The following is a 55,387-nucleotide window of genomic DNA, read 5'->3' on the forward strand; positions in this document are numbered from 1 at the left end:
TGCTTGCACGGCACCGTCGTGACAAACGAAACGCCGTTCGCCACAAGATCGTCGGTGATCTTCTTGTCTATGTTCATCTCTCGGAGGGACCTTTCATGAATGGGGAGGGGCGCGGCGTCACGACGACGCGCGGTGTACATGGACGGCACATCCCGCGTGCCGCACGACACGGGCAGCGGTTGAGCCAAGGAAATAATCGCTGAGGCCGGGTTTATGCGAGCCGATCACAATACAATCAATGCCGTGAGCGTCGGCATAGTCGATGATGGTACGCGCCGAATGCCCCTTGACGATGACGGGCGTCACGTCCGCATGACCGGACAGCTTTTCCGCCAGATCGGCACGGGCCTTTTCAAACCCGGCTGCCACAGTCTCTGCGTCGAGATAGGCGCTGACCGACCCTTGGGGGGCCTCGTGAACGTGCAGAGCGATGACCTCACCGCCCGGTGCACGCAGCGCGTTGGCGATCTCAAGTGTGTGCATCGACACACCATGGTCGAGCGCCATCGGAACGAGGATTTTACTGTACATGCTTTGTCTCCATCCGGGTGTGGGGGCGCTGGATCAGGCCCATGGATCAAGGATGATCTTTGGGGCCGCAACCGTGCCAGCCCGTAGCGCGGCAAAGGCCTGCGGCCCGTCATCCAGACTGCGCCGCTCGGTCCAGTCAAGCGGGCCAAGCGCGCCGTCATAGATCGCGACACAGGTGTCCCGGAAATCCTGCGGCGTGTAGGTATAGGTGCCGATAAACGTGATCTCTTGCAGGGTCATGCGGCGGATATCAAGACCGCCAAGGTCTTCGCCCAAACCGATGTGTACAATCACGCCGCCGGGGCGGCAGAGGTCCGATGCAATGGCCCGCGTGGCGGCATATCCCACTGCGTCAACAACCATACCGTAGTCTCCGCTGCCCGCCGCCACGGCCTGCTGGCCACAACGCTCTGTCAGAAACGTGCGCCTCACGTCGTTGGGTTCGGCGATGGTTACATCTGTCACGCCCTGAGCCTTGAGTGCCAGAGCGGCGGCCAATCCGATGGCGCCGCCCCCGATCACCAGCGCATTTTCTCCCAGCGCCCAATCCATCGCCTCCAGCCCCAGACGCGCCGAATGCCAGCTAACCGCCAGGGGTTCGGCCAGCGCCGCCTTGTCCAGCGGAACGTGGTCGGGGACCACGATCAGGTTGTCGTCATGCATCGCCACGTATTGGGCAAAAGCGCCTTCGCGCGGCGGCATGGAGATGATCTTGCGATCCGGGCACAGATTGTTGCGCCCGGCCCGACAGGCCGCGCAGGTGCCGCAACTGACCAATGGGTTGATTGTGACCCGCGTGCCGTCTCGTGCACCGCCCTCGATGACACCTGCGGCCTCATGGCCAAGGATCAGCGGTGCGGGCCGCCGATCATCATGCCCCAGATAAGCGTGCATGTCGGACCCACAGATACCGGACGCCGCAACCCGCACCAGCGATTGGCCAGCACCCAGTTGAGGCATCGGCAAGTCCTGAATGCCCAGCGTTTCGACGCCCTCGTAAACCAGCGCTTTCATTTTGCGGTGAACCCCCCGTCGACCATCAGTGTTTGTCCGGTCACATAACCCGACGCGTCCGAACAAAGGAACAGCATCGGTCCGTCAATATCCTCCAGCCGCCCGTTGCGCTGAAGGCAGGTCTGGGCCGCATTGCGCTGCGCCCGTTCGGGATCGGAAAACACCGCCTCGGTCAGTTCTGTCGGAAAAAAGCCCGGACCAATGGCGTTGGCGGTGATGCCGTGCGCCGACCATGCTTCGGCCATGGCGCGGGTCATCTGTGCGATGCCCGCCTTGGTCGTGCCGTAGGCAATGCCACCCGGAAAGGCGCGCGTCGTCTGGAGCGAGGCAAAGTTGACGATGCGCCCCCAGCCCTTGGCCTTCATCGCGGGCACCAGCGCTTGGGTCAAAAAGAACGGGGCCGAGATGTTCAGCGCCACGGTTGCGTCCCAACCTTCGGGCGTGACATCGTCCGCAGCTTGGCGCGTGTTGATACCCGCCGCGTGCACAATGATGTCGGGCGCACCAAAGGACGCGCTGATGGCCTGCGCGAGGGTGGGAATGCCAGCCCGGTCCGCAACATCCGCTGCCACATAATCGGACTGTGCCCCAATCTCGTCCTTGAGGCTGGACAGGGCGTCAGCGCGGCGGGCGACGCCCACCACACGCGCCCCTGCCCCGGCCAATGCGATGGCGGCACGCCGTCCAAGGCCGGAACTGGCCCCGGTGACACAGGCCACACGACCCGTCAGGTCAAACAATGCGCGCGGGTCAGCCATTGGCGGTCAGGTCGAATGTCTCGTCCGGGAAGTATTTGGCCAGCCGGACATCGGCGGCGCGGGCGTGCCCCTCCATCCCTTCAAGGCGCGAGATGCGTGCGGTCGCCTCGGCCACCTGCTTGGCACCTTCACGGGTGGCGCGCTGCCACGTCACGATCTTCATGTACTTGTGGACCGACAGGCCGCCCGTGTAGTTCGCAGCGCCCGATGTTGGCAGCACATGGTTCGTACCGGTTGCCTTGTCACCGTAGGACACGGTGGTTTCTTCACCCAAGAACAACGACCCGTAGCAAGTCAACCGTTCGAGCCACCAATCCAGATCCTCCGCCTGCACTGTCAAGTGCTCGGGCGCGTAATCGTCGGAACAGGCGGCCATTTCCTCGCGGTCGGAACAGACAATCACCTCGGCATAGTCGCGCCACGCAGCGGCCGCGTTTTCGCGGTTCACCTCCGGCAGATCATCGATCAGGCCGGGCACCAGCGCCATCACCTGCTCGGCCAGCGCACGGTCATCCGTCACCAGCCAGACGGGTGAGTTATACCCGTGTTCGGCCTGACTGACCAAATCGGTCGCCACGATATGCGCGTCCGCCGTGGCATCCGCCAGAATGAGGCTGTCGGTCGGGCCTGCGATCATGTCGATACCGACACGGCCAAAAAGGATTCGCTTGGCTTCGGCCACGAACTGGTTGCCGGGGCCCACAAGGATATTCGCCTTGGGCAGACCAAACAGGCCAAAGGTCATTGCCGCGACGCCCTGTACCCCACCCAGCGCCATGATCTTGTCCGCGCCGCACAGGTTTGCGGCGTAGATGATGGCCGGGGCCACGCCCACGCCCGGGCGCGGCGGTGAACAGGCGGTGATGTGACCGCACCCCGCAACCTTGGCCGTGGTGACCGTCATGATGGCAGATGCAATGTGGCTGTACCGCCCGCCGGGCACATAGCAGCCCGCCGCATCCACCGGGATTGCCTTTTGGCCCGCAATCATACCCGGCACGATCTCGACCTCGACATCGGACACCGTTGCCTTTTGCGCCTCGGCAAACCGACGCACGTTGTCATGGGCGAACCGGATATCGGCCTTGAGCTTTTCCGGGACCAGCGCCGCCGCGGCCTCGATCTCTTCGGGTGTCAGCAGCACGTTGCCCTCGTAGCGGTCGAACTTGGCGGCGTATTCCATCGCCTTGGCATCGCCACCCGCCTCGATATCGGCGAGGATCGTCTTGACCGTTTCGTGGACTTCGGACGCATCGGATTTGGCCGTCAGCGTCGCTTTCTTGAGGTATTCGCGTGTCATATCAGTCGGAGTCCTACTTGTAGATGTCGGGCAAGAACGTGGTCGAAATCGCTGGGATATAGGCAATCAGCAGCACGACAACGAACATGCACAGAACGAAAGGTACGGCGCGCACGGCGATCTTGAGGATGGATTCCCCGGTGATGCCAGACACGACAAACAGGTTAAGCCCAAGAGGCGGCGTGATGAACCCCACGCCCAGCGCTGTGATCATCATGATACAGAACTGGATCTCGTTCATACCGATATTCTCGGCCAGCGGCATCAGGATCGGCGCAAGGATCACGATGTTCGGCGTGGTTTCCATCACGCAACCTGCGGCGATCAGAATACCGATCATCAACAGGATCAGGATCCAGGGCTCGTTCGTCAGACCGGTGACAGAGGCCACAAAGCCCTGCGGCACACCCATGATTGCCAACGCTTCGGCCAGCGGGGCGGAAAAGGCGATAATGGGCAGGATCACGCCGTTCACCTTGGCCGAACTGACCAGCATGGCCGGAAAATCCGCAAGGCTGAGCGTGCGCAGGATGAACCCCATGATGATGGTCACAACCACCGCCGTGGCACCCGCCTCTGTCGGCGTCAGGCGCCCCGAAAAGATGCCATAAAAGATGATGCCGGGCACGATGAACGCGTACCAGCCGGATTTCAGCGCCCGGCCCAGACTGCCCAGCCATTCCGACAGAGTCATCTGGCCGCCACCCTCGTAGCCATAGATGCGGTTCACGATCAGGTTGGTGATCAGGATCGCCAGCAGGATGGCCACACCGGGGATCAGTGCCGCCAGAAACAGGGTCGATGCAGATATGCCCAGCACAAGGCCGATGATGATATAGGCGATGGATGGCGGGATCAGGATGCCCGTGCAGGCCCCCGCCGCAACCAAGGCGCAGGCATATGGCCGGGGATATCCAGATTCCACCAGCCGCGCGATGGTCATCCGCCCCACGGCGGCAGCCCCCGCCGCGTCCGAGCCTGAGATGGCCGCAAACATGCCGCAGACCAGCACCGTGGCCGACCCGAACCCACCCTTGGTAAAGCAGGTCAGCGCCTCGGCCACATCAAGGAATTTCCGACTGAGCCCGGTGCGCACCAGAACGTCGCCCGTCAGGATGAAAAGCGGCACAGCCGTCAGGGCAAAGGCGTCGATGCCGGTAAATAGCTTTTCGCCCACAAGGCTCAGCGGCAGGTCGCCGGACATCACCAGCATCAGGATCGCAGAGGTCCCGATGGCCGCCCATACGGGCACGGCCAACGCAATCAGGGCGACAAAGACGATAACCGGCAGATAAAAGTCCCAGCCCAGGATGACGGTTTGATCAAAGGTTTGCCAAAGCATTTCAGGTCATCCCTCAATCAAAAAGCGTATCGCCCTCGAAAACGGGCTTGCCCGTTCTGAGGGAGTGAATGTCGCGCAGCAGGGATTGGATCAGGCGCACGATGATCAGCGCAAAGCCCAGCGGAACCGCCATCAGGAACCACACTTTGGACACGCGCAGACCGTCCGTGACCGAACCGAACTTGGCCGAGATATGGACAGACTCGTAGGACCAGTACAGCGCGATAATCGCGACACCGAACATGACCAGATCGCCAAAGATATAGAGCAGCGCCTTGGGCCGTGGCCCGAGGTAATGCATGATCACATCGATGCGGATATGCGCCCGTTCCTTGACAGCGGCGGCAGCGCCGATCCACGCCAGATAGATAAAGGAATAGCGGACAATCTCTTCGCCCCAGATGGACGAGTAGGAAAAGATTTCGCGGCGCAACACTTCAATCGCCATCGTGATGACCAGCATCACATAGAAGACGAGAAGCAGCCACCGTTCGGCATCGCGATCAATTCGGCGCAAAAAATCCATGTCGGAACCTGCTGATTGGCCAAGCCGAATGGGCGCACGGGTTGCGCGTCGGTCATTCAGTGGCGGGAACGGGGTGGCGGGCGCGCTCATCAGCGCGCCCGCTCTGGCAGTTACGCGTCGTGCACGTAGTACTTGCCTTGGGTGCCTGCGGCTTCTTCCATCTTGGCAAACGCCTCCATGGAACCGGCCAGTTCGACCTTGAACTCGTCCCATTCGGACCGCTGGTAGCCGCCTGCGGCTTTCCACTCGGCCAGTTGGTCTTCGCTCAGCGAATGGAACTGGACACCCGCCTTGACCAGTTCGGCCATGGCATAGGCGCGGGCCGACGGCACTTTGGCGAGGTTCTGGTGCGCCGTCATCTCGGAGCCCCACATGATGCCTTCCTGTACGTCGGCGGGCATCGATTTGAACCATTCGAGATTGCAGGAATAGACTTGGCTGTCCGGCACCGCCTGCGTGAAGGTCACGTGGCTCAGGATGTCCTTGAAGCCAAACACCTCAAGCGCGCCCACGGATGGATCCAGCGCGTCTGCGACGCCCTGTTTGATCGCCGAGGGTGTTTCGCCCCACGCGACCGGCGTCGGGTTGGCGCCGACCATGCGGTAGTATTGTTGCAGCATCTTGGAACCCGGCACGCGGAACTTGACCCCTTCGAGGTCGGCTGGCGTCAGCACAGGACCGGAACCGCCTTTGCGCATGGCAACGACGCGGGGGTCAATGTTGACGTAGAACAGCGCCTTGAACCCGTTTTCCTCGACCTTGGGTTCGACTGTGGTCTTCCAGAACTCGGAATTCACCAGATTGGTGAAGCGTTGGTTTGAGCCGCACAGATACGGCATGTTGATCAGGTCAACCGTCGACGCAAAGGGCGCGAAATTCGACAGTGAATGCTGTGCCGCCTGAATCGTGCCGCCTTGCACGGCCTGCACCAGCGCGCCACCGGCGCCCAACTGACCGCCGGGGGCGAGTTTCACGTAGACCTTGCCGTTGGTGGCGTTCTGGATGTTCTCCTTGAGGTCCAGTTGCATGATCGGATAGCCGCGCGACGCACCCACCGGGTAAGCCGTGGCCAGCACCATCACGTGATCGGCTGCGGCTTCGCGTGTGCGCTCTTCGTTCGCGCTTTGGGCTGCGGCCTCGGACGACCACAGCATACCACCCGCCCCGACGACCATAGCAGCGGTAAAGCTGCCCGCCGCCGTCAATTTCAGAAAATTCCGGCGCTCAGCCGACGCAAGTGCCTTGCGATCTTTGTCCATGAAGGATCCTCCCAGAGGTCTTTAACTGCCGTCTTTGTTTTTTCGGTCAGCTTCTTTTTGAAGAATGGCGACGACAAACAGGATCGACGCGGCAAACAGAACCAGCATTTCGCCGACATCCCCAAGAAATGCGCTTGCCGCAAAAGCACCCAGAGCGACGTTGGCGAAATAGACGACAAAGACGATCAGAGAGGCAGCAAGGAACATGAACGGGTTTCCCGAAACGATTATGGTTCTACCCGCATTGTAAGCGCTTACATTTGATTCGTGCAAGCGCTTACATTCTTGCCGATCTCTTTGACTTTCTGGAATATTCCGTTCAAGGAATTTGAAAGACAGTACAGGTTGACCAGATGCCGCGTGCCCGATCCGCCCCAACGCTTGACGACGTCGCCCGACAGGCAGGCGTGTCGACGGCCACGGTGTCGCGCTGCCTCAATTCGCCCGAACGGGTCGTGGAACGCACCCGCACCCGTGTCCTGTCCGCGGTAGAAGAGCTGGGGTACACGCCCAATTTCGGCGCGCGCGTCATGGCGGCCCGGCGCACCTTCACCATCGGCGCGATCATTCCCACCATGGAAAACGCCATCTTTGCCCGTGGCTTGCAGGCGTTTCAGGAAGAGCTGCACACACGCGGCTATACGTTGCTGGTCGCCAGCTCCGCCTACCGCCCCGAGATCGAAGAAGAGCAGATCAAATCGCTTGTTGCGCGCGGTGCCGACGGCCTGCTGCTGATCGGCTACGCCCGGGACGCGGGCATCTATGACTATTTGCGCCAACGTGCGATCCCCACGCTGGTCGCATGGGCCTTTGCGCCCGACAGCACGCAACCTTGCATCGGTTTTGACAACCGCGCCTCCATGCAGGCCCTGACCGATAAGGTTATTGCGATGGGTCACAGCCGGATCGCTGCGATATCCGGTATCCTCGAAGGCAATGACCGCGCCCAGGGCCGCCTGCAGGGGATCAAGGACGGGTTGCGCCACAATGGCCTCGACCCCGACAGCCTGATTGTTGTCGAAACGCCTTATGAGATCGAAGGCGGTGCACAAGCGTTCGATCAGGCCATCGCTGGCAAAGAGCGCCCCACAGTGGTGATGTGCGGCAACGACGTGCTGGCCGCTGGCGCAATGCGCCGCGCGCGCGAGTTGAACCTGTCTGTACCGGATGACATTTCGGTCACCGGGTTTGATGACATTGAATTGGCGCGCATCCTGACGCCGCCGCTGACCACAGTCCACGTGCCCCACCGCAAAATGGGGCGCCGTGCGGCTGTGGAATTGGTAAAGATGGTGGAACAGGACAGCGTCGGTCTGTCGGAACAGCTGCAAAGCTCGCTCAAGCTGCGTGGATCGCTGAAACCGCTGACCTGATCGCATGACGTCGGAAATGACACATCCGCACCGCCATCTGTCAGGGGACGTGACGCGCACGCTCGTGCCATCGCCGGGGTCGGTGGGCGGGCGCCTTTGCGCAGCAAACAGAACCGCCCGGCGGCGCCCCTAACGGCCCAGCGTCGCCGCGTCGCGCGCCAATGCCTCAATCCCGGCCCAGTCGCCAGACTGCACCTTGTCCTTGGGCGCAACCCAGCTGCCACCGGCACACACCACATTGGGCAGGCTCAGATAGCTTTCTGCGTTGCCGGGGCTCACGCCCCCTGTCGGACAAAACGCGATCTGTGGCAGTGGTGCACCGATCGCCTTGAGCGCCGGAGCGCCCCCCGACGCCTCGGCGGGAAAGAATTTCAGCATGTCATATCCGCGCTCGAACAGCGCCATGGCCTCGGATGCGGTTGCGGCACCGGGCAGCAATGGCAAGCCTTCGGCCTCACATGCAGCGATCAGTGCATCCGTTGCGCCCGGCGACACACCGAAATGCGCACCCGCCTCCTTGGCGTCACAGACATCTTGCGGGGTGACCAGCGTGCCAGCCCCGACGACGCCCCCTTTGACCGCCGTCATGGCCGCAATGACCTCCAGCGCGGCGGTCGTCCGCAGCGTCACCTCCAGCGCAGGCAGTCCGCCTGCCACCAGTGCTTCGGCCAACGGCTTGGCGTGCGCCACATCATCGACCACCAGCACCGGCACGATCGGTGCCAGTTCGCAGATTTCCCGGGCCCGGACGGAGGCAGCTTTTGCCGTAATCATTTAAAAATCTCCAAATACAGTGGCGCCTGTATCCGCCGAACCCACCGTGTTGCGGAAGGCATGGAACATATCGCGCCCGACCCCCCAGTGATTATCCGACAGATCCGCAGTGGCAAGGGGGCGTTCCAGCGCACCTTCTGTCAGCACCTCCAAAATACCGGCATCGCCATCGACCCGGATCAGGTCACCGTCCTTGATACGTCCGATGGGGCCGCCGTCCAGCGCTTCGGGGCTGACGTGGATCGCGGCGGGCACTTTGCCCGACGCGCCCGACATGCGCCCATCGGTGACCAGTGCCACCTTTTGCCCGCGTCCCTGCAAGATACCCAGCAGCGGTGTCAAACTGTGCAACTCGGGCATCCCGTTGGCCTTGGGCCCTTGGAACCGCACGACGATGACAACATCGCCTGTCGCGAACTCTCCGGCCTTGAACGCCGCCTTGACGGCATCCTGATCGTGGAACACGCGCGCCGGTGCCTCAACCACGCGGTGCTCTGGCGCCACGGCGGATACTTTCATCACACCGGTGCCCATATTGCCCGCCATCCGGCTCAGTCCGCCAGTGGGTTGGAACGGGTCGGACGCAGGGCGCACGATCTTGTCGTTCAGACTGGAGGACGCGCCGGGCGTCCATGTCAGCGCGCCGTCGATCAGCTTGGGTTCTTGGGTGTAATGCTCCAACCCTTCGCCCGCGACCGTCTGGGTGTCGTCATGCAGCAGGCCCGCGCCCAGCAATTCCCCGATCATGTAGCCAAGGCCGCCCGCCGCATGAAAATGGTTCACATCCGCCAGACCGTTGGGATAGACCCGCGCGATCAGCGGCGTCACTTCGGACAGGTCCGCGAAATCTTCCCAATCCAGAACGATACCGCCAGCCCGCGCCATCGCGATCAGGTGGATCAGCAGGTTCGTGGACCCGCCCGTGGCATTCAGCCCGACGATCCCGTTCACAAACGCCTTTTCGTCCAGAATGCTCGCAACGGGCGTATAGTGATTGCCCAAGGCACTCAGGCTCAGGGCGCGCCGCGCGCCTTCGGTGGTCAGCGCGTCGCGTAGGGGCGTGTTCGGATTGACAAAGGACGCGCCCGGCAAGTGCAGGCCCATGAACTCCATCAGCATCTGGTTGGTGTTTGCGGTGCCGTAAAACGTGCAGGTGCCCGGCCCATGGTAAGCCGCCATTTCCGAGGCCAGCAATTCCTCGCGCGTGGCCTCGCCAGCGGCGTAGCGCTGGCGCACTTTGGCCTTCTCGTCGTTGGACAGACCAGAGGTCATCGGGCCCGCTGGCAGGAACACAGCCGGCATATGTCCAAAACTTTGCGCGGCGATGATCAGGCCCGGCACGATCTTGTCGCACACCCCCAGATACACAGCCGCATCAAAGGTGTTGTGGCTCAGCGCCACGCCCGCCGCCAGTGCGATCACATCGCGCGAAAACAGGCTCAGCTCCATGCCTGCCTCGCCTTGGGTCACGCCATCGCACATGGCCGGTACACCACCTGCCACCTGCGCCGTGCCACCTGCCGCGCGCACCGCGTCACGGATCAGCGTGGGGTAGCGTTCGAATGGCTGATGGGCCGACAACATGTCATTGTAGGCCGTCACGATTCCAAGGTTCCCGGCTGACACTTCGGCCAGACGGGCCTGATCGTCGCCCGCAGCGGCAAAGGCGTGCGCCTGCCCCGAACAGCTCAGATGCGCGCGCGCAGGGCCTTGCGACTTGGCAGCCGCCATCCGGTCCAGATACCGGCGCCGCGACGGCGCGCTGCGTTCGATGATACGTTGGGTAACAGTGTTGACTGTGGCGTGCAGGGGCATGGGCTCTCCTTTGTCGCGCGAACGGGTTTGGGCGGGCTATACCATGGCCATCCTGATAGCGCTAACAGGAAATCGTGCCATGGTGCCGCAGGAAAACGCCCGCGCCTTCTAGGCAAGGGCGCTGCCACAACATATAGTATGCGCAACATCAACGACGCGGCAACGCGCGACAAGGGGACGGGCATGGCGCACATCATCGTCGTGGGCAACGAAAAGGGCGGCGCGGGCAAATCGACGGTGTCGATGCATGTGGCGACCGCACTTGCGCGCATGGGTCACAAGATCAGCGCGCTGGACCTCGACCTGCGCCAACGCACCTTTGGCAGCTATGTCGAAAACCGGCGCGCCTTTCTGGCCTCATCCGGGCTGGACCTGCCCAGCCCGGATGTACACGACCTGCCTGAAATCGACGCCAGCGCCCTGAAGCCCGGCGAAAACATCTATGACCACCGCCTGTCGGCGGCCGTGGCCACGCTGGAGCCTGACAACGACTTTATCCTGATCGACTGCCCCGGTTCGCACACGCGCCTAAGCCAAGTGGCGCATTCGCTGGCCGACACGCTGATCACCCCGCTCAACGACAGCTTTGTGGATTTCGACCTGCTGGCCAAAACCGACCCCTCTGGCGAAAAGATCCTTGGCCCCTCGGTCTACTCCGAAATGGTGTGGAATGCGCGGCAACTGCGCGCGCAAGCAGGCCTCAAACCCATCGACTGGATCGTTGTGCGCAACCGCGTCGGCGCCCAGCGCATGGTGAACAAGGAAAAGATGGAGCGCGTGCTGACCGCCTTGTCCAAGCGCATCGGCTTTCGCATCGCACCCGGATTTTCCGAACGGGTGATTTTCCGCGAACTGTTCCCACGTGGCCTGACGCTGCTGGATCTCAAGGATGTGGGGGTCAAACAGCTTAACATTTCCAACGTGGCGGCCCGGCAGGAATTGCGCGATCTGGTCAAGGCGCTTGACCTGCCGGGGGTTGAGCTGAACTTCTGACGGCAAAATTTGCCAGACTTCACGAATGTCACTACCCTTGGGTGCAGTGCGATGCGTGGAAATTGACTAATGCCAGTGCAACACGGCGATGTCACCGTTCATCTAGGACCGCAGGAACACGGCGCGGCGGATGATCTGCTCAAGCCCATCGTGGACTTTATCGGACGCGCGAAAAGGCGTCAGACCCTGATGATCGCGGTGCAGGAAATTGACAATCCCGACATCGCCGACGCCATCATCGCGGCACGGCTGCGTGGGGTCACCATCGACCTCGTGATCGAGCAAAGCTACCTTCTGGCGGCCTCGAAACCGGGCACTGTCGCAGACGCACACACGCCCGGCGGCAAGTACGAAATCAATCGCGAATTGTTCAACGCCATCCTGCGGTCCACCACCGATGTGAAGGTCGACTTCAACCCCAAGATTTTTCACCAGAAGTTCATGGTGCTCGGCAACACGGTGCTGACCGGCTCAACCAATTTCACCACCACAGGTGTGACCAAGAACCTCAACCATGTCGTCGTGGTGGAAAACGCCAGCGTCGCCACCGCCTACAAACGCGAATTCCGTGAAATCCGCGAGGGCCGGTTTGGCAAATTCTCGGTGGCGCACGGCGACCGCCCAAAGGAGGTCGCCGTATCGGGGATGCGGGTCAAACCGCTTTTTGCGCCGGACCATGGCCCCGAGATGGAGATCATGAAACAGATCCTAAAGGCGCGCGAACGGATTGATTTTGCCGCGTTCACCTTTGCCCAGTCTTCGGGCATCGACGACGCGCTGATTGCCGCGCACCAGAACGGGATCAAGGTGACCGGCGTGCTGGACCGGCGACAGGGCAACCAAAGGTGGGCGGCAAAACTCCCCCTCGAAGAGGCGGGAATTGCGGTCAAAGTGGCCGGCGGGCGCGGATCACTGGGCAAGGTTCATCACAAACTGATGGTGATCGACGACCAATTGACCATTTTCGGCAGTTTCAACTACACCCGGCCCGCCAACAAATCGAATGACGAGAATATCCTGATCGTCGGCGATCTGGAGGATACGGACGCCGCCGCGCGTGCGGCACAGGGCACAATCGCGCGGGCCTGCCGGGAGGAAATAGACCGGATCATCAGTAACTTTGCCGACTAGCTGGGCGTCGCCTCGAACCAATCCATGATCCGCGCGGCCCAGCCCTGCGGCGCGCCGTGCCCGCCTTTGTGCAGCATCAACTGGATTTCACCCGCAGCGCAATCGGTCCAGTGACGCAGCCACAGATCGGCGTCATAGCTGTTCTTTTCAGGCTGGCGCGCGTCACAGCCATTGGTTTCGCGCAGGATCTTGAGCGAGGCCCAGACATCCCCCTGCACCACAGCACCCCCACCGAATGACCGCCCTTCGAGCGGGACGGTCCGGTCATTCCAGCCATGGGTGTGAAACAGGCGCACCGGCGCCGCGCAGGATGCAGGCAGGTCATCCCAGAACGCCCCGGCCAGCGGCGCAAACGCATCGGCGAAATCGGGCACCTGACAGGCCATGTCCCACACCATCGACCCGCCACGGGAAAACCCTGCCAGCAGCACCATGCCTTCGGTGACGCCCGTGCGGGTGCGGACATCTGCCATCACATTCGCCAAAAACACCTTGTCGTCCCGGTTGTGATCGGTGCCGCGCGCGGTCACTGACCAATCGCGCTGCCAGCGGTTTTCCGGGTGCCATCCGTTCGGCGCGACAAAGACGTACCCACGTGCCAACGCGGCGCGGGCCAGACCGGATGTCAGCAGGCCGCGCCCACGCCCCCCACCGCCATGCAGGTGCATCACGATCCCCTTGGGGGTGACTGTGGGCACCGCGTAATGATAATCGCCGCCCGCAATCTCGCACGGTGTTTCGGCGTCTCCGCAGGGCGCGCCTTGTGCCGCCGCCGACAGGGCGACCCCGGTCGCAAACAGGCCCGCGGTCGCAAGGGTCAGAACGAAACGGCGCATATCAGGTCTCCGGTTGCGGCACGGCACATCGCCCGAGCCTGTGGCCATCGCCACAGCCATGCAAATCACTTTCCCCTGAGCGGGTCCGACACGCGCTGTTGCGCCAGTTGCGCCAGCAATGCGCGCAGATGCGCAGCCTCTTGCGGCGCCAGATCGGCCACCAACGCCCGGTCGTACCGTTCCGCCACCTGCCGCAAATCGTTGAACGCGGCTTGGCCCACCGCTGTCAGCGCCAGATGCTCGACCCGCCGGTCTCCGCCATCGCGCGTGCGCGTCAGGAACCGCCGCGCCTCCAGCTTGGCCACGGCGCGGCTGATCTTGGTCTTGTGCAACTGCGCCCGCGCGGCAATCTCGCGTGCGGTCATCTGCCCGTACATGCCTAGGTGGAACAGCACCCGCCACTCGTTGCGCAGCATTCCATAGCGATCCTTGTAGACCTGTTGAAACGCAAGGCTCGATGCCTCCGCCGCCTGATTCAGAAGGTAGGGCAGGAACTGTTCAAGGTTGAAACCTGACATGCGCACTCCGCTTGTTAGTTACAAACACAACTATTACGTTGACGCGACTCAACGCAACGGGGAGATGCCGGATGAACCGCCAAACCGCACCACATTCGATGGTGCAAGCCCCGTCAGGTGCCGGGATCACGGCGGGTTACATGCCCGGCTTTGGCAATGATTTCGAAACCGAGGCCCTGCCCGGCGCCCTGCCCGAAGGCATGAATTCCCCGCAAAAGGTCAATTACGGCCTCTATGGCGAACAGCTAAGCGGCACGGCCTTTACCGATGTGCGTCCCGAACGCACGTGGTGCTACCGCATCCGCCCGTCGGTCAAACATTCGCACCGTTATGAACGCATCGACCTGCCCTATTGGCGCTCGGCCCCGCATGTGATCGACGATGTGACCAGCCTTGGCCAGTACCGCTGGGACCCGGTGCCGCATTCGGACGACGCGCTGACATGGCTGACGGGGATGCGCACGATGACCACGGCGGGTGACGTGAACACCCAAGTGGGCATGGCCAGCCACATCTACCTCGTCACGCAATCCATGCAGGACGCCTATTTCTATTCCGCCGACAGCGAGATGCTGGTCGTCCCGCAAGAAGGCCGCCTGCGGTTCTGCACCGAACTGGGAATCATCGACCTTGAGCCAAAGGAAATCGCTATCCTGCCGCGCGGCCTGCTCTACCGGGTCGAGGTGCTCGACGGGCCCGCGCGCGGCTTTGTCTGCGAGAATTACGGGGCCAAGTTCGAACTGCCGGGCCGTGGTCCCATCGGGGCCAATTGCATGGCCAACCCACGCGACTTCAAGGCTCCCGTCGCCGCCTATGAGGACCGCGAAGCGCCCTCGACCGTGACCATCAAATGGTGCGGCCAGTTCCATGAAACCCGGATCGGGCACAGCCCGCTGGACGTGGTGGCATGGCACGGCAACTACGCGCCCTGCAAATACGACCTGCGCACCTATTGCCCGGTGGGTGCCGTGCTGTTCGACCACCCCGACCCGTCCATATTCACCGTGCTGACGGCACCTTCGGGTCAGCCGGGCGTGGCCAATATCGACTTTGTCCTCTTCCGCGAACGCTGGATGGTGGCCGAAGACACGTTCCGCCCGCCTTGGTATCACAAGAACATCATGTCCGAGCTGATGGGCAACATCTACGGCCAGTACGACGCCAAACCCAAAGGGTTCGTGCCCGGTGGCATGAGCCTGCACAACATGATGCTACCCCACGGACCTGACAAAAACGCGTTCGAGGGGGCCAGCAATGCCGACCTTGACGCGGTCAAGCTGGACAACACCATGTCCTTCATGTTCGAAACCCGCTTTCCCCAGCATCTGACCCGCTTTGCCGCGAACGAGGCCCCGTTGCAGGACGACTACATTGACTGCTGGGCCGACATCGAAAAGAAATTCGACGGCACACCGGGGAAAAAATGATGAACGGCGGGGTCGTCAGCCTTGTTCTGGTCCTGTGCGGTGTGCTTCTGGCGGGTGGGGTGCTCTGGCGGCTCGGGCGGGCATTTGTGGCCGGTCGGCCTGACCTCTACAGCCCCGCGCCGGACCGTGCGGACCGGCCAGACACATGATTGCTTTTCTGTCCTCAATCTCTTGGCTGGGCTGGGCGCTGATTGTGCTTCTGGCCTGCACGCTCTGGCAACTGCCCGCAATCCTGCGCATGGGTGTGGGCGGCAAAGGCTTTGCCATGCGGCGCAAACGTATGCCTGGCGAGATGTCCGGCCTGTCGGACCGGGACGAAGTGTGAGGCGATGATGAAACTCTATTCCTACTGGCGCTCCACCACATCCTACCGCGTTCGCGCGGCACTGCACCTCAAGGGGCTGACATTCGACACGGTATTGGTCGATCTGCTGGGCGGCGCACAACGCACCCCCGATTACGCCGGGATGAATCCCGGCATGGGCGTGCCGACGCTGGTGCTGGACAACGGCACGACGCTCACCCAATCGCTTGCGATCATCGACTATCTCGACGCCATCGCAAGCCCGCGCCTGCTCCCGGATAACCCGCTGGACCGGGCCCGCGTCATGGCCGCCGCCCATGCCGTCGCGCTCGACATCCACCCCGTCAACAACCTGCGCGTGGTCCAGCACCTGCAAGCGGCCCACGGTGCCAGCGCCGATGATGCCAAGGCGTGGATGCAGCACTGGATCGTCAACGGGTTCACCGCCGTCGAGGCCATGGTGTCGAACGACACCCGCTTTGCCTTTGGCGATACACCGGACCTCGCTGACATCTGCATCGTGTCTCAGGCCTACAATGCCCACCGCTGGGGCCTCGACATGTCGCCCTTCCCCCGTCTCGCCCGGATCGAGGCGGCCTGCCTCGACCACCCGGCCATCGCCGCCGCCCATCCCGACAACCAACCGGACGCACAATGACACTTTTGAAATCCTGGGTGGACAGCGCCAACAACGCCGACACCGACTTTCCCCTCAACAACCTGCCCTACGGCGTCTTTTCGGTGACCGATGGCGACGCCCGCTGCGGGGTGGCGATCGGGGACATGATCCTCGACATGTATGCCGCCGAAGAGCAGGGCGTGATCGACCTGACCGATGAACCGCTCTTCGATGTGCCGTTCTGGAACGAACTGATGGAGCAAGGCCCAGCCGTCTGGGCCGCGCTGCGGGCGCGCCTGACCGACCTGCTCGCCGAAAACGCCACCGAACGTGGATTGGTTGAACCGTTGCTGGTGCCCATGGCCGACGCGACGCTGCATATGCCGCTTGTGGTCTCCGAATTCACCGATTTCTACGCAGGCCGCCATCACGCGACCAATGTGGGCACCATGTTCCGTGGTGCCGAAAACGCCTTGCCGCCCAACTGGCTGCACATCCCGATCGGGTATAACGGGCGCGCGTCCTCTGTGGTGGTGTCCGGCACAGATGTTCGTCGCCCCTGGGGTCAGCTGAAATCGCCCGACCATGACAAGCCCGCCTTCCTGCCCTGCCGCCGCTTCGATCTCGAACTGGAATTGGGCGCGATTGTCGGCATGGCCTCTGACGGGCCGATCAGCGTGGACGAGGCGGACGCCGCCATCTTCGGCTACGTGCTGCTCAACGACTGGTCCGCGCGCGACATTCAGGCATGGGAATACCAGCCCCTCGGGCCGTTTCAGGCCAAGGCCACCGCCACCTCCGTCAGCCCGTGGATCGTGACCAAAGCAGCGCTCGAACCGTTCCGCACGAACACCCCGGAACGTGAATTCGAATTGCTCGACCACCTCAAGGACACGCGCCCGATGCTTTACGATATCGACCTCAGCGTGACCCTCGCGCCCGCTGGCAAGAAGGCCAGCACCATCGCGGAAACCAACTACAACCAGATGTACTATTCCGCCGCCCAACAACTTGCACATCACAGCACCTCGGGCTGCCCGATGAATGTGGGCGACCTGTTGGGCTCCGGCACCATCTCCGGCCCGACCAAGCCCGAACGCGGCAGTCTTCTGGAACTCAGCTGGGGCGGCAAGGAGCCACTGACCCTCGACACCGGCGACACCCGCACCTTCCTCGAAGACGGAGACACCCTCACCCTCGCGGGCCATGCCGCCGGAACGGGCTACAGGATCGGCTTCGGCACCTGCACAGGCACGATCCTTCCGGCGCTCTCAGACCCCTACGCCCGCTGACTTCTTCTCTTTCCAAATACTCCGGGGTCCGGGGCAGCGCCCCGGTCCGACAGACACCAAAAGGACCAACACATGGCCAAAGCCTTCGCCTCCCAAGGGGACATGACCGAGAAAAAGATCACCTTCGAAGAAGTGGGCCGCGATCTCTGGGCCTTCACCGCCGAAGGCGATCCCAATTCCGGCGTGATCATCGGCGATGACAGCGTGATGATCGTCGAGGCGCAGGCCACGCCGCGTCTTGCTCACAAGGTCATCGAAAAGGTCCGCGAGGTGACCGACAAACCGATTACGCATCTGGTTCTCACCCACTACCATGCGGTCCGTGTCCTTGGTGCCTCCGCCTATGGCGCGCCACAAATCATCATGTCGGAAAAAGCGCGCGGGATGGTGGCAGAGCGCGGCCAAGAGGATTGGGACAGCGAATTTCAGCGCTTCCCCCGCCTTTTCGAAGGACATGAAAGCATCCCCGGCCTCACATGGCCCACCACCACTTTCAACGGTCGGATGAGCATCTATCTGGGCAAGCGGCGGGTCGACATCATGCAGGTGGGCCGCGCCCACACGGCGGGCGACGCAGTGATCTACGTGCCCGACGCCAATGTTATGTTCACCGGTGATATCGTCGAATACCACTCCGCCTGCTATTGCGGCGACGGGCACTTTCACGACTGGCCCAAGACGCTGGAAAACATCCGCGACTTCAACCTCGACGCCATCGCACCGGGCCGCGGGGATGCCCTCCAAGGCCGCGACATGGTGAATGCCGCCATCGACAGCACCGCCGACTTTGTCCGCTCCACCTACCTGCCCGCAGCCCGCGTCGCCCTGCGCGGCGGCACACTGAAAGAGGCATGGGACGCCGTGCGCGACGAATGCGATCCCAAATTCAGCGACTACGCGATCTACGAACACTGCCTGCCCTTCAACGTCGCCCGCGCCTATGACGAGGCGCTCGACATCGACACACCCCGCATCTGGACTGCCGAACGCGACATCGCCATGTGGGAGGCACTGCAGGCATGAGCGACGCCATCGACATGCTGATCCGTATGGCCCAGAACAACGCATGGGCCAATGCGCGCCTCTACGACCGCATGTCCGACATGGACGCCGCGACCTTTGCCGCACCGCGCCCCGGTTTCTTTGGATCCATTAAGGCGACGCTGAACCACATCCATCAGGCCGATCTTTACTATATCGACGCACTGGAACAGGGCGGGCAAGGCCGCAGCGTCTATGCGACGGACGAAATCTCGGACGTGCCGCGCCTCGCCGCCGCGCAGGCGGCAACCGATGCGCGCCTCATCCGCTTTTGCACAGGTCTCAGCCCCGATATGCTGGACGACATCCGTCACACGGAACGGCGCGAGGGCATAATGACCGAAACCGTCAGGGCCCTGCTGCCGCATCTCTTCCAGCATCAGGTCCACCACCGCGGCCAAGCCCATGTGATGCTGCAGGACGCAGGCATCGCGCCGCCGCAACTGGACGAATTTCACCTCGACTACGACCGCCACCCGGCGGCTCAAGCCTACTTCACATGAGCAAATACGGCCCCACCCGCGGCGACCTGCTGTTTCGCCTCGCCTTTTCGCTGGCCGGGCTTGCCGTCCTCGTCGCGGCCATCACCTATCGCGGCTGGCCCCAAGGCCCCGGCGGCTGGGAAGCGGTCGGCATCGCTGGCCTCTTCTTTGGCGGCACCACCCTCTGGACCACCATCAAGCTGATCAAAAAGGACCACCCCGATGGCCTATGATTACGCCCCATTTCCCTACGTCGCCCCACCGGGCCTCACCAGCCCAGAACCGCGCCACCCCGTGGCAATCGTGGGCGCAGGACCGATTGGCCTCGCCATGGCCATCGATCTGGCGCAACACGGCATCAAATCCGTCGTGCTGGATGACAACAACGTCGTCTCCGTCGGCTCCCGTGCGATCTGCTGGGCCAAACGGACGCTCGAAATCTTCGACCGCCTCGGCGTTGGCACCCGGATGCGCGACAAAGGTGTCACGTGGAAAGTTGGCCGCCTGTTTCACGGCGCGGACGAGGTCTACAGTTTCGACCTGCTCCCCGAAGATGGCCACAAATATCCCGCCTTCGTGAACCTCCAGCAATACTACGTCGAACAATACCTCGTCGAACGCGCGCAAGCGCTCAGCGACCATATCGACCTGCGCTTTCTGAACAAGGTCACCGACCACAGCGATCACGGCGACCATGTGCGCCTGTCCGTCGAAACCCCCGACGGCCCCTACCAACTGGAGGCCGAATACTACATCGCCGCCGAAGGCGCTGGCTCTCCCACACGCAAGCGTATGGAGCTCCCCTTCAAAGGGCAAACCTTCGAAGAACACTTCCTGATCATCGACGTCGAATTGCCAAACAGCCCGTTCGAGACCGAAGACCCCGAACGCTGGTTCTGGTTCGCCCCGCCCTTCCACGCGGGCCAATCGGCGCTGCTGCACAAGCAACCCGACAATATATACCGCATCGATCTGCAACTGGGGCCCGACACCGACCCCAAATCCGAAGCCACCGAGGAAAAGGTCATCCCGCGTATCAAGGCCATAATCGGTGACATGCCCTTTCGCCTCGACTGGATGAGCGTGTACAAATTCCGCTGCGCCAAACTGGACCGGTTCGTGCACAACCGCGTGCTTTTCGTGGGTGACAGCGCCCATGTGGTCTCCCCCTTTGGCGCGCGCGGTGGCAATGGCGGCATTCAGGACGTGGACAACCTCGGCTGGAAACTCGCCGCCGTGCTGAACGGCGCGCCCACAACGCTCCTCGACAGCTACGATGCCGAACGCCGCCACGGGTCGGACGAAAACATCCTGAACTCGGCCCGCGCCACCAATTTCATGACCCCAAAATCTAAGATCGAGGCACTCTTTCGCAACGAAACCCTGCGCCTCGCCGCAAAACACCCGTTTGCACGCAAACTGATCAACTCCGGCAGGCTCAGCCAACCATGCGCGCTGGCGGATATGCCCCTGCAAACCGGCGACCACCCGCTTGTCGGGCGCGCATTGATCGACATGCCGCTGCCGGATGGATGGCTCGTCGAAGCTGTTCAGGGCCGCTTCTGCCTGCTCACCCTCGATGCGCAGAACTGGCAGGTGCCGGACACAATCGACACCTACGCGCTGCCCGCCACGCCCGAGCGCGCCGCCCGCTACGGCGATACCGGCGCTGTTCTGCTGCGCCCGGATGGCCACATCTGCGCCTGTTTCACGACGCCGGACGCGGCCGCCATTCAAGCGGCCTACGCACGCGCCACCGGAGCCACGCCATGATCATCAACGACAGGCTGGGCCCACAGGGCGACGACGTCTACGCCGCCCTCATCGCCGCCCATGACGGGCTCGACACAGATCAATCCCATGCGCTCAACGCCCGGCTCGTGCTTATCCTGCTGAACGAGATTGCTGACCCAAACCGCATCGCCGCCCTTTTGGCAGAGGCACGCGCCCTGTCTTCTTCTGACTGAAAATACCACGGGGGTTTGGGGGCAGCGCCCCCATTCCGCGCAGCCGCCAAAGGCGGATGCAAAACATCACGTGCCGCGTCAGCGGCGCCTGTCAGGGGGCCGCCGCCCAGGCTTCGACCTCGACCACGAACTCGGGCCGGGTGAAACCCGACACGATCATCAGGGTCGAACTTGGCAATATGTCGCGCGCCCCGATAAACGCATCGCGTGCTTGCATATAGCCCGCCATGTGGCGTCGGTCCGTCACAAAGGCACTCAGGTGAAAAACATCGTCCGGCCCCATCCCCGCTTCGCTCAGGATCGCGGCAATGTTGGCAAAACAGATGCGGGCCTGCGCCTCGGCTCCGTCCGGGACGACACCCTCAACCAGCCCCAACTGCCCGGAACTGCGCACCACGCGCTGACCGGCAGGCACCTCCACCCCATGGGAATACCGGGCAAAAGGCGGGGCGATGGATGGTGGTGCAAGTGCTTTCATGGCCTCAGACTTGCGCAATGGCGCGAAATTTGGAAGGCTCCGCGAACATCTCTGGCACAGATTCACGTCTTTAGGGCCGCACGAAATCCCCAGCGTCAAGGGAGCGATGCGTATGCGGATCCTATGTATTCGGCACGAGGCCGACCCAACCGATGACCGGATCACCACATGGTGCGCGGACAATGGCGTCACCGCCGACATCCGGCGTCCTTTTCAGGGCGACAATCTTGGCGACATCACGGATGATCTTGCGGGTGTTGGGGTCTATGGCGGTGTGTACAACGCCTATGACGCCCCGCTGCATCCGTTCCTGAACGAAGAATACCGCATGATCGACGCGGCCATGACGGCAGGCGTGCCGCTCTTGGGCTTGTGTCAGGGGGCCCAGATGATCGCCCACCACATGGGCGCATTTGCGGGCGATCCCGGTCACGGCCAGCACGAATTCGGCTATTACGAGGTCACGCCCACGGATGCCGGGCGCGCGTGGCTGCCCGCGCCGATGCATTTCACGCAAGCCCATTTCCACACCTTCGACACACCCGCCGGAGCCACCCGCCTCGCCTCCAGCGCCCTGTTCAAAAATCAGGCATTTGCGGTCGGGGACAGGGTCATGGCGCTTCAGTTCCACCCCGAGCAGACGACAGCCGGCTTTGGCCGCTGGATGGCGCGGGGCGACGATTGGGGCCGCTACGACGCACCCGGCGTGCAAAGCAAAACGGAACAGGCCCGCCTGATGGCCGAACATGACCCGGCGCAGCACACGTGGTTTATGGGCTTTCTCGACCGGTTCTTCGGACCCCGCCTGTGATCGACATTCAGGTGCCCAACAGCGTGCTGCGCGATCCCAAGCGGTTCGGCGGCATCACCCAAGGCGACATGCGGCGCGGACGCCCCGTGCTGCGCGACGGCCGCATCGTGGCCCTCACCCCGCCCCAAGGCGGCGCGGCGCATGTCGTCCTGCCCAAACTGGTAGAGGCGCATTGCCATCTCGACAAATGCCACACGCAGCACCGCTTGAGTCCGACGGGCGGCGACCTGCCCCACGCCATCGCACAGCAGCGCGCGGACAAGGCGAACTGGACGGAATCCGACCTGCGCACCCGCGCCGCACGCGGACTGGCCGAAGCACAGGCGGCAAGCTGCCACCTGATCCGCAGCCATGTCGATTGGGGCGACGCGGCGGCCCCGCCCCTGGCCTGGTCGGTGCTGGGCGAACTGGCGCAGGATCATCCGGGCCTGCAACGCGCCGCATTGACCGGCGTGCTGCAATGGACTGACGCCCGCTTTGCCGCCACCGTTGCCCGCCAGCTTGAGGCGGACAAGGGCGTTCTGGGCGCTTTTGTCTATGACCAGCCGGGTTTTGCGCAGGGCTTGCGCGCGATCTTCGACGCCGCAGTCCGGCACGCACTCCCGCTCGATTTCCACGTGGACGAGGGCTTGGGCGACATGAACGGGCTTGAGGTCATCGCGGATACCGCCATTGCCACAGGATATGACAGGCCGATCCTGTGCGGTCACGCGGTCAGCCTCATGGACCGGGCCGACGCCGATCTTGCCCGCATCATCGACAAGCTGCTGGCCGCACGCATCCACATCTGCGCCTTGCCCACGACAAACCTGTACCTTCAGGGCCGCACGGACGGCACGCCGGACCGGCGTGGCCTCACGCGGCTGCGCGAATTGCACGCGGGCGGCGTGCCCATCATCATCGGGTCAGACAATGTGGCCGATGCGTTTTGCCCAACCGGCGCACATGACCCAATGGCCGCCCTGTCGCTTGCCGGTCTTGCGGCGCATCTCGACCCGCCACTGGGCCGCTGGCTGACTGCCATCACCACCCATGCCGCAGCGGCCTTGGGCCATGCACCGGCCTATATCGATACAGCCCCGCTGGCCGCCATGTCGGTCTATGACGCGCCGACCCTCGCGGACGTGATCGCAGGCCGCGCCGCACCCGTTCCCGCCACACAGGTGTTCACATGACCTCCATCTCCGGCAAAACCGACATCGACTGGGCCGCCTTTGCCACCGCGCTGGCCCCGGTCGAAACCATCACCGACACCGTGCTGGTCAAGAAACGCAGCCGCGATTTCTTTTGGTACTCGCCCCTTCTCAATGACAGCCTGCGCAACTGTTTCGGCGACCTTGTCGCCCGCCCAAAAAACCATGCCGAGATGGTCCACACACTCGCGGTGGCCTATGCCCATGACGCGCCGGTGGTGCTGCGCGGTGGCGGCACGGGCAACTATGGGCAGGCCGTGCCGATGGACGGCGGGCTGATCATCGAAACCACCGGCCTCAACCGCGTGCTCGACGTGGGACGCGGCTTTGTCCGGGCCGAGGCCGGTGCGCTCATGGCCGACATCAACCGGGTGCTCGCGGACAGCGGACAAGAGATGGCGATGTTCCCGTCCACGCAAGACATCGCCACCATCGGTGGCTTTGTCGCGGGCGGCAGCGCAGGCATCGGCTCTATCGCCAATGGCGCGCTGCGCGATCCCGGCAACCTCATCGCCCTCAGCGCCCTGTCGGTCGAGGCCGCGCCTCAGACCCGCGTGTTCAACGGGGCAGACACGCTGCACATCCACCACGCTTGGGGTCTCAACGGGGTCATCACCGACGTGACACTGCGCACCGTGCCGCGCCGCGACTGGGTGGGGTGCATGGCGACCTTCGACAGCTACGCCGCCGCCTATGCTGCCGGATACGCGCTGGCCCGCGACGGGACCATCGCGGCCAAGCTGATCACAACTGTGGATGCCCGCATCTGCGCCTATTTCCCCAAACTCGCGGGCCACATCCGCAAGGACAAGCATCTGCTCGTGTCCCTGATCCCGCAAGAACACCGCGATCCCTTTGCGAGCCTGATACGGGACGCGGCGGGCCATGTTGACCTGATGATGACCGACACCGAACGCCAAGACCTTGGCCTGCCGCATGTGTTCGACTTCAGCTACAACCACACAACGCTGCAAGTGCTCAAGGCCGACCGCAGCGCCACCTACCAGCAGGTGGGCTGCCCCATCCCGCCGGACCCAGAGGCCATCGCCAATGTGCGCCCGAAACTGGGCGACGACGTGTGGATGCACCACGAATTTGCCCGCGTCGGCGGCGAGATCGTGACCTTTGACCTGCCGATCATCTGGTTCACCACGCCAGAGCGGCTGGCCGAGATCAACGCGACCTATACGGCAAACGGCTTTGCTGTTTACGACGCGCACACGTGGAACGTCGAAGGCGGCGGGCTCAAGGCCGATTACACGCATCTGGCATGGAAAAAGCGGATGGACCCCAAAGGATTGCTCAACAGCGCCAAATCCCGCTTTTGGGCGGACGTGGCCCACCTGAGCCCGGATGAAATCGAAGCCTTGGGACAGTCCTGACCCGCTTCCGGCACATGTCGCCTGCGTCCGGTGTGCGACCGGATCTGCGGCCAAAGGGCGGTTTTGCACCGTGGGACGCCGTGGAATCACAAAGAACCCCGAAAATTATCGAGTATTTGTGTTTCCGCGACCCCGGATCATGGGGTTGACGCCATGCGTGTGATCGTTTGAAGTCACCGCGTCCCCCAAAAGGGGTGGCGAAAAAACGCAGGTCAACTGCAACACCAAACTGGCGGACCACTCATGCCGCCACATAAGGGCGCGAGGGACACTCGCGACGCCAACAGAGAGGAAGAACATGGATTTTGTAACCCGCACCGGCAAGCCGATGCCAAAGGTGATTGTGGACCAGGCCGCCAAGGTCGGTTCCGACGCCGTCAACCGCCGCGAATTTCTGGCCATGGCCAGCACCTTCGGCGCGACGGCTGCCACCGCATACGGCATGTTGGGCATGGCCGCACCGGCCAAGGCCGCTGCACATGCCAAACAGGGCGGCACCGTCCGCATCCAGCAAGAGGTCCGCGCGCTCAAGGATCCGCGCACCTATGACTGGTCCCAAATCGCGAACGTTTCGCGCGGCTGGCTGGAATATCTGGTCGCCTACGAGAATGACGGCACCTTCTCGCCTTCGCTGCTGGAAAGCTGGGAAATCAACGAAGACGCGACCGAATACACGCTGAATGTGCGTCAGGGCGTCAAGTGGAACAACGGCGAAGACTTTACCGCCGATGACGTGGCGCGCAACATCGCGGCATGGTGCGAAAAAGAGGTCGAAGGCAACTCGATGGCGGGCCGCTTTGCGACCCTGATCGACGCCGACACCGGCAAGGCCATTGACGGCGCGATCGAGGTTGTGGACGCCAATACGGTCAAGCTGAACCTGCCTGCCTCCGACATCACGCTGATTGCGGGCATGGCAGACTACCCGGCGGCCATCACGCACAGCTCGCACAACAGCGACACGATGCTCGACAACCCCATCGGCACCGGCCCGTACCTGCCTGAATCACTCGAAGTGGGCGTCAAGGCCGTTCTGGTCCGCAACGAAGACCACACATGGTGGAACGCTGGCAACGGCGCGTTTTTGGACCGGATCGAATATATCGACTACGGCACGGACCCGTCCGCCTTTGTTGCCGCCGCCGAGGCGGACGAGATCGACATGACCTACTCCATCGAGGGTGAGTTCATCGACATCTTCGACACGCTGGATGGCTGGGTGAACAACGAGATTGCCACCGCGGCAACCATCGTGATCCGTCCCAACCAGTTGGCCGAAGTCGACGGCAAAAAGCCTTACGAAGACGCGCGCGTCCGCAAGGCGATCACCATGGCCGTGGACAACTCCGTTCTGCTGGAATTGGGTTATGCCGGTCGCGGCATTCCGGCCGAAAACCACCATGTCGGCCCGATGCACCCGGAATATGCCGAAATGGCGGAACGCACCGTCGACCCAGCCGCAGCCAAGGCGCTGATGGAAGAGGCCGGCATGGCCGATTTCGAGCACGAGCTGATCTCGATCGACGATGCGTGGCGCAAGGACACCACCGACGCGGTGGCCGCCCAACTGCGTGACGCGGGCATCAAGGTCAAGCGGACCATCCTGCCCGGCTCGACCTTCTGGAACGACTGGGCCAAGTATCCGTTCAGCTCGACCAACTGGAACCACCGCCCGCTGGGCGTCCAGATTTGGGCCCTCGCCTACCGGACCGGTGAAGCGTGGAACGAGTTCGGCTATTCGAACCCCGACTTTGACGCCAACCTCGAAGCGGCGCTGGCCACTGCGGATGTCGAGGCGCGTCGCGCCCTGATGGCCAAAGGTCAGCAGATGCTGCAAGACGACGGTGTGACGATCCAGCCCTATTGGCGGTCGCTCTACAACCACACCAAAGAAGGTCTGGAAGGCGGCGCCCACCACATCTCGTTCGAGATCCGCCCCGCGGATCTGCACTGGACCTAAGACCGGTCCAGAACGTGTTGACGAGGGGTCGCCCATCCGGGCGGCCCCTTTTTTGATGGGAGACCGGAGATGGAAACGACACTGATAGCCGCCCAGGCGCTGACCACGGGGTTGATTGCGGCATGGCTCACGCTGGGTGTGCGGGACAACCTGCTCCACCCGTCCGTGAACGAAACCTATACCGCCGAAGTCATGGAAATGCGCCGAATGCGCGATGACTACCCCGAGGCGTTCGCGCCCGTCGCGCACCGGGCCATCACCGACCGGCGGGTCCAACTGCTGGCCTTTCGTGCGGTCGTCGCCGCCGAACTCATCGCCACGCTCATCCTCTGGGCCGGGGTAATCGGGCTGCTCATGGCGCTTGCGGGCACTGCCACGGTGGACGGCGCGCGGACGGTGGCGCTGGTGGGCACGATGGCCTTCACCGCCGTGTGGGCCGGGTTCCTGATCGTCGGCAACCATTTTTGCTACTGGTTCTGCCACGAAGCCGCGCAGAACACGCATTACCAAATGACGCTCTGGGGTGTGGCCACGATGGTCCTGCTGGCGCTTGGCTAAACCGCAGCAACCTTGTCAGCGGGCAGGTGCAGCAGCCGACCGGCCTGCGCCCCCGCATCCCGCAGCACAGGCCCGACACGGGCGTGCAGCGCATCCACCAGATCACCGCCTTCCAACTCGGACCGCTCAACCTTGGCAAACCACGCCTCTTCGCGCACCAGATCGTCGATCAACGGGTCGATGACCGCCCCGCCGCCGCCGGGATAGCGGTAATACCCCCAGCCTGCCGCCTTGCCCAGACGTCCTTCGGCCACCATACGCTGCAACACCGGGCTGCCCGCACCCTGCCGTGCCGCCAGCACCCGGTCCAGACCTGCCAGATCCTGGGCTTCGCACGGCCCGATGCCGTAACCCCACCCCACCAGCGCCTCATCCAATTCCCACGGGGCGCAATGACGCCAGATCAGCGCATCACACGCCAGCCAAAACGATGTCTGAAGCGGGTCTATCCCGGTCATACAGGGCCAAGACCCGTCAGCAACCGGTGCTTTGCAATGACCGTCAGCACGTCATTGACCGAACTTTGCACCGGGCGCGATGTCGTATCCACCTGCGCAAAAGCCCGTTGATAATCCGGCGTCCGCGTGGTCAGCAGCGCCTTGAGCTGGTCCATCGCGCCGGGGTTGCCTTCCATCGGGCGCAGATCGCCCTGCGCCCGCACCCGTGCCATATGCTCGGCCGGGCTGGTGCGTATCCAGATCGTGTGAAACCGCTCCAACACCTGCGCATAGGTCGCGGGGGCCGCCACGATGCCACCTGACACCGCAAGGATCAGCTTGTTGTGCGAGGCGACAATTTCATTCAGCGCCTGCGCCTCTGCCGCGCGGTAGCCGTCCTGACCATAAAGCGCCATGACCTCTGCCGTGGGCATCCCCGACTGCGCCTCGATCAGGTCGTTCAGTTCAACAAACGGAATCTTCAGTTTTTCCGCCGCCTGCGCGCCCAAGGTGGACTTGCCCGCACCCCGCAACCCCACAAGGCAGATGCGCTGCGCCCGCAGGATCGCCGGGTTCTTTGCCGCCTGATACAGTTGCGCCACCCGAGCCGAATCCGCGTCCATCGGGTCCGTCTCACTCACCAAATCCTCGATCCGGACATCCAGCGCCGTTGCCACACGGTCCAGCAGAATGACCGATATATTGCCCTCACCCGCCTCAATCTGCGCAAGATAGCGCGGCGAGACGCCAGAGCGTTCCGACAGCGCCCGGCGCGACAGCCCAAGGGCCGCGCGCGCCGCACGCACACGGGTGGCCAGCCGATCCATGATCGCACTGCCATTGTCCTGAATTTGCGCGTTCTTATTCATCAGCATTCATGTTTTTTACATCCCGCCAGCTAATGCAAAAACAAGCGGGTTCAAGGAATTAGCGCAGCACAACATGCGACCAGATGCCCCTGTTATGGGGCCTGAGCGGGATGAATTCCGGTACACAACCGTATGCAGATGCACAGCGCACGTGCCCCCGCCGGCCAGCGGGGCGGCACGGGGAATGGCGCAGGATTTGTGAATGATCAGGCGGCCTTGTCTGCCGCAATCAGGTCCATGATGTCACGCACCCACGGCAGGGCAATGTCCTCTGGCATCTCGAAACCGGACGCATCATGCAGCCCCCGTTCGCCGACCTGCTGGGCGCCTTGGGCCACCAGCATCTCCATCAGCTTTTTGGACCCGTGATTGAACGTCTCGGCAAAGACCTGATCCCCAAGCCCGAAAATCGCAAAGCGCAGGCCGGTCAGGTCCGGTTTGCCCGTCGTCAGCGCCTCTTCAAAGGGCAGCGCGGTGGATGGCAGATCACCATTGCCATAGGTCGAGGTGACAAAGATGTAGAACCACCCGGTGTCGAGGGCAGCAGGCTCCACATCCGCAAGGCTCTGGATGTCGCAGATAAACCCGTCGCCCAGTTCCGCCGCAATATCTTCGCACAGCATCTCTGAATTGCCGGTTTCAGAGCCGTAATACAGTCCAATATTCATAGGCATGTCCTCAATGCAGCCGGGCGGACGGGCCCGCCTTGTACCGGCGGCACATCTCATCCTGTTCGTCCCGCGTCAGCATCATATAGAGCGCGAGGCACATTCCGGTACATCCATCGCATTCCAGCGCGCAGAACGGGTGTTGGCGTGCGGTGTCTGTCAGGGCCTTTCTGTCGATCTGCATCGCATTCCCTCCTCAGGCCATGTGCAGTTTGACGTATTCGAAATCGCCGGGCTTGTTGTCGATGCCGACGCGCGGCGGCGCGATCCAACTGGCGTATTTGCCCGGCTCATAGCAGGGTTTCATGAGCGATTGGATAAAGGCGCCGTCCTCTTTGGTCGGCAACCACTCATGCGCGCGCGCGTCCCAATCCGACCGGCTGATAAACGTGCCTTCGGGCGTGATGGGCTGATCCGCAAAGACGCCGATTTTACGGTGGAACCCCTCATGCGGCAGCGTCAGTTCAAAGTCGATGCCGGTGCGGGCAATCTGCTTGTTCCAGCGGCGCAAACCTCCGCTGGCATCACGCACATAATCGTCTCGCAGCCGCATGTTGATGGCCGTCAGCGCCGGTACATCCTCGGTCACGATGCGCCCGTCGACAACGCTGGCCACCTGATAGGTGTCGCCATGCAGGCGGTGATCATCCTCGATCCGCTGTTCCATATAGCGGCCCTTGATCCCTGCGTTGAACGCATTGGCGGCATTGGTGCTGACCTCCTGCCCAAACAGGTCAAGGCTGAGCGTATAGTGCAGGTTCATCTTTTTCTGGATCGTGGGCAGGTCGATGACCCCAAGGTCGCGGATTTTGTCCACGTCATAGGGATCGTCGATCCCGTTGGCTTCCATCGCCGCCAGCGTCGCCTGAATGGTCCGCGTCACGCCGGTTTCACCCACGAACATGTGGTGCGCCTCTTCGGTCAGCATGAACCGGCAGGTGCGTGACAGCGGGTCAAAGCCCGACTGCGCAAGGCTTTCCAACTGCATCTTGCCATCGCGGTCGGTGAAATAGGTGAACATGAAGAACGACAGCCAGTCCGGCGTTTCCTCGTTGAACGCGCCCAGCATCCGCGGCGCTTCTTCGGAACCGGACGAGCGGACCAGCATGTCATCCGCCTCTTCGCGCCCGTCCTTGCCGAAATATTTTTGCAGCAGGTAGACCATCGCCCACAGATGCCGCCCCTCTTCGACGTTCACCTGAAAGAGGTTGCGCATGTCGTAAAGACTGGGCGCGGTCAGGCCAAGGAAACGCTGCTGTTCCACCGACCCCGGCTCGGTGTCGCCCTGAATGACGATCAGGCGTTTGAGCATGTTGCGATACTCGCCCGGCACCTCTTGCCACGCAGGCTCGCCGAAATGCGCGCCGCACGGGATGCGGCGATCCTCGACCGCGGGCGCCAAGAGAACACCCCAGCGGTATTCCGGCATCTTCACGTAGTCGAACTTGGCCCAGCCCTTGGGGTCCACGCTGACAGCGGTGCGCAGGTAGACCATGCTTTCCTGAAAATTCTGCGGGATCAGGTCGTTCCACCAGTTGATGTAACCGGGGTGCCATTTTTCCAGCGCTTTCAACACCTTGCGATCTTCGCTCAGGCCCACATTGTTGGGGATTTGGGTGTCATAGCTGACGTTCATCACACTCATGTCTTCATCTCCTCCTTAGGCCGGAAACCGGCGTCGTGCCGTGCGGTTACACCCGCTCCATGTCGTAATTCCCGCGCACACCGGTGCCATACCGTTGCAACGCACCATCCGCTCCGACCGCATTGGGCCGGTTGAAAATCCAGTTCTGCCACGCCGTCAAACGACCGAAAATGCGCGTTTCCATCGTCTCCGGGCCTGCAAATCGCAGATTTGCCTCCATCCCCGTCATCGCATCGGGCGAAAAGCTGGCCCGCTCTTCCATGAAAATGCGGATCTCATCTTCCCAGTCGATATCGTCGAGGATCATCGTCACAAGGCCCAGATCGTCCGCCTCTTCCGCGTCCAGAGCGGTGCCGATCCGGTCGCGCAACCCATCCGCGCCGTCCGTGCCATAAAACCGCGTCTGCAACCGCGTCAGGTCATTGCCCATCGGGTAGGCGCCAAAATTGCCAGCACTCAGCGTCACGGTGGCCAAAGGCCGGTTGTCGCCCTCGAACGCGTCCTCCATCATATAGGTCCGGTCCACGGCCCACAGCAATTCCGCCAGCACCCCGGCAAAGCAGCTTCCGTGTTCGACCAGCGCCGTCAGCGACCGCGAGGTCACATCCACCCGCTTCAACACACGTTTCCAGTAATGGCGGATTTCCGTGCACAGCCAGTGGTCCGGGTGATCCAGCACAGCCGCTTCATGGGCCAAAACGGCCTCCGGGTCGCCTTGCGTGCGGAACACCCACAGGCCCAGTTCCGCCTCATTCAGGCGCAAATGCAGGATCGCGTCGTCCAGTTCGCGGGCCAGCCGCAGCAGGTAGAATTGATCGCCCTGCGCCACGATCTCATCCGGTGTCGCGGGCGCGTCGCCCGCAGGCCCCTTGATCGTGATCTCCACCCGCCGCCCGGACCGGTCCACCGCCACCTCAACCAGCGAATAGGCAACGCTTCCCTCTGCGCCAAAGGTCCGCTCCAGCGGGCCAAGCGTGATGCCCTGCGCCGCAGCCTTGTCATTCGCATCCGCGAATGCAGCGGCGCGTTCGGCCACAACTTCGTCAAACCGGGCGTTCGGCACGGCCTCGTCGACGAGATTCCACTGCACCGCGCGCTTGCCCTTCACGCCCTCTTCGGTCGAACAGAACACGTCCGCCAGATCGCGCCGCACGCGGCGCTTGTCCGTCACCCGCGTCAACCCGCCGGTGCCGGGCAACACCGCCAGCAGCGGCACCTCCGGCAGCGCCACCGACGACGTGGAATCGTCCGTCAGCATGATGTGGTTACACGCCAGCGCCAGTTCGTACCCACCCCCGGCACAGGCCCCCTGAATGGCCGCCACGTATTTTTGGCCACTGTCGGCCTCTGCGGCCTCATAGGTGTTGCGCGTCTCGTTGGTGAACTTGCAGAAATTCACCTTGTGCGCATGGGCGGCCCCCGCCAGCATCCGGATGTTGGCACCGGCGCAAAACACGCGGTCCTTGCCCGACCGCATCACCACAACCTTGACCTCCGGATGCTCGAACCGCATCCGCTGCACCACATCCGACAGTTCGATATCGACGCCCAGATCGTAGGAATTCAGCTTGAGCTGATAGCCATCGAACAGGCCGGCGTCCTCGTCCACATCCATAACCAGCGTGGCCACGGCACCATCATAGGAGACGCGCCAATGGCGGTAACGGGACGGATCAGTTTGAAAATCAATGCGGTCTGTCATGTCTGCGATTCCGAAGGATTTGCGCACTATCGTACATCGACCCGGTGGGTGAATGCACATTTACCGCCGAAATTCCGGACTTTTGCGCACTTTAATGCAAAGCTATGGGATGGGCGACGCTTCCCGCTCCAACGCAAACAGTGTCTCGCAGAACGCGGTGACAGCCGTTGTGACCGCCTCGGGCGCGTCCTGATGCGGCGCGTGCCCGGCACCTTTCAGCCACAGCGATTCCAGTGGCGCATAGATACGGTCTTCGATCTCGTCGATCTGCGCGCGGGTTCCATACGGGTCCGCGTCCCCCTGAATGGCAAGCGCGGGCACCCGCCAGTGGTCAATTGCATCCGCCACGGACCAACGGGCAAAGCGTGGATCGGTCCACGCTCCGAACCAACCGCCAAAGGCCACATCCGGATGGTCATGGTGCCGCGCCAGCCGCTGGCGCAAGTCGCCGCTGTCAAAGGCGCGCCCGGCCTCTGCAATGGCCGCCAGTCCCTGCTGTTCGGCAAAGAAATGCGGCGCGATCAGGATCAGCCCCCGCACCCGCATATCCGACACCGAACCGGCATAAATCGCCGCAATCGTGGCCCCGTCCGAATGGCCCAGCAGAACGGCAGACCGCACGCCTGCGGCATCCATCACCGGGCCCAGAACATCCTCGGCCTCGCGCGTCATATAATCCAGAGGACGTGGCAGGGACACGGTCGAAGACCGCCCATACCCGGCGCGCGCATAGACCAGCACGCCCAGTCCCGTCGCCTGTGCCAGCGCCGCAGGCCAATCGCGCCACAGGCCGACACTGCCCAACCCCTCGTGCAGCATCACCAAGGTCGGCGCGGCATCCGGTGCGGGCCCGTGACAGGCATACTCCAACCGCTGCCCTGCCACGTCCAGATGCCCAGTTCCCCAATCCATCACGTGACCTCGCGCAGCTTGAACCGCTGGATTTTGCCCGTCGCCGTCTTGGGCAGGGTGTCGACACAGTCGATCCAGCGCGGATATTTCCATTTGCCCACCCGGTCCTGCACATGCGCCTTGAGCGCCGCGTCAAATCCGTCCGGCTTCTTGCCCTGCAACACAACAAAGGCTTTGGGCTTGTCGAGGCCATCATCGTCCTGCGCGGCCACAACGGCACATTCCAGCACCGCCGGGTGGCTGACAATGGCTTGTTCCACCTCAAACGGGCTGACCCAGATACCCGACACCTTGAACATATCGTCCGTGCGCCCGCAGTAGATATACCGCCCATCGTCACGCTGTTCGTATTTGTCACCGGTATGCGTCCAAACACCTTCAAATGTGGCACGGCTTTTGTCGCGTTTGTTCCAGTAGCACGCCGCCGCCGACGCCCCGTTGACAACAAGTTCTCCGATTTCACCCAAGGGCACGTCGGCGCCGTCATCATCCACCAGCCGCATGTCATAGCCGGGCACCGGAATGCCAGAGGTGCCATAGACCACGTCGCCCGGCGCATTGCTCAGAAAGATGTGCAGCATCTCTGTCGATCCGACCCCGTCCAGAATGTCGACGCCAAAATGCGCGCGCCAGCGCAGGCCCACATCTTCGGGCAGCGCCTCTCCGGCAGAGATGCACAGGCGCAATGGCACGTCCTCCGGCACGCCATGGGCATCCAAGTGCGCCACCATCGCCGCGTATAGTGTGGGCACCCCGCAAAAGATCGTGGGCCGCTCGGCGGCCAGCGTGTCGACCATCACGTCCGGCGTGGGCCGCCCGCCATAGATCACCGACGTGGCCCCCACCGACATCGGGAAGGTCATCGAATTGCCAAGACCGTAGGCGAAAAAGAACTTGGCCGCCGAAAACACAACATCCTCCGCGCGCACGCCCAGCACCTGCGCGCCATAGGTGTCCGCCGTGGCGCGCAGCGCGCCATGCACATGCACCACGCCCTTGGGCGCGCCGGTCGACCCGGATGAATAAAGCCAAAAGGCCGCGTCGTCATCGCTTGCATCAAACGGGGCGGTGACGGGGGTGCCTTGGGCGATGAACGCGTCATAGGGTTGCGCACCATCCGGCGCGTCACCGATCACGATCACCGTTTCGATATGGGGCAACGTGTCCAGCGCCGGGGCGACCACATCCCACAGCGCATCAGACACCACCAAGGCGCGCGCGCGGCTGTCTTTGAGGATCGCGGCATAGACCGGCGTGGCCAGCAACGTGTTCAGCGGGACAGGCACCACTCCGGCCTTCAGCGCACCCCAGAACAGCACCGGAAACTCGATCTGATCCAGAACCAGCAGCGCCAGCCGTTCCTCGCGCCGCATCCCGATAGCCGCCAGTGCCCCCGCCACCTGATCGCTTTGGGTCGCAAGCGCGCCATAGCTCAGGCTGCGCCCGGTGACCGCCTCGCGAAAGGCGAGCTTGTCGCCGCGCCCTTCGGCCACGTGACGATCGACAAAGTAGATGGCTGCGTTGCTCATGCGCCCCCTCCCAAAGACTCATGATATGCTTTAAATTGCACCTTGCCCCCGCCCGCGACAAAGGTTCCGTCGCGAAATTGCACTTTAGTGCATATCCGGGGTCGGCAAAATCACCGCCGCGTCCGCATCATCATAAAGCCGTTCGACAAGTGCCGCGCGCCGGGCGCGCAGCTTGGCAAAGTTCAGATTGCCCTTGGCCGTGACCTCACCCGCGCCCATATCCGGCGGCTCTGCCAGCACCAAGGCCCGCGTCACGCGCCGGGCGGAGCCGGTCGTGCTGGCCAGATGCGCCTCCAGACGCTCCCGTATTTCTGCGGCCTGATCGCAGCGCAGCGCGCCGTCATCCGGCGTCCCGGACGCAGCGGCACCGGGCACGATCAGCATCCCCAGCGCATCGCGCCCATGGCCGCATATCACCACATCCTGCGCCAATGCCCCCAGCAGACCAAGCACCTCCAGCCGCAGGTTCGCGGCCTGCACCCACGTGCCACTCGACAGCTTGAAGTCCTCCGACAGCCGCCCGTCAAAGGCGAGGCCCTGCGCCATATCCGCGGCATCGACCAGCCGCATGGCATCCCCGGTGACGAAAAACCCCTCTGAATCAAAGGCCTCCGTCGTCTTTTCCGCGTTCCTGTGATAGCGGTCAAAGATGTTCGGCCCCCGGACGCGCACATCCATCCGGCCATCGCCCACGTCCAGCAGCTTGACCTCAACCCCCGGCAGCGGCACGCCCACGATCCCCGCACCTTGCGCGGGCTGATGCTGCAACAGCGCCGCTGGCGCCGTTTCGGTCAGTCCCCACGACGTTGTGATCAGAGGCATCCGGCCCGACGTGTCCAGCGCCATACGCTCCAGTTTGGCCCACACCTCCTGCGGCAGGGACGCACCGGCGTAAAAGATCATGTCGAGGTCGCGGAAATAGGCGCGGCGCAGCGCGTCATCCGCCTCCATCGCCTTGACCAGTTGCGCAAAGCCCACCGGCACGTTGAATGACACCGTCCCCGACACCAGAGCGAGATTTTCAACCGTGCGCGGGAACCGCGCGGGCAGCGGCTTGCCATCATCGATATAAAGCGTGCCGCCATGGGCCAGCACGATGTTGAAATTATGCGACCCTCCAAACACGTGGTTCCACGGCAGCCAATCGACCAACACCGGCGGGCGTGCCGACAGAAACGGGAGACAGGCCGCGATCTGCACCTGATTCACCGTCATCATACCATGGGTCGTCTCCACCGCCTTGGGATCAGAGGTCGAGCCGGAGGTGAGCAACAGCTTGGCCACCGTGTCGGGGCCAACAGCCGCGTGCGCCGCCGCGACATCCCCGTCGCGCTCCAGCGTGGCAAGCGATGTCAGCGCCGGACAGCCCGCGTGTTCAATGGCATCCGCATAGGCCACCGCATCCTCCGCATAGACCAGCGCGGGGCGGACCAGATCGACCACATGGCGCAACCGCGCATGGGCCGCCGGGATCAGGCTGTACTGTTCTGCCACCGGCACCGTCACCAGACCCACATATTGCGCCGCCAGCGTCAGCAGCGCGTGATCCACCGAATTGCCCGACAGGATCAGGATCGGCCCGTCCACCCCGCGGTCCAGCAGGCCCGCCGCCGCCCGCCGCACCCGTGCCTGCGCTTCGCCATAGCTGACCGTGCGCCATCCCGGCCCTGACCGCTCTGCCAGAAAAATGCGCTCCGGCGCGCGGGCCGCCCAGCGGTCCAGCCATACACCCGTAGACCGGGCAGCCGCGCCCAGCGCGTGATGCGACCGCAGATACACGGCACCGTCACGGTCCTCCCGCTCCACCAGATGCGGAACAAGGCCCAGATGCTCGGTCATGTCAGCCCTCCCTAGACGGGCAGCAGGAACAGCGTGATTGCCGGGAATGCCACCAGCAGGATCACCCGCACGATATCCGATCCGACAAAGAACAGAACCGCCTTGTACGTCTCGGTCATCGGCGTCGTGCGGTCCATCGCGTTGATGATAAACAGGTTCATGCCCACCGGCGGCGTGATCAATCCGACCTCCACCACGATCAGCACGAGGATGCCAAACCAGATCGCCACATGCTCCGCGCTCATCCCAAAATCGAGGCCCGAAATCACCGGGAAAAAGATCGGCACCGTCAGCAGGATCATCGACAGGCTGTCCATCACGCAGCCAAAGACAAGGTAGAACAGCAGGATCACACTCAGCACCAGTAAGGGCGTGAACCCCTGCCCCAGCACATAATCTGCCAGCCATTGCGGCGCGCCTGACAGGGCGAGAAAGTTGTTGTACAGCGACGCGCCCAGCACGATGAAAAAGATCATCGCCGTTGTCTTGGCCGTGCCGATCAACGCCTCGCCCAACACGCGCCATGTCAGGTTGCCGCCCACCAGCGCCACCAGACCAGTGCCCGCCGCGCCAATGGCCGCGCCTTCGGTCGGGGTGAACCACCCGGCATAGATGCCGCCCACCACAAGGCCGAAAATGGCCAGCACCGGCCATGTTTCGGCCAGCGCCCTCCACCGTTCGGCCCATGGCACTGCGGGGCGCGTGCCCGCCGCGTCGGGATAAAGGCGCACGTAGATCGAAATGGTGATGACGTAGCCAATGGCCGCCAGAATGCCGGGGATGAACGCGGCCAGAAACAGCTTGGCAATGTTCTGCTCGGTGATGATCGCATAGATGACAAGGATGACCGAAGGCGGGATCAGGATGCCCAACGTGCCGCCTGCGGCCAGTGTCGCCGTCGAAAATCCGCCCGAATAGCCATAGCGTTTCAGCTCTGGCAGGGCGGTGCGCCCCATCGTTGCCGCCGTGGCCAGCGACGATCCACAGATCGCACCGAACCCCGCGCAGGCCCCGACGGACGCCATCGCCACGCCCCCCCGCCGGTGGCCCAAGAACCCTTCGGCGGCTTTGAACAGGGCCGATGACATGCCCGACAGCGTCGCGAACTGTCCCATCAGCAGAAACATCGGGATGATCGTCAGCGAATAGTTGGAAAAGGTCGTGTACGTCTCGGATTTCAGCTTGGCCAGAATGGGCGTCGGGTTGCCGTTCATGGCAAAAATCCAGCCCAAAAGCCCCATCAGGAACATCGCGAGGCCGATGGGCGCGCGCAGGAAAATCAGGCCCAGCAGGATCGGAAACGACCAGAACCCCAGCTCCAGCCGCGTGAGGCCCGCCCACTGAATGAACTCGCGCAGCAGGTCCATGTTATCCCTCCGGCAGGATCGAACGGCCTGTCGCGGCCTCGACCAGACGCGCATAGGCGCAATACACCGCCGTCAGGCTGGCCACACAGGCGGCACCCACGCTCACCGCATAGGCCCACCAGACCGGAAATTGCAGGAACAGCGTCGTCTCTCCATTGCCCACATAGCGCAGCATCCCGTCATATAGCCGCAGCGCGATGAACACGATCACGGCGGCCAGCACCACCTCCCAAAAGGCGCGCAGCCAGCCCAGCAGGCGCGGACGCATCGCCGCCGTGAACACGTCCACGGTCGCGTGCTGGCCGTAGAACTGGCACACCGGGAAAAAAGCGAAAATGGCAAAGGCGACACCCGCCTCGGTCAGCTCATATGTGCCGCGAATCTCGTCCACGCCGGTGGACAGGATCAGCCCGCCCAGCCAGCCGTCCATCGCGTGCCCTGCCTTGGACAGTTCACGCCCGACAATGGACAGCGTGGTCAGCACGATCAGCACCAACAGCACGACGCCCCCGATCACGGCAGAAGCGCGCGCAAGCCATTTCACCAAACTGTGCATCATCATCGGTCTTTCGGGGGGGGATAAAGGGTCAGGGCCGCGGCGGTCTCACCACGGCCCTGCTCCGTCAGATGGGGCGATCAGCCGCCATAGGCGTCCATCAGCGAACGCGCCTCGTCGATCAGCGCCTGACCGTCGATGCCCTTGCTGCTCATGTCGGCGATCCATTCGTCGTAGATCGGCTGCGCCGCAGCCTTCCACGCGTCCAGATCACCACCCGAAACGGTGACGATATTGTTGCCGCGATCCACGGCAAGCTGGCGCGCGGGTCCATCGGAATCCGCCTGCGTGCCACCGGCAAAGATGCTGAATTCGAGGCCGGACTTGCTGTCGATCACCGCCCGCAGGTCTTCGGGCAGGCTGTCGTAGCGGTCCTTGTTCATCGCCAGCACAAAGGTCAGCGTATACAGCGCCGTGCCCTCGAACTCGGTGTGGTTGCCCACCAGTTCCGGCACTTTCAGCGCGGCGGTGACCTCCCACGGGATGGTTGTGCCGTCGATCACGCCCTTGCTCAGGCCCTCAGGCACCGCAGGCACCGGCATCCCCACAGGCGTCGCCCCGGTTTTCTCCAGCAACGAATTGACCAGACGCGACCCGCCCCGGATCTTCAGCCCTTCCATGTCGGCAGGGGTCGTCACGGCCTTGTTCGAATGGATCATGCCCGGCCCATGCACCCATGTGCCAAGGATGTGCACATCCTTGAATTCGGTGTCCTTCATGTGCTTTTCGAACATCTGCCAATAGGCGGACGAGGCCGCGCGCGCGTCGTTCACCATAAACGGCAGCTCAAACACTTCGGTCGACGGATAGCGCCCCGGCGTATAGCCCACCACCGTCCAGACGATGTCGGCCACGCCGTCAATCGCCTGATCCATCAGCTCTGGCGGGCGTCCACCCAACTGCATCGACGGAAAGCGGTCGATCTTGATCCGCCCGTCGCTCGCCGCTTCGACGTCATCAGCCCAGACATCCAGAATCAGCTTGGGCACATTGGCCTGCGCTGGCAGGAACTGGTGCAGGCTCAACGTGACCTCCTGCGCCTGCGCCGCCCCACCAAAGCCCACGGCCATGGCCGCAGCACCGGCAAGGTTCAGAAAAGATTTGCGTGTGAAGTTCATGGAATTCCTCCCGTTCCGGTCACGCCATGTGCAGCGTGACTCGCTCTTCCACGGGAATTGTTAAGAAAAGCAACGCGGCCTGTCACCCGCGTTTGTAACTTTCCCGGTTCCGGCTCACCCGCGGGGCAAACGCATCTGCGGATCATAGGGGCCCGGTGCAATCACCTCGACGGCCACCGAACGGCCCAGCAGATCCGCCTCCAGAACCGTGCCCGGCGCGGCAACCTCCGGCCTGACAAACGCATAAGCGAGATTCTGGCCCACCCGGTGCCCCCAATCGCCCGAGGTGACCGTGCCCACCACCGCACCTGCGCGCAGGATCGACGCGCCGGGATGCGCAGGGCCATGGTCACACTGCACCCGCAACGACACCAGCCGCGCCTTTGGCCCCGCCGCCTGCCGCGCCGCCAGCGCGGCCCGCCCGACAAAATCGCCCTTGTCCATCGCCACAAACCGATCCAGCCCGGTCTCGAACGGGTCAAATTCGGTGATCAGGTCCGCCTTCCAATGCAAAAACCCCTTTTCCATCCGCATCGATTCCACGGCGCGCGCCCCAAACAGCCGCAGGCCATGCCCCGCCCCCGCAGCCCGGAGCGCCAGATAAGCCGCATATAGCTGCGCATTGGGCACGTGAATCTCATAGGCCAGCTCACCCGAAAAGCTCACCGACATCACCACCGCAGGCGCAATCCCGACAAAGGCCCGTCGCACCGACAACCACGGAAAAGCCTGCGCCGACCAATCGCCCCGACTGCACGCGCACAGCACATCCCGCGCCCGTGGCCCGGCCAGCACGAGGATCGTATAGGCCTCCGTCAGCGACCGCAGCGACACGTCAAACCCGTCCGAATGCTGCGCCAGCCAATCCAGATCGTGCCACTCCGCCGCCGCAGCCGATCCGAACCAGACAGGCCCGTCCGGGATATTGGCAACCGTCGCTTCCGCCTTCACACAGCCCTGTGCATTCAGCAGATAGCCAAGGCCCACCTTGCCCGCGCGCGCAGGCACCCGCCCGCACATCACATGATCAAGGAACGGATGCGCATCCGGCCCGGCAATCTCGATCCGGTTGAACCCGTTGACCTCCGCCAAGCCAACCGCATTTTGCACCGCCGCCACTTCGGCGGCCACCACGTCAAACGCCGCGTCAAAGCCAAACCCGTGTGTCACCGCAAATTCGGGCGACGGTTTAAAATACTCCGCCCGCTCCCAGCCGTTGACCACGGTGAACGCCGCCCCTTCGGCGGCCAGCACAGGGGTCAGCGGCGTCGTCTTAACCGGTCGCCCCGCCGGGCGATGCTCGTGCGGGAAATGGAACCGAAACTCGTTCTGGTAATCCTCGATCGCCTTCAGCGCCGTCAGTTCCACATTGCCATGGCCGGTGAACCGTCGCGGGTCCAAGACCCACGTATCGTAACAGGCCTCGCCATGTACGATCTGTTGCGCCAACAGCCACCCATGCCCGCCGCCCTCGCCCAAACCAGCACGCAACCCTATGATACAAAACGCATTTCGCTTGCCGGGGATCGGCCCGACCAAGGGGGCGCCGTCAATCGTGTAGGTGATCGGCCCGTTGACCACGGTCTTGATACCCACGTCCATCAGGGCGGGCATCCGGGCAAACGCGCCCTCCAGAACGTCGGTGATACGGTCCAGATCATCGGGGCACAGATCGTTCGAAAAATCCGGGCTGATCCCGTCCATCCCCCATGTCCGGCAGTCCTGCTCGTAAAAGCCCAGCAGCAGCCCGTTCTTTTCCTGACGGCAATAATAGTCGCTGATCGGGCAGCGCAGCAGAGGCATCCGGTGCCCGGCTTCCACGATCCCCGGAATGTCGTCAGTGACGAAATACTGATGCTCCATGGAGGCGACGGGGTGATGCACCCCCATCATCGCGCCGACCTCGTTCACCCGGTAGCCGCAGGCGTTCACAACCACCTCACAGTCGATATCCCCCTTGGTCGTGTGAACGGTCCACGAATGATCCCTGTGCTGCGTCAGCCCGGTGACCGGCGTCTGGCGATAGACCTCCGCGCCTGCCTTGCGCGCCCGCCGCGCCAGCGCCTGACACAAGGATGCCGGGTCAATGTCCCCGTCATTGCCGTCCCACAGCCCGCCCAGCAGGTTTTCGGTTGAAATCAGCGGGTGCCGCCGCGCGCATTCCGCCGCGTCTATGACCTCGAATGTGACGCCCATGCCCCGCGCCATAGACGCAAAATGCCGGTAGCCATCCATTTGCGCCTCGGTGTTGGCCAGCCGGATACCGCCATCGCCGTGATTGTACTGCACCGGGTAATCGGGATCGTCGCGCAGGTCCTGATACAGCGCGATGGAATGCGATTTCAGGCCCACCATGGTCTGGTTCATCCCGAAATTCGTCACCTGCGCCGCCGAATGCCACGTGGTCCCGCTGGTCAGCTCGTCCCGCTCGACCAGCACCACATCGGTCCAGCCCTCCTGCGTGAGATGATAGAGGGTCGAACACCCCGCAATCCCCCCTCCGATCACAACGGCGCGCGTCTGGTTTTTCATGGCGGGTCTTTCCTTTGGCTGACTTTCGGCACAATGAAGGTTGGACCGGGGCGATCAATCGGGTCGTTGTGGTTTTGATGTCTGCAAAAGGTCCATTTGATGTTGCAAAAGGTTGCGCCATGCCGGTGAAGGACACCACAGCCATGATCGCGGGCATGGAACCCGTTTTGCAGGACGGCACGTGGGTCTATTGTGCGGTGCCTGACGGGGCGGACACGACCGCCGCCTTTGCCATGATCCGCGAGGCCGAAGGGGTGACCCTGATCCTGCCCATCGCCGTGGCGCGCGCGGCAGGCCATGACGTGTCGGTGCCAATGCGGCGGATCACGCTGAACGTGTTTTCCGATCTCGAAGGGATCGGCCTCACCGCCGCCGTCGCCACCGCGCTGGCAGGCGCGGGCATCAGTTGCAACGTCATCGCCGCCTACCATCACGACCACGTATTTGTCGGCGCAGCGGACGCGGAACGCGCCGTTGCGGTCCTGCAAAAGCTGCAACGCACGGCGTCCAAACCTTAACATTCCCTGAATCCGTCTCTGTAACCCATTGATATTTCGCGGGTCAAAGCGTGTCCCACGCTGGGACACGTCTTGGCGCACCTCTCCGCCGCCCCTGACCGGCCCCCGCAAAAATCAGCGCCCAATCCCACCCCGGCCCAGCCTGATAAAATCAGACCGAAAGGCGCGAAATCCGGTGCCGCAAGGCCGCGGCAAATCCGGCCGCACCCCCGTCAGGCCCGGCATGATCCGCCGCGTCAATTTTCAGACCCAAAGGGGGGAAGTTTGGTGGCGTGGGGGAGACTTGAACTCCCGACCTCTCGATTATGAGTCGAGCGCTCTAACCAGCTGAGCTACCGCGCCATGGGGGCGTCACCTATGCCAGCCCATCAGAGTCGTCAAGCACGAAAGCGGGGTTATCCGCCCCGCACCGTCTCGATCATCAATGTCACGTTTTCCGGGTCCGCGTCAGGCGTGATCCCATGTCCCAGATTAAAGATGTGCGGCCCCTTGGAAAACGCCTTCACGATGGCCCGCGTCTCATCGACCAGCGCCTGCCCCCCGGTCACCATGTGGGACGAAGCGAGGTTGCCCTGAACGCACCCATCCACCTGCACATGCGCCGCCGCCCAGTCCGGTGACACCGAATTGTCCAGCGCCACGCAATCCACGCCAGTGGCCTTGTGGAATCCGATATACCCGTCCCCCGCCTCACGCGGAAAGCCGATCACAGGAATATGCGGGTACCGCGCCTTGAGCGCGCCGGTGATCTCGGCGCAGGGCAGCACCGCATATTTGTGGAAGGCCTCGCCCTTGAGCGACCCGGCCCAGCTGTCAAAAATCTTGACCACCTCCGCGCCCGCCTCGATCTGCGCAGCAAGGTATTCGATCGTCGCCGCCGTGATCCGCGCCAGCAGCGCCTCGAACAGGGGCGTGTTCCCGGTCCTCAATGCATGTGCCGGGCCCTGGTCCGGCGTGCCTTGCCCCGCGATCATGTAGGTGGCCACCGTCCACGGCGCGCCGGCAAATCCGATCAGTGTCGTCTCCTCCGGCAGTTCTCGGCGCAGGAGGCGCACCGTCTCGTAAATCGGGTTGAGCGTGTCATGTATCGCGTCCACAGGCTTCAACACGTCGAAATCCGCCTGATCCGTGATCGTCGACAGCCGTGGCCCCTCGCCGGTCACAAACCACAAATCCGCCCCCAGCGCCTGTGGCACCAGCAGGATGTCAGCAAACAGGATCGCCGCATCAAACCCGTAGCGTCGGATCGGCTGCAAAGTCACCTCGGCGGCCAACTCTGGATTGTAGCACAGCGACAGAAAATCCCCCGCCTGTGCCCGCGTCGCCTTGTATTCCGGCAAATACCGCCCCGCCTGCCGCATCATCCAGGTGGGGGGTGTGGGCAGCGTCTCCCCCGCAAGGGCCCGCAATATTGTCTTGGTTTGCACACCGTCTTTCATCGCGTACGCCTCACGTGTTGGATTCTGGTTGTCAGGATAAGTTGACACTTCTAAAAGATAAACCCATGACAGTGCGACTTCCTACCCCCGCCGCCCCGCTCAAGATCGGAACGCGCGGCTCACCCCTTGCTTTGGCTCAGGCACACGAGACGCGCAAGCGTCTTGGTCAGGCGTTCGACCTGCCCGAAGACGCGTTCGAAATTTGTGTCATCAAGGTCACCGGCGACGACCGATCCATGATCGCAGCGGACCGCCCGCTCAAGGAGATCGGCAACAAGGGCCTGTTTACCCGTGAGATCGAAGACGCGCTGCTCGATGGTTCAATCGACATTGCCGTCCATTCGATGAAGGACATGCCGACAGTGCAGCCGGACGGTTTGATCCTCGAAACATACCTGCCGCGCGAGGACGTGCGCGACGCATTCATCTCGCCCAGCCTCACGTCGCTCACCGATCTGGCCGAAGGGGCAACCGTTGGCACGTCGTCACTGCGCCGCCGCGCCCAGCTGCTGAACAAGCGGCCAGACCTGAACGTGGTCGAATTTCGCGGCAATGTGCAGACACGGCTCAAAAAACTTGGCGACGGCGTGGCAGATTGCACATTTCTCGCCTGCGCCGGGCTGAACCGGCTGGGTATGGACGATGTGCCCGCGACCCCAATCGAAACCACCGCCATGATGCCCGCCGTGGCACAGGGGGCTATCGGGATCGAACGGCGCATGGACGACGCCGACACCGCCGCGCTGCTTGAGGCGATCCACGACACGCCAACCGGTCACCGGCTTGCCGCAGAAAGACGGTTCCTGTTTACCCTCGACGGCTCGTGCCAGACACCCATTGCCGCCACATCGACCGTCGATGGCGATACCTTGATCCTGCACGGCGAGGTGCTGCGGCCTGACGGATCGGATGCGCTGTCAGGCTCCCGAACCGGGGCGGTTGCAGACGGACCAGACATGGGCACCGATCTGGCCCAAGACCTGCTGAAACAGGTAGGAAAAGGCTTCTTCGACTGGCACTGATCTTCTTCTGACCGAAAATACCACGGGGGAGCGCGCAGCGCGGGGGCAGCGCCCCATCTTGACGCGCGCCCACCCCTAGGCGCACCCTTTGCCTTATGTCACACCCGCGCTCGGACATGCCAACGCACACCGTCGAAAACCAACCGCCCACGGCGGGTGACCGCGACCTGTGGGCAAGCGATCCGGTGCTGCGCGCCTGCGTGCCGGACAACACTCTTGCTCAATACGGTGCCAGCATCGGGCGCGCGCATACCCGCGCCACCGCGCACGAGGCAAACCGTCACGCACCGGAACTGGCGCTTTTCGATACGGGCGGGCGGCGGCTGGACGAGGTGCGGTTCCATCCGGCCTATCACCAGATGATGACGCTCAGCCAAGAGGCAGGCTATGCCGCCACCGCGTGGGATGGGGGCAGCCATGTCGAACACGCCGCCATGGTCTACCTCGCCAGTCAGGTGGAGCCGGGCCATTGCTGCCCGCTGACAATGACCTATGCCGCCGTGCCAGCGCTTGCCGCCCAACCCGATCTCGCCAACCTCTGGGTGCCCAAACTGACCGCCCGCGCCTATGATCCGCGCGCCCTGCCCGTGGCACAGAAACGCAGCGCCACATTGGGGATGGCCATGACGGAAAAGCAGGGCGGCTCCGACGTGCGCAGCAATACGACGATGGCGCAGCGGGACGGCGGTCACTGGCGGCTGACCGGGCACAAGTGGTTTTGCTCCGCGCCCATGTCCGACGGATTTCTGACGCTGGCGCAGACACCCGGTGGCCTCACCTGTTTTCTGGTGCCTCGTTGGCTTGAGGGCGAGCGCAACGCGATCCACCTCATGCGCCTCAAGGACAAGCTGGGCAACCGGTCCAATGCCTCCGCCGAGATCGAATACCACGGCGCACGCGCGCACCAGATGGGAACGGAAGGGCGTGGCGTGCAGACGATTATCGAAATGGTGCACCACACCCGCCTTGATACGGCCATTGCGCCCGCAGGGCTGATGCGCGGCGCTTTGGTCGAGGCCGTGCATTGGGTACGCCACCGCACCGCGTTTCAGAAGCGACTGATTGATCAACCGCTGATGCGAACCCTGCTGGCGGACCTGATGCTCGACTGGGAAGCGGCGACACGGCTCGCCCTGCATGTGGCCGAAGCCTTTGACCGCACGGAACCCAAGGACCGCGCCTATGCCCGCATCACTGTCGCTTTGGCCAAATTTCTCAACAACAAGCTGTGTCCGCGCGTCACCTACGAGGCGATGGAGGCCGTGGGCGGCATGGGTTACATCGAGGACACTGGCCTGCCGCTTTACTACCGCGAAGCGCCTTTGAACGGCATCTGGGAAGGGTCAGGCAATGTGATCTGTCTCGACATCCTGCGCACCTTGGCGCGCGAACCTGCCGCGCTTGCCGCGCTCAATGCCCAACTCGACAGCGCGCGTGGCGCAGACAGGCGCTACGACGCGGCGCTCAAGGCGCATCGCACCCGCTGGTCCGGACAGCCCGACGAAGCGGAGGCGCGCCAGTTTGCCGAACGCACGGCGCTACTGCTCACAGCGGCGGTTCTGCTTCAGGGTGCGTCAAACGCCGTGGCAGACGGGTTTGTCAGCACGCGTTTTGCAGGTGCGGGCGGACAGGTTGCCGGATCGGCCCAAGGGCTGGATGTTGACGCGATTCTGGGCGGCTTTGACAGCTAGACCCACTTGGCCAGCGGCGGCAGGCTCATCAACACGGCATTTGCGTCATGCCCGGTCTCAAGCCCGAACTTGGTGCCCCGGTCGTAAACGAGGTTGTATTCCGCATAGAGCCCGCGATGCACCAGTTGCGCATCCTTGTCGGCGTCATTCCAGTCCTGCACGCGACGCTGTTCGACCAGCGGCACATAGGCGGGCAGGAACGCGCGCCCGATGTCTTGGGTCAGGGCAAAATCCGCCTCCCAATCGCCGGTGCAGTGATCGTCCATGAAAATTCCGCCAACCCCCCGCGCCCGTTTGCGGTGCGGGATGTAGAAATACTCATCCGCCCACGCCTTCAGACGCGGGTAGAAATCGGCCCCGTGCGGGTCAAGATGCGCCTGCTGCTGGGCATGGAAATGGGCCGTATCCTCAGCATATTCGATGCAAGGGTTCAGGTCTGACCCGCCGCCAAACCACCACGCATGGGGCGTCCAGAACATGCGCGTGTTCATGTGAACCGCAGGGGCGTGCGGGTTCTGCATGTGGGCAACCAGCGAAATGCCCGACGCCCAGAACCGTGGATCGTCCTTCATGCCGGGCAGGCCCTTGCGCGCCATCATGGCCGCCTGTGCCCGTTCGCCAAGCGTGCCATAGACGGTCGACACGTTCACGCCCACCTTCTCGAACACGCGCCCGCCGCGCATGACGCTCATCAGTCCGCCGCCGGCATCCGACCCGTCCTCCGCCGTGCGCTTGGTCTCGCTCACCTCGAACCGGCCAACCGGTGCGTCCGACATCGGACCTTGCGCATGGCTGTCCTCCAGCTCTTCGAAGGCGGCGACGATATCGTCGCGCAACTGACGGAACCACGCCGCGGCGCGGGTTTTCTGAGTGTCGAACTGTTCTGTCATGCACACTGTCCTGTTTGGTTGACAGATTTTAACGCGAGTTCTCACATGACGCCAAGACCCAACACGCCGCAACCGTCGTTTCGGCCCGCTGGCAACCGTCTCTGGAACGGCCAAACCGCCGCGACTTTCCCAAAAAAGGTCTAATGTGCAGGCGCATCCACAGGGTCAAGTAGACTGCGCCCGCCGTCCACGGTCAACACTTCGCCCGTGACAAATCCGGACCCGTCGGAGGCCAGAAATTGCACCGCGTCCACCAACTCCGTGGGTGCGGCAATGCGGTGCAGGGGAGTCTGCGTCTCGATCGCTTCGCGCCATTCGGGGTGATCGCCGATGGACGATTGCAGGGACGACGACATCACGGACCCAAAGGACACGGCATTCACGCGGATGCGTTCCGGTGCCAGCGCCAGCGCCATTGACCGTGTCATCTGCTCAAGCCCGGCAGACGAAATCGAGTAAGCCAGCAACTCGGGGCGCGACTGGTGCGCCGCAATGGAACTGAGGTTGACGATGGAACCCACGCACATCGTCTCGGTATCGCCCTCGGCCTGTTTGATCATGCGGCGCGCAACCTGCTGGGTCAGGCGGATTGCCGTCATCAGGTTTTGTTCAAGCAGCACCTCAACGCTGGTATCCTCTGGGTTCAGTGCATCCGTGTGCATCACCTGCCGTGACGCATTTACCAGAATATCCACCTGATCGAAGGCGTCGATCGTTGCCGACACGAGGTTCGCGATGGTCAGCCGTTGCCGCAGATCGCCGGCGAAATAGCGGATATTGCCCTCTTCCACGACGTCACCCAGTTCTTCGACCAGCTTTTTTTCGTCCATATCGGCGCACATCACATTGGCACCCCGGTCCGCAAAGTGGCGCGCAATGGCAAGGCCGATACCGTTGGCGGAACCGGTCACAATGGCCGTCTTGCCGTTGATCGAAAATGACATGGCTATCCCCGTTTTGCGCCGGATTTCGTGCGTGGTCGTTCGGCGCGCACCAGTTTGAACCGCGCATCGCCGTCCAGATCAACCACTTTGGCAAAGCTTTGTTCCAACACGTCCTCGTAAGGCAGGTGCCGATTGGCCACCATCCACAGCGCTCCATGCGGGCGCAAGATGCGCGCCGCCGCCGCGATAAAGGCGCGGCCAAGCCCCGGTTCGGCCTTGCGCGTTTTGTGAAAGGGCGGGTTCATAACAACGGCATCGACCTTTTGTGGCGGGCTCCACGCGGTTGCATCGGCCCAATGGAACTGCGCCCGCGGGTCGGTCACATTATGCCGCGCGCATTGCAGGGCCATGTCGTGCGCTTCGACCAGATGTACGGCATCCACACCGCGCGTCAGAACATGCGCCGACAGATACCCCCACCCGGCCCCCAGATCGGCAACCGTGCCCACCATCGCCTCGGGCAGTGCATCGACCAACAGTGCGGACGCCGGATCAACCCCATCCGCCGAAAACACCCCCGGCGCGGTCCAAAAACCACCGTCGTGCAATGTGGGACCTGCGGCCCAGTCACTGAATTCCGCGCCTCCCTGAAGCCAATAAATCTTACCATGCGCCTTGGAGATCGGTCCGCCCACCTCGACCCGCTGCCGCAGGGCCTTGAGCATCGAATCCGCGCCTTCGGTCTTTTGTCCGTCCACGATCACGGGACCGTCGGTCTGCGCCACAGCTCGACTGACCAATGCACGCGCTTCGTCCCGCGCACGGGTAAGACACACGACGGAGGCGGCGAACCGGCCCTCTGGCATCTCTGCCGATGTGGCATAGCCACGCGCGGCAAACACCGCACAAACAGTGGCCAGCGGTGACACCACATGCACCCGGTCCGGTGGCAAAGCGGACAAATCGGCATCGACAGACGGGTATAAAACGGCCAATGCGCCGTCCTCCGGAAGCGTCACAGCCTCCAGAGCCAAGGGCAATCGATCCCCGATCACCTTACTCTTCTTTCTCCATGGTGCATTGCAGCGGGTGCTGATGACGGCGCGCATAGTCCATAACTTGGGCCACCTTTGTCTCTGCAATTTCGTGGCTGAACACACCCACAACCGCGAGGCCCTTCTTGTGGACCGTCAGCATCAACTCGAACGCCTGCGCGTGGTTAAGGCCAAAGAACCGCTCCAGCACATGCACAACAAATTCCATCGGCGTATAGTCATCATTCAGCAGCATCACCTTGTAGAGCGGTGGCCGCTTGGTCTTGGGCTTGGTCTCGGTGACGACTGTGGTGTCGCCATCCTCGTCCTGCTTGTCCGCCATCATGTGCCAAACGGAATGCATCATCGCCTCGTGTTCCGGGAATCCACTGGAGTGCCTTGGGCCTTGCTATATAACGCGTCTGGCCATTTAGAAAAGAGAAAGCGCACGTCATGTCGACGCTTCGCCCTTCCGCGTTTGTGCGCCCAGACGATCTGCGCTGCATTGCGTTCGATGCCGACGACACGTTGTGGCACAATGAACGCTACTTCAAACTGACCCAGACCCGCTTTGCCGAATTGCTGGCACCGCACACCGATGCCGCGGATCTGGACGCCCGGTTGATGCAAGCAGAGCGTCGCAATATCCGCCATTATGGCTTTGGCATCAAAGGCTTCGTGCTGTCGATGATCGAAACCGCCCTTGAGGTTACAGGCAACGCCGTGCCCGGCACCGTGATTTCTGAATTGATCGCTGCGGGGCAGGAAATGTTGCAGCACCCCATCGACCTGTTGCCCCACGCGGCGCAGGCCGTCGCGGCTGCGCAAGCGCAGGGGCCGGTTCTTTTAATCACCAAAGGCGACCTGCCGGATCAAGAGCGCAAGCTGGCGCAATCCGGATTGGGTGAGATGTTCGACGCGGTCGAAATCGTGTCGGACAAGGTGCCCCATGTCTACACCCGCATCTTTGCGCCCTTTGGCGGTGCTGCGCATGGCATGATGATCGGCAATTCCATGAAGTCTGATGTGCGCCCGATGATCGAGGCGGGCGGCTATGGCGTCCACGTCCCCCACGACCTGTATTGGGATTTCGAGACGGCAGACGCACCGGACGGTCATCCGCGCTATCGCGCCATCCCTGACCTTGGCGCGCTTCCGCCGCTGCTGCGCGGGCGGCGCGGCGCCACATTCTCGCCACAATCGCCTGTCTAGCGGCACCCGGTTGCGCAGCCCCAACATCTGGGATCGCTGCTGCGCAGAAAAACGGAAACGTGAGGTGCATCAAGGCTTTATCGAAAACTGTTCCTGTGCTAGCGTTGCCCCACATAAATAAGGCCAGTCGAATAATCGGCGGCCAGAGGCAGACATAGGCAGGTTTATCGTGAAGGTTCGGCGCACACAGCCGGCCCGTATTGGGCTTTTCGTATTCGCGGCACTCTGGATGTTCATCATCCTTCCGGCATCCGTCATGGCGGCACCATATGCGGCTATGGTCATGGACGCGCGGACGGGTGAGGTTCTGCATTCGCGCAACGCCGACACGCGCCTGCATCCGGCGTCCCTGACCAAGATGATGACGCTCTACGTCGCGTTTCAGGCCATCGAACGTGGCGAGATTACACTGGACACCAAGGTGAAAATCTCGCGCTTTGCTGCCTCCGAGCCGCCCTCCAAGCTGGGCCTGCAAGCCGGGCAGCGCATCGCACTGCGCTATCTCATCCGGGCAGCGGCGGTGAAGTCCGCGAACGATGCAGCCACCGCAATTGGCGAGGCCATCTCAGGTTCCGAAGCGGCCTTTGCCCGGCGCATGAACCGCACAGCCAAATCTCTGGGCATGACCCGCACAACATTCAAGAACGCCCACGGCTTGACCGAATCCGGTCACATGTCGACCGCGCGTGATATGACCCTGCTGGGGCGGCACGTGCTGTATGACTACCCGCAATATTACAATCTCTTCTCACGCCGTTCGACCCATGCGGGTGTGCGCGAGGTGGCGAACACCAACCGCCGTCTGCTTGGCGCCTACAAAGGCGCCGACGGGATCAAAACCGGTTACACCCGCGCCGCGGGCTTCAATCTCGTGGCCAGCGCCGAACGCGGCAACGAACGGATCATCGCAACGGTCTTTGGCGGTAAATCCACCGCATCGCGCAACGCCCGCGTTGCCGAATTGCTCGATATGGGGTTCCGCCGCGCACCCAGCCGCGCGCCGCTGCGCAAACCAACCAAACCGGGATACACGCCAGACGATGGCCCTGTCGTGGTTGCCGGAAACAACGCCGCACCCAAAGGCGCGGGCAAAATCATTCGCCTGACCGGTGCCGTAAAGACATCACTGCGCCCCGTGCTGCGCCCCGGTGCGGCGGCGACGCCTGTGCTGGTCGCATCCACCGAAACGCCTGACGCCGCCGTCAAGGCCGACGACATTCTGACCGCGCTCGAAGTGGCGCAAGCCGCGGCACCGGCCAAACCAACCCCGGTCGTCATCCCAATGAAACGTCCCGCAGCGCGCCCCGGTAACGTCATCCTTGCCCGGGCCGAGCCTGAAGTGGTCACGCGGTTGTCGACCTCCGGTGGCCGTCACTGGGGCGTGAACGTGGGGCGCTACCCCAGCCGCTACAAGGCCGAAAAGGTCCTGCTGCAAACCGCCCTGACCGAGATGTCATCGCTCGACGGGTCGCTGCGCAAAGTGGTTCGCAAGCCCCAAGGGTTCGATGCGAATTTCATGGGCCTGACCCGCGAAGGTGCGGATTTGGCATGTCGCAGATTGCAGGCCCGCAACGTCACCTGCTTTACCATCGGCCCGCAATCCTAGGCGTCTGCGGGACGGTGGGCGGGGCGTCTTTGGGGACGGCGGGCCTTGCCCGGCGGCACCAAAGAGCGTCCGCACAGCGTCACGGCTTGGGCCGGTCGTCCCAACTCTCATCCAGTATCCGCCGACTGTCGCCATCCGGGTCTTCGTATTGGCGGCTACGCAGCGTGTAGAGAAACCCGATCAGCCCCACGGCACCCAACATCAGGGACACCGGGATAAGATACGCCAGTACATTCACCGCCAGATCCCCCGCATCGCGTTCAGGGACACGGTAATCGACGAGGCCGACATGGCCAAGGCCGCAATCAGCGGCGTGGCGAGGCCCGCAACCGCCAGCGGCACGGCAATCACATTGTAGATCGTGGCGATGCGAAAATTCTCTGTGATCCGCCGCCGCGCCGCACCCGCACAGCGCAACACCTCAGGCAACGCGTCGAACTGCGTGCCAAGCAGCACCATATCCGACGCCACCCGCGCGGCATCCAGTGCGGACGCCGGCGACAGGCTCACATCTGCTGCCGCCAGTGCACCGGTGTCGTTCAACCCATCCCCGACCATAAGCACGCGCCGCCCCTGTGCCTGCAACGCTTCGATCCGGGCCACCTTGTCAGCGGGCAAACAGCCCGCGTGCGCCCTGTCGATCCCGGCGGCCTGCGCAGTCGCGGCCACAGCTGCGGCGCGGTCACCGGACATCATTTCGACATCCAGACCCGCTGCGCGCAGCGCTTCGACCGTGTCACGTACGCCGGGTCGCAAATTGTCCGCAAACCGAATGCGGCTCACCTGCCCCACACCCATATCCACCCATGTGCACAGGCTGGCATCGCCTGCGTCTTCCGGCCCGGCCCAGCCGGACCGGCCAAGCCGGACCCGGACACCGCGCCACAGCCCTTCTGTGCCGTATCCGGGCACTTCCCGTATGCCGTCGACCTGTGCGGCATCCCCACCCTGCGCCGAAATTGCAACGGACAGCGGGTGAACAGACCCGCGCGCCAGCGCAAGGGCCACTTGGCGCGCGTCCTTTGGCACGGCCTCCCAATTCAGCACCTGTGGCACCCCTTCGGTCAGGGTGCCGGTCTTGTCGAACAACACGGTATCGACCTCTGCCAACCGTTCCAAAGCGGTTGCACTCTTGATCAAAACTCCGCGCCGAAACAGCGCACCAGAGGCGGCCGTTGTCACCGCAGGCACCGCAAGACCCAACGCGCAGGGGCATGTGATGATCAGCACGGCTGCCGCGATGTTCAGCGCCACGCGCATATCGCCCGTCCACAGCATCCAACCCGCCCAGGCCAAAGCCGCCAAGATGTGCACGCCGGGCGCATAAAGCGCGGCCGCCCTGTCGGCCAGCGGCGTGTAGCGTGCGCGGCCTGCCTCTGCCACTGCGACCAGATCGGCCAGCCGGTGCAACGCCGTGTCACGCCCCACCGCCGTTGCCTCGATGGTCAATGGCCCGCTCACCACCGTCTCACCGGCGGCAACGACGCTGCCCACCGCAGCGGGCACCGGGATCGTCTCACCCGTCAGCATTGACCGATCAAGCTCTGCCGCGCCCTCCCGCACGCGCCCGTCCACCGGGATGCGCCCACCTACCCGGACCAGAATGACATCGCCCACGGACAGTTCGGCCACAGGGACATCCAGCGGCACCCCACCGACAATCCGCGTGGCCCGCGGCACCTCCAGCGCGGTCAGTTCCTCGGCGGCGGACCGTGCTGCGGCGCGTGTGCGAAACTCCAGATACCGACCGGCCAGCAGGAAAAAGCACAGCGTGATCGCGGCATCGAAATAGGCGTGATGCCCCGACAGTGCCGTTTCCCAAAGCGATGTTCCCAGCGCCAACAGAATCGCCAGCGCAATCGGCACGTCCATGGACAGCCGGCGGGCCGACAGCGCACGCCACGCCCCCGCAAAGAACGGCTGACCACAGAAGGCCACAGCAGGCAACGCGATGGCTGCGGAAATCCAGTGGAACATATCCCGCGTCGCGTCCGTCGCACCGGACCATACCGCCACCGACAAAAGCATCACGTTCATCGCCGCAAATCCGGCAACCGCCAGCCGCATCAGCAGCGCGCGCCCCGCAGCCTCGGTTGCCCGGCTTTGCAGTGCCGTCGGATCAAGCGGGTGCGCCAGAACCCCGGCCTCTGCCAAAGTCGTGACCAATGCGTCGGCGGGCACATCCCCCACCGGGGTCACATAGGCCCGCTTCAGCGTCAGGTTCACCCGGGCC

Annotated in this window: 56 protein-coding genes, 1 tRNA gene and 1 pseudogene (1 of these 58 cut by a window edge); 23 read left to right on the forward strand and 35 right to left on the reverse strand. The window is 63.2% G+C overall.

Annotated features, from left to right (window positions below; translation table 11 throughout):
* The 9 genes and pseudogenes from Q1A85_RS20030 to Q1A85_RS20070 form a co-directional block, all read right to left on the reverse strand.
* Window positions 1–77 (reverse strand): annotated as a pseudogene (locus Q1A85_RS20030) (sulfopyruvate decarboxylase subunit alpha); the annotation flags it as partial.
* 40 nt (window positions 78–117) lie between these two features.
* Window positions 118–531, reverse strand: coding sequence for a universal stress protein (locus Q1A85_RS20035; protein ID WP_299693881.1), 414 nt, complete (start codon window positions 529–531; stop codon window positions 118–120).
* Between the two features lie 33 nt (window positions 532–564).
* Window positions 565–1,545, reverse strand: a complete 981-nt coding sequence (locus tag Q1A85_RS20040) for an alcohol dehydrogenase catalytic domain-containing protein (protein WP_299693884.1) — start codon at window positions 1,543–1,545, stop codon at window positions 565–567.
* Window positions 1,542–2,303, reverse strand: coding sequence for an SDR family oxidoreductase (locus Q1A85_RS20045; RefSeq protein WP_299693887.1), 762 nt, complete (start codon window positions 2,301–2,303; stop codon window positions 1,542–1,544). The genes Q1A85_RS20040 and Q1A85_RS20045 overlap by 4 nt, the downstream gene beginning before the upstream one ends.
* Window positions 2,296–3,603, reverse strand: coding sequence for a histidinol dehydrogenase (gene hisD, locus Q1A85_RS20050; RefSeq protein ID WP_299693890.1), 1,308 nt, complete (start codon window positions 3,601–3,603; stop codon window positions 2,296–2,298). Before hisD ends, Q1A85_RS20045 begins: the two co-directional genes overlap by 8 nt.
* A gap of 13 nt (window positions 3,604–3,616) precedes the next feature.
* Window positions 3,617–4,945, reverse strand: coding sequence for a TRAP transporter large permease (locus Q1A85_RS20055; protein ID WP_299693893.1), 1,329 nt, complete (start codon window positions 4,943–4,945; stop codon window positions 3,617–3,619).
* Window positions 4,946–4,958: 13 nt separating this feature from the next.
* Window positions 4,959–5,471, reverse strand: coding sequence for a TRAP transporter small permease (locus tag Q1A85_RS20060; RefSeq protein WP_299694202.1), 513 nt, complete (start codon window positions 5,469–5,471; stop codon window positions 4,959–4,961).
* Window positions 5,472–5,581: 110 nt separating this feature from the next.
* Complete coding sequence (locus tag Q1A85_RS20065; RefSeq protein ID WP_299693896.1) at window positions 5,582–6,730, reverse strand: TRAP transporter substrate-binding protein; 1,149 nt, start codon at window positions 6,728–6,730, stop codon at window positions 5,582–5,584.
* A 21-nt stretch (window positions 6,731–6,751) separates the two neighbouring features.
* Complete coding sequence (locus Q1A85_RS20070) at window positions 6,752–6,937, reverse strand: hypothetical protein (protein ID WP_299376976.1); 186 nt, start codon at window positions 6,935–6,937, stop codon at window positions 6,752–6,754.
* A 146-nt stretch (window positions 6,938–7,083) separates the two neighbouring features.
* On the opposite strand from Q1A85_RS20070, the gene Q1A85_RS20075 reads away from it, so the two are divergent.
* Window positions 7,084–8,103 (forward strand): LacI family DNA-binding transcriptional regulator, encoded by a 1,020-nt coding sequence (locus Q1A85_RS20075; protein WP_299693899.1) that lies wholly within the window; start codon window positions 7,084–7,086, stop codon window positions 8,101–8,103.
* A gap of 129 nt (window positions 8,104–8,232) precedes the next feature.
* On the opposite strand, the gene eda is transcribed toward Q1A85_RS20075, so the two are convergent.
* A complete protein-coding gene (gene eda / locus Q1A85_RS20080; protein ID WP_299693902.1) occupies window positions 8,233–8,877 on the reverse strand; it encodes a bifunctional 4-hydroxy-2-oxoglutarate aldolase/2-dehydro-3-deoxy-phosphogluconate aldolase in 645 nt (214 codons plus the stop codon).
* Window positions 8,878–10,692 (reverse strand): phosphogluconate dehydratase, encoded by a 1,815-nt coding sequence (edd, locus tag Q1A85_RS20085; RefSeq protein WP_299693905.1) that lies wholly within the window; start codon window positions 10,690–10,692, stop codon window positions 8,878–8,880.
* A 183-nt stretch (window positions 10,693–10,875) separates the two neighbouring features.
* Between edd and Q1A85_RS20090 the strand changes: the two genes are divergently transcribed.
* Complete coding sequence (locus Q1A85_RS20090; RefSeq protein WP_299694205.1) at window positions 10,876–11,685, forward strand: division plane positioning ATPase MipZ; 810 nt, start codon at window positions 10,876–10,878, stop codon at window positions 11,683–11,685.
* Window positions 11,686–11,754: 69 nt separating this feature from the next.
* Window positions 11,755–12,816: a phospholipase D-like domain-containing protein gene (locus tag Q1A85_RS20095; RefSeq protein ID WP_299693907.1), complete on the forward strand. Its 1,062-nt coding sequence runs from the start codon at window positions 11,755–11,757 to the stop codon at window positions 12,814–12,816.
* Here Q1A85_RS20095 and Q1A85_RS20100 read toward each other — a convergent pair.
* Both Q1A85_RS20100 and Q1A85_RS20105 read right to left on the reverse strand, forming a co-directional pair.
* The gene (locus Q1A85_RS20100) at window positions 12,813–13,652 is read right to left on the reverse strand and encodes a polyhydroxybutyrate depolymerase (protein WP_299693909.1); all 840 of its coding nucleotides are present in this window, start codon (window positions 13,650–13,652) and stop codon (window positions 12,813–12,815) included. The genes Q1A85_RS20095 and Q1A85_RS20100 overlap by 4 nt on opposite strands.
* A 65-nt stretch (window positions 13,653–13,717) precedes the next feature.
* A complete protein-coding gene (locus Q1A85_RS20105; protein WP_299693912.1) occupies window positions 13,718–14,170 on the reverse strand; it encodes a MarR family transcriptional regulator in 453 nt (150 codons plus the stop codon).
* A 71-nt stretch (window positions 14,171–14,241) separates the two neighbouring features.
* Between Q1A85_RS20105 and hmgA the strand changes: the two genes are divergently transcribed.
* From hmgA to Q1A85_RS20155, 10 genes are all read left to right on the forward strand, one after another.
* On the forward strand, window positions 14,242–15,597 hold the full coding sequence (gene hmgA, locus Q1A85_RS20110) for a homogentisate 1,2-dioxygenase (RefSeq protein ID WP_299693914.1): 1,356 nt from the start codon (window positions 14,242–14,244) through the stop codon (window positions 15,595–15,597).
* Window positions 15,597–15,746, forward strand: a complete 150-nt coding sequence (locus Q1A85_RS20115) for a hypothetical protein (RefSeq protein WP_299693916.1) — start codon at window positions 15,597–15,599, stop codon at window positions 15,744–15,746. Before hmgA ends, Q1A85_RS20115 begins: the two co-directional genes overlap by 1 nt.
* The gene (locus Q1A85_RS20120; RefSeq protein ID WP_299693918.1) at window positions 15,743–15,922 is read left to right on the forward strand and encodes a hypothetical protein; all 180 of its coding nucleotides are present in this window, start codon (window positions 15,743–15,745) and stop codon (window positions 15,920–15,922) included. The genes Q1A85_RS20115 and Q1A85_RS20120 overlap by 4 nt, the downstream gene beginning before the upstream one ends.
* Before the next feature lie 7 nt (window positions 15,923–15,929).
* Window positions 15,930–16,559 (forward strand): maleylacetoacetate isomerase, encoded by a 630-nt coding sequence (gene maiA, locus Q1A85_RS20125; RefSeq protein WP_366140622.1) that lies wholly within the window; start codon window positions 15,930–15,932, stop codon window positions 16,557–16,559.
* Complete coding sequence (gene fahA / locus Q1A85_RS20130) at window positions 16,556–17,812, forward strand: fumarylacetoacetase (protein ID WP_299693923.1); 1,257 nt, start codon at window positions 16,556–16,558, stop codon at window positions 17,810–17,812. Before maiA ends, fahA begins: the two co-directional genes overlap by 4 nt.
* Before the next feature lie 72 nt (window positions 17,813–17,884).
* Window positions 17,885–18,835, forward strand: coding sequence for an MBL fold metallo-hydrolase (locus tag Q1A85_RS20135; RefSeq protein ID WP_299693926.1), 951 nt, complete (start codon window positions 17,885–17,887; stop codon window positions 18,833–18,835).
* Window positions 18,832–19,356 (forward strand): DinB family protein, encoded by a 525-nt coding sequence (locus Q1A85_RS20140; RefSeq protein ID WP_299693928.1) that lies wholly within the window; start codon window positions 18,832–18,834, stop codon window positions 19,354–19,356. Before Q1A85_RS20135 ends, Q1A85_RS20140 begins: the two co-directional genes overlap by 4 nt.
* Window positions 19,353–19,568 (forward strand): hypothetical protein, encoded by a 216-nt coding sequence (locus Q1A85_RS20145; protein ID WP_299693931.1) that lies wholly within the window; start codon window positions 19,353–19,355, stop codon window positions 19,566–19,568. Before Q1A85_RS20140 ends, Q1A85_RS20145 begins: the two co-directional genes overlap by 4 nt.
* The gene (locus tag Q1A85_RS20150; protein ID WP_299693934.1) at window positions 19,558–21,108 is read left to right on the forward strand and encodes an FAD-dependent oxidoreductase; all 1,551 of its coding nucleotides are present in this window, start codon (window positions 19,558–19,560) and stop codon (window positions 21,106–21,108) included. The genes Q1A85_RS20145 and Q1A85_RS20150 overlap by 11 nt, the downstream gene beginning before the upstream one ends.
* Window positions 21,105–21,302 carry a DUF2783 domain-containing protein gene (locus Q1A85_RS20155; protein WP_299693936.1) on the forward strand — a complete coding sequence of 66 codons (198 nt, stop codon included), beginning with the start codon at window positions 21,105–21,107 and terminating at the stop codon, window positions 21,300–21,302. Before Q1A85_RS20150 ends, Q1A85_RS20155 begins: the two co-directional genes overlap by 4 nt.
* A gap of 91 nt (window positions 21,303–21,393) precedes the next feature.
* Here the strand turns inward: Q1A85_RS20155 and Q1A85_RS20160 are convergent, their stop codons facing one another.
* Window positions 21,394–21,780: a RidA family protein gene (locus Q1A85_RS20160; protein ID WP_299693938.1), complete on the reverse strand. Its 387-nt coding sequence runs from the start codon at window positions 21,778–21,780 to the stop codon at window positions 21,394–21,396.
* Between the two features lie 112 nt (window positions 21,781–21,892).
* Between Q1A85_RS20160 and Q1A85_RS20165 the strand changes: the two genes are divergently transcribed.
* The 5 genes from Q1A85_RS20165 to Q1A85_RS20185 all read left to right on the forward strand — a co-directional run bounded on the left by Q1A85_RS20165 (window position 21,893) and on the right by Q1A85_RS20185 (window position 27,684).
* A complete protein-coding gene (locus tag Q1A85_RS20165) occupies window positions 21,893–22,591 on the forward strand; it encodes a glutamine amidotransferase (RefSeq protein WP_299693940.1) in 699 nt (232 codons plus the stop codon).
* Window positions 22,588–23,766, forward strand: coding sequence for an amidohydrolase family protein (locus tag Q1A85_RS20170; protein WP_299693942.1), 1,179 nt, complete (start codon window positions 22,588–22,590; stop codon window positions 23,764–23,766). Before Q1A85_RS20165 ends, Q1A85_RS20170 begins: the two co-directional genes overlap by 4 nt.
* A complete protein-coding gene (locus tag Q1A85_RS20175; RefSeq protein WP_299693944.1) occupies window positions 23,763–25,166 on the forward strand; it encodes an FAD-binding oxidoreductase in 1,404 nt (467 codons plus the stop codon). Before Q1A85_RS20170 ends, Q1A85_RS20175 begins: the two co-directional genes overlap by 4 nt.
* A 298-nt stretch (window positions 25,167–25,464) precedes the next feature.
* Window positions 25,465–27,126 carry an ABC transporter substrate-binding protein gene (locus Q1A85_RS20180; protein WP_299693946.1) on the forward strand — a complete coding sequence of 554 codons (1,662 nt, stop codon included), beginning with the start codon at window positions 25,465–25,467 and terminating at the stop codon, window positions 27,124–27,126.
* A 69-nt stretch (window positions 27,127–27,195) separates the two neighbouring features.
* Complete coding sequence (locus Q1A85_RS20185) at window positions 27,196–27,684, forward strand: DUF2165 domain-containing protein (protein ID WP_299693947.1); 489 nt, start codon at window positions 27,196–27,198, stop codon at window positions 27,682–27,684.
* Here the strand turns inward: Q1A85_RS20185 and Q1A85_RS20190 are convergent.
* The 13 genes from Q1A85_RS20190 to Q1A85_RS20250 all read right to left on the reverse strand — a co-directional run bounded on the left by Q1A85_RS20190 (window position 27,681) and on the right by Q1A85_RS20250 (window position 42,858).
* Window positions 27,681–28,142, reverse strand: coding sequence for a 3-hydroxyacyl-CoA dehydrogenase family protein (locus Q1A85_RS20190; protein ID WP_299693949.1), 462 nt, complete (start codon window positions 28,140–28,142; stop codon window positions 27,681–27,683). The genes Q1A85_RS20185 and Q1A85_RS20190 overlap by 4 nt on opposite strands.
* Window positions 28,139–28,996: a helix-turn-helix transcriptional regulator gene (locus Q1A85_RS20195; RefSeq protein WP_299693951.1), complete on the reverse strand. Its 858-nt coding sequence runs from the start codon at window positions 28,994–28,996 to the stop codon at window positions 28,139–28,141. Before Q1A85_RS20195 ends, Q1A85_RS20190 begins: the two co-directional genes overlap by 4 nt.
* A gap of 200 nt (window positions 28,997–29,196) precedes the next feature.
* Window positions 29,197–29,658 (reverse strand): flavodoxin domain-containing protein, encoded by a 462-nt coding sequence (locus Q1A85_RS20200; protein ID WP_299693953.1) that lies wholly within the window; start codon window positions 29,656–29,658, stop codon window positions 29,197–29,199.
* A 10-nt stretch (window positions 29,659–29,668) separates the two neighbouring features.
* Window positions 29,669–29,842, reverse strand: coding sequence for a hypothetical protein (locus tag Q1A85_RS20205; RefSeq protein WP_299693956.1), 174 nt, complete (start codon window positions 29,840–29,842; stop codon window positions 29,669–29,671).
* Between the two features lie 12 nt (window positions 29,843–29,854).
* Window positions 29,855–31,303 carry a benzoyl-CoA 2,3-epoxidase subunit BoxB gene (boxB, locus tag Q1A85_RS20210; RefSeq protein ID WP_299693959.1) on the reverse strand — a complete coding sequence of 483 codons (1,449 nt, stop codon included), beginning with the start codon at window positions 31,301–31,303 and terminating at the stop codon, window positions 29,855–29,857.
* A 46-nt stretch (window positions 31,304–31,349) separates the two neighbouring features.
* A complete protein-coding gene (boxC, locus tag Q1A85_RS20215) occupies window positions 31,350–33,005 on the reverse strand; it encodes a 2,3-epoxybenzoyl-CoA dihydrolase (protein ID WP_299693962.1) in 1,656 nt (551 codons plus the stop codon).
* Window positions 33,006–33,107: 102 nt separating this feature from the next.
* Window positions 33,108–33,917: an alpha/beta hydrolase gene (locus Q1A85_RS20220; protein ID WP_299693965.1), complete on the reverse strand. Its 810-nt coding sequence runs from the start codon at window positions 33,915–33,917 to the stop codon at window positions 33,108–33,110.
* Entirely contained in the window at window positions 33,917–35,446 is a 1,530-nt protein-coding gene (locus Q1A85_RS20225; protein WP_299693968.1) for a benzoate-CoA ligase family protein, read from the reverse strand. The genes Q1A85_RS20220 and Q1A85_RS20225 overlap by 1 nt, the downstream gene beginning before the upstream one ends.
* 84 nt (window positions 35,447–35,530) lie before the next feature.
* Complete coding sequence (locus Q1A85_RS20230) at window positions 35,531–37,285, reverse strand: feruloyl-CoA synthase (RefSeq protein ID WP_299693971.1); 1,755 nt, start codon at window positions 37,283–37,285, stop codon at window positions 35,531–35,533.
* Between the two features lie 11 nt (window positions 37,286–37,296).
* Window positions 37,297–38,652: a TRAP transporter large permease gene (locus Q1A85_RS20235; protein WP_299693973.1), complete on the reverse strand. Its 1,356-nt coding sequence runs from the start codon at window positions 38,650–38,652 to the stop codon at window positions 37,297–37,299.
* 1 nt (window position 38,653) lies between these two features.
* Complete coding sequence (locus Q1A85_RS20240) at window positions 38,654–39,211, reverse strand: TRAP transporter small permease (protein ID WP_366140624.1); 558 nt, start codon at window positions 39,209–39,211, stop codon at window positions 38,654–38,656.
* A gap of 77 nt (window positions 39,212–39,288) precedes the next feature.
* A complete protein-coding gene (locus Q1A85_RS20245; RefSeq protein WP_299693976.1) occupies window positions 39,289–40,326 on the reverse strand; it encodes a TRAP transporter substrate-binding protein in 1,038 nt (345 codons plus the stop codon).
* Window positions 40,327–40,440: 114 nt separating this feature from the next.
* Window positions 40,441–42,858, reverse strand: a complete 2,418-nt coding sequence (locus Q1A85_RS20250; RefSeq protein ID WP_299693979.1) for an FAD-dependent oxidoreductase — start codon at window positions 42,856–42,858, stop codon at window positions 40,441–40,443.
* Window positions 42,859–42,977: 119 nt separating this feature from the next.
* Between Q1A85_RS20250 and Q1A85_RS20255 the strand changes: the two genes are divergently transcribed.
* The gene (locus Q1A85_RS20255) at window positions 42,978–43,376 is read left to right on the forward strand and encodes an ACT domain-containing protein (protein ID WP_299693982.1); all 399 of its coding nucleotides are present in this window, start codon (window positions 42,978–42,980) and stop codon (window positions 43,374–43,376) included.
* A gap of 265 nt (window positions 43,377–43,641) precedes the next feature.
* Here Q1A85_RS20255 and Q1A85_RS20260 read toward each other — a convergent pair.
* Window positions 43,642–43,718, reverse strand: a tRNA-Met gene (locus Q1A85_RS20260).
* 53 nt (window positions 43,719–43,771) lie between these two features.
* Complete coding sequence (gene hemE, locus Q1A85_RS20265; protein ID WP_299693985.1) at window positions 43,772–44,815, reverse strand: uroporphyrinogen decarboxylase; 1,044 nt, start codon at window positions 44,813–44,815, stop codon at window positions 43,772–43,774.
* Between the two features lie 65 nt (window positions 44,816–44,880).
* Between hemE and hemC the strand changes: the two genes are divergently transcribed.
* Together hemC and Q1A85_RS20275 are read left to right on the forward strand one after the other, a co-directional pair.
* Window positions 44,881–45,837 carry a hydroxymethylbilane synthase gene (hemC, locus tag Q1A85_RS20270; protein ID WP_299693987.1) on the forward strand — a complete coding sequence of 319 codons (957 nt, stop codon included), beginning with the start codon at window positions 44,881–44,883 and terminating at the stop codon, window positions 45,835–45,837.
* A gap of 116 nt (window positions 45,838–45,953) precedes the next feature.
* Window positions 45,954–47,528 carry an acyl-CoA dehydrogenase family protein gene (locus tag Q1A85_RS20275; RefSeq protein ID WP_299693990.1) on the forward strand — a complete coding sequence of 525 codons (1,575 nt, stop codon included), beginning with the start codon at window positions 45,954–45,956 and terminating at the stop codon, window positions 47,526–47,528.
* On the opposite strand, the gene hemF is transcribed toward Q1A85_RS20275, so the two are convergent.
* From hemF to clpS, 4 genes are all read right to left on the reverse strand, one after another.
* On the reverse strand, window positions 47,525–48,418 hold the full coding sequence (gene hemF / locus Q1A85_RS20280) for an oxygen-dependent coproporphyrinogen oxidase (RefSeq protein WP_299693993.1): 894 nt from the start codon (window positions 48,416–48,418) through the stop codon (window positions 47,525–47,527). The genes Q1A85_RS20275 and hemF overlap by 4 nt on opposite strands.
* Window positions 48,419–48,558: 140 nt before the next feature.
* Window positions 48,559–49,362 (reverse strand): SDR family oxidoreductase, encoded by an 804-nt coding sequence (locus Q1A85_RS20285; protein WP_299693996.1) that lies wholly within the window; start codon window positions 49,360–49,362, stop codon window positions 48,559–48,561.
* Between the two features lie 2 nt (window positions 49,363–49,364).
* The gene (locus Q1A85_RS20290) at window positions 49,365–50,357 is read right to left on the reverse strand and encodes a methyltransferase (protein WP_299693999.1); all 993 of its coding nucleotides are present in this window, start codon (window positions 50,355–50,357) and stop codon (window positions 49,365–49,367) included.
* A 1-nt stretch (window position 50,358) separates the two neighbouring features.
* Window positions 50,359–50,700 carry an ATP-dependent Clp protease adapter ClpS gene (gene clpS, locus Q1A85_RS20295; protein ID WP_299694211.1) on the reverse strand — a complete coding sequence of 114 codons (342 nt, stop codon included), beginning with the start codon at window positions 50,698–50,700 and terminating at the stop codon, window positions 50,359–50,361.
* Window positions 50,701–50,789: 89 nt separating this feature from the next.
* Between clpS and Q1A85_RS20300 the strand changes: the two genes are divergently transcribed.
* Window positions 50,790–51,548 carry an HAD family hydrolase gene (locus Q1A85_RS20300; RefSeq protein WP_299694002.1) on the forward strand — a complete coding sequence of 253 codons (759 nt, stop codon included), beginning with the start codon at window positions 50,790–50,792 and terminating at the stop codon, window positions 51,546–51,548.
* 229 nt (window positions 51,549–51,777) lie between these two features.
* Complete coding sequence (locus tag Q1A85_RS20305; protein WP_299694005.1) at window positions 51,778–53,154, forward strand: D-alanyl-D-alanine carboxypeptidase family protein; 1,377 nt, start codon at window positions 51,778–51,780, stop codon at window positions 53,152–53,154.
* A 79-nt stretch (window positions 53,155–53,233) separates the two neighbouring features.
* Here Q1A85_RS20305 and ccoS read toward each other — a convergent pair whose 3' ends face one another.
* Both ccoS and Q1A85_RS20315 read right to left on the reverse strand, forming a co-directional pair.
* Window positions 53,234–53,392 (reverse strand): cbb3-type cytochrome oxidase assembly protein CcoS, encoded by a 159-nt coding sequence (gene ccoS, locus Q1A85_RS20310; protein WP_299694008.1) that lies wholly within the window; start codon window positions 53,390–53,392, stop codon window positions 53,234–53,236.
* Window positions 53,389–55,387, reverse strand: the 3' portion of a protein-coding gene (locus Q1A85_RS20315; RefSeq protein ID WP_299694011.1) for a heavy metal translocating P-type ATPase. It continues 179 nt past the right edge of the window; 1,999 of the gene's 2,178 nt are visible here — the last part of the coding sequence; its start codon lies beyond the right edge, outside the window — the gene reads right to left on this strand; it ends in the stop codon at window positions 53,389–53,391. The genes ccoS and Q1A85_RS20315 overlap by 4 nt, the downstream gene beginning before the upstream one ends.

It is taken from the genome of uncultured Tateyamaria sp. (genome assembly GCF_947503385.1).
GTDB lineage: Bacteria > Pseudomonadota > Alphaproteobacteria > Rhodobacterales > Rhodobacteraceae > Tateyamaria.

What these genes read in the sequence shown, in the direction of transcription:
- Q1A85_RS20035 (WP_299693881.1), bottom strand. Translation starts at nt 531, where the DNA reads ATGTACAGTAAAATCCTCGTTCCGATGGCGCTCGACCATGGTGTGTCG.
- Q1A85_RS20040 (WP_299693884.1), bottom strand. Translation starts at nt 1,545, where the DNA reads ATGAAAGCGCTGGTTTACGAGGGCGTCGAAACGCTGGGCATTCAGGAC.
- Q1A85_RS20045 (WP_299693887.1), bottom strand. Translation starts at nt 2,303, where the DNA reads ATGGCTGACCCGCGCGCATTGTTTGACCTGACGGGTCGTGTGGCCTGT.
- hisD (WP_299693890.1), bottom strand. Translation starts at nt 3,603, where the DNA reads ATGACACGCGAATACCTCAAGAAAGCGACGCTGACGGCCAAATCCGAT.
- Q1A85_RS20055 (WP_299693893.1), bottom strand. Translation starts at nt 4,945, where the DNA reads ATGCTTTGGCAAACCTTTGATCAAACCGTCATCCTGGGCTGGGACTTT.
- Q1A85_RS20060 (WP_299694202.1), bottom strand. Translation starts at nt 5,471, where the DNA reads ATGGATTTTTTGCGCCGAATTGATCGCGATGCCGAACGGTGGCTGCTT.
- Q1A85_RS20065 (WP_299693896.1), bottom strand. Translation starts at nt 6,730, where the DNA reads ATGGACAAAGATCGCAAGGCACTTGCGTCGGCTGAGCGCCGGAATTTT.
- Q1A85_RS20070 (WP_299376976.1), bottom strand. Translation starts at nt 6,937, where the DNA reads ATGTTCCTTGCTGCCTCTCTGATCGTCTTTGTCGTCTATTTCGCCAAC.
- Q1A85_RS20075 (WP_299693899.1), top strand. Translation starts at nt 7,084, where the DNA reads ATGCCGCGTGCCCGATCCGCCCCAACGCTTGACGACGTCGCCCGACAG.
- eda (WP_299693902.1), bottom strand. Translation starts at nt 8,877, where the DNA reads ATGATTACGGCAAAAGCTGCCTCCGTCCGGGCCCGGGAAATCTGCGAA.
- edd (WP_299693905.1), bottom strand. Translation starts at nt 10,692, where the DNA reads ATGCCCCTGCACGCCACAGTCAACACTGTTACCCAACGTATCATCGAA.
- Q1A85_RS20090 (WP_299694205.1), top strand. Translation starts at nt 10,876, where the DNA reads ATGGCGCACATCATCGTCGTGGGCAACGAAAAGGGCGGCGCGGGCAAA.
- Q1A85_RS20095 (WP_299693907.1), top strand. Translation starts at nt 11,755, where the DNA reads ATGCCAGTGCAACACGGCGATGTCACCGTTCATCTAGGACCGCAGGAA.
- Q1A85_RS20100 (WP_299693909.1), bottom strand. Translation starts at nt 13,652, where the DNA reads ATGCGCCGTTTCGTTCTGACCCTTGCGACCGCGGGCCTGTTTGCGACC.
- Q1A85_RS20105 (WP_299693912.1), bottom strand. Translation starts at nt 14,170, where the DNA reads ATGTCAGGTTTCAACCTTGAACAGTTCCTGCCCTACCTTCTGAATCAG.
- hmgA (WP_299693914.1), top strand. Translation starts at nt 14,242, where the DNA reads ATGAACCGCCAAACCGCACCACATTCGATGGTGCAAGCCCCGTCAGGT.
- Q1A85_RS20115 (WP_299693916.1), top strand. Translation starts at nt 15,597, where the DNA reads ATGAACGGCGGGGTCGTCAGCCTTGTTCTGGTCCTGTGCGGTGTGCTT.
- Q1A85_RS20120 (WP_299693918.1), top strand. Translation starts at nt 15,743, where the DNA reads ATGATTGCTTTTCTGTCCTCAATCTCTTGGCTGGGCTGGGCGCTGATT.
- maiA (WP_366140622.1), top strand. Translation starts at nt 15,930, where the DNA reads ATGAAACTCTATTCCTACTGGCGCTCCACCACATCCTACCGCGTTCGC.
- fahA (WP_299693923.1), top strand. Translation starts at nt 16,556, where the DNA reads ATGACACTTTTGAAATCCTGGGTGGACAGCGCCAACAACGCCGACACC.
- Q1A85_RS20135 (WP_299693926.1), top strand. Translation starts at nt 17,885, where the DNA reads ATGGCCAAAGCCTTCGCCTCCCAAGGGGACATGACCGAGAAAAAGATC.
- Q1A85_RS20140 (WP_299693928.1), top strand. Translation starts at nt 18,832, where the DNA reads ATGAGCGACGCCATCGACATGCTGATCCGTATGGCCCAGAACAACGCA.
- Q1A85_RS20145 (WP_299693931.1), top strand. Translation starts at nt 19,353, where the DNA reads ATGAGCAAATACGGCCCCACCCGCGGCGACCTGCTGTTTCGCCTCGCC.
- Q1A85_RS20150 (WP_299693934.1), top strand. Translation starts at nt 19,558, where the DNA reads ATGGCCTATGATTACGCCCCATTTCCCTACGTCGCCCCACCGGGCCTC.
- Q1A85_RS20155 (WP_299693936.1), top strand. Translation starts at nt 21,105, where the DNA reads ATGATCATCAACGACAGGCTGGGCCCACAGGGCGACGACGTCTACGCC.
- Q1A85_RS20160 (WP_299693938.1), bottom strand. Translation starts at nt 21,780, where the DNA reads ATGAAAGCACTTGCACCACCATCCATCGCCCCGCCTTTTGCCCGGTAT.
- Q1A85_RS20165 (WP_299693940.1), top strand. Translation starts at nt 21,893, where the DNA reads ATGCGGATCCTATGTATTCGGCACGAGGCCGACCCAACCGATGACCGG.
- Q1A85_RS20175 (WP_299693944.1), top strand. Translation starts at nt 23,763, where the DNA reads ATGACCTCCATCTCCGGCAAAACCGACATCGACTGGGCCGCCTTTGCC.
- Q1A85_RS20180 (WP_299693946.1), top strand. Translation starts at nt 25,465, where the DNA reads ATGGATTTTGTAACCCGCACCGGCAAGCCGATGCCAAAGGTGATTGTG.
- Q1A85_RS20185 (WP_299693947.1), top strand. Translation starts at nt 27,196, where the DNA reads ATGGAAACGACACTGATAGCCGCCCAGGCGCTGACCACGGGGTTGATT.
- Q1A85_RS20190 (WP_299693949.1), bottom strand. Translation starts at nt 28,142, where the DNA reads ATGACCGGGATAGACCCGCTTCAGACATCGTTTTGGCTGGCGTGTGAT.
- Q1A85_RS20195 (WP_299693951.1), bottom strand. Translation starts at nt 28,996, where the DNA reads ATGCTGATGAATAAGAACGCGCAAATTCAGGACAATGGCAGTGCGATC.
- Q1A85_RS20200 (WP_299693953.1), bottom strand. Translation starts at nt 29,658, where the DNA reads ATGAATATTGGACTGTATTACGGCTCTGAAACCGGCAATTCAGAGATG.
- Q1A85_RS20205 (WP_299693956.1), bottom strand. Translation starts at nt 29,842, where the DNA reads ATGCAGATCGACAGAAAGGCCCTGACAGACACCGCACGCCAACACCCG.
- boxB (WP_299693959.1), bottom strand. Translation starts at nt 31,303, where the DNA reads ATGAGTGTGATGAACGTCAGCTATGACACCCAAATCCCCAACAATGTG.
- boxC (WP_299693962.1), bottom strand. Translation starts at nt 33,005, where the DNA reads ATGACAGACCGCATTGATTTTCAAACTGATCCGTCCCGTTACCGCCAT.
- Q1A85_RS20220 (WP_299693965.1), bottom strand. Translation starts at nt 33,917, where the DNA reads ATGGATTGGGGAACTGGGCATCTGGACGTGGCAGGGCAGCGGTTGGAG.
- Q1A85_RS20225 (WP_299693968.1), bottom strand. Translation starts at nt 35,446, where the DNA reads ATGAGCAACGCAGCCATCTACTTTGTCGATCGTCACGTGGCCGAAGGG.
- Q1A85_RS20230 (WP_299693971.1), bottom strand. Translation starts at nt 37,285, where the DNA reads ATGACCGAGCATCTGGGCCTTGTTCCGCATCTGGTGGAGCGGGAGGAC.
- Q1A85_RS20235 (WP_299693973.1), bottom strand. Translation starts at nt 38,652, where the DNA reads ATGGACCTGCTGCGCGAGTTCATTCAGTGGGCGGGCCTCACGCGGCTG.
- Q1A85_RS20240 (WP_366140624.1), bottom strand. Translation starts at nt 39,211, where the DNA reads ATGATGCACAGTTTGGTGAAATGGCTTGCGCGCGCTTCTGCCGTGATC.
- Q1A85_RS20245 (WP_299693976.1), bottom strand. Translation starts at nt 40,326, where the DNA reads ATGAACTTCACACGCAAATCTTTTCTGAACCTTGCCGGTGCTGCGGCC.
- Q1A85_RS20250 (WP_299693979.1), bottom strand. Translation starts at nt 42,858, where the DNA reads ATGAAAAACCAGACGCGCGCCGTTGTGATCGGAGGGGGGATTGCGGGG.
- Q1A85_RS20255 (WP_299693982.1), top strand. Translation starts at nt 42,978, where the DNA reads ATGCCGGTGAAGGACACCACAGCCATGATCGCGGGCATGGAACCCGTT.
- hemE (WP_299693985.1), bottom strand. Translation starts at nt 44,815, where the DNA reads ATGAAAGACGGTGTGCAAACCAAGACAATATTGCGGGCCCTTGCGGGG.
- hemC (WP_299693987.1), top strand. Translation starts at nt 44,881, where the DNA reads ATGACAGTGCGACTTCCTACCCCCGCCGCCCCGCTCAAGATCGGAACG.
- Q1A85_RS20275 (WP_299693990.1), top strand. Translation starts at nt 45,954, where the DNA reads ATGCCAACGCACACCGTCGAAAACCAACCGCCCACGGCGGGTGACCGC.
- hemF (WP_299693993.1), bottom strand. Translation starts at nt 48,418, where the DNA reads ATGACAGAACAGTTCGACACTCAGAAAACCCGCGCCGCGGCGTGGTTC.
- Q1A85_RS20285 (WP_299693996.1), bottom strand. Translation starts at nt 49,362, where the DNA reads ATGTCATTTTCGATCAACGGCAAGACGGCCATTGTGACCGGTTCCGCC.
- clpS (WP_299694211.1), bottom strand. Translation starts at nt 50,700, where the DNA reads ATGCATTCCGTTTGGCACATGATGGCGGACAAGCAGGACGAGGATGGC.
- Q1A85_RS20300 (WP_299694002.1), top strand. Translation starts at nt 50,790, where the DNA reads ATGTCGACGCTTCGCCCTTCCGCGTTTGTGCGCCCAGACGATCTGCGC.
- Q1A85_RS20305 (WP_299694005.1), top strand. Translation starts at nt 51,778, where the DNA reads ATGTTCATCATCCTTCCGGCATCCGTCATGGCGGCACCATATGCGGCT.